We start from the raw sequence: 56,283 nt of genomic DNA on the forward strand, positions 1-56,283 counted from the left end.
CCCCGGAACTCCACGGCAAGGTCGACGTCGTCGCCGCCGCAACCACCCTCGATCGCGCCACCGGCCAGCCCTACTACCTCGCCTCCCTGTCGCTTAACGACCAGAACCTCCTCAAGGACAACAAGCTCATCCCCGGAATGCCCGTCGAGGTCTTCGTCCAGACCGCCGAGCGAACCGCCCTCTCATACCTCCTCAAGCCATTCACCGACCAAATGATGAAGGCATTCAGAGAGGAATAGCGGGGCAAGAAGGGAGACGCAGCGGCATGCAGATGCCATCATGGCGGTTGGATCGTGGAAAGCGCCCCAAGCCGAACGGACCGATGACGCTTCTACGCATTTGGTATCCCTGAGCGCCCCTAAGCAAAAAGGGCGCTGCGAAGGACAACAAAGTCGATCAAATGATTTCAATATGGTGCGAGCGACGGGGATCGAACCCGTATGACCGAAGTCGAGGGATTTTAAGTCCCTTGCGTCTACCAGTTTCGCCACGCTCGCGCAGGCTCCTCCTTCAACGACTGATGCGATTCAGTCAAGAGCACTAGGTTGTGTCACGGTCGCGAAGGGCTTGCTGCCGACTTGATGATGCGGATCTTGTTCAATAGGCAACCGATCGAAACGCCGACGGATGCGCCGAGTATCTTCACGGCAGCATCGTGCAGACGGGCGTGGCGCGTTGGAGACAGATATTGCAGATATTCAATCGCCAAGGCGCCGGCAACCAGGAGAAAGGCAACTGCTATCCACTGCCGAGGATAGGCAATCGCGAACATGAAACCAACGAGCGAGTAGGCCAAAGCGCGGTCGAGATTGACCGAGGTCACCGTATGTGGCCGCAGCGCGATCGGCGACAGCGTGACGAAAATAATCGCCACGAGAAGCAGCCAGGCAATCGGTCGTGCAAATTTACTTGAGATCATTGCGGCGATGTAGCCTCATCTCGGGTGAATTGGTAGCGCACAATTGCGTTATTGCATCGCCTTCAGGGTTGCTCGAAAAGATGAGCGGCTGAGTAAACAATATCGGCCGATATGGGCTTTTTCCCACAGTCCGCTTGTGCGATAGCGGAACGGCAACAGGAATAGACGAATGACCGTGACCAGACAGGATGTCGAGAGCGCCGAGACGGCGATGCGTAGCCTCTTTCCAGCAACGCCACTGCAGCTGAACGAACATCTGTCGGCGCGTTATGGCGCCGATATCTGGCTAAAGCGCGAAGATCTGTCGCCGGTACGCTCCTACAAGATTCGCGGGGCGTTCAATTTCTTCCGCAAGGCGATCGCGGAGGGTGCCGGCAACAGGACCTTCGTATGCGCCTCGGCCGGCAATCATGCTCAGGGCTTTGCCTTCGTCTGCCGGCATTTTGGCGTGCCCGGCGTTGTTTTCATGCCGGTGACGACGCCGCAGCAGAAGATCGACAAGACCCGCATATTCGGGGCGGAGTTCATCACCATCAAGCTGACAGGCGATTTTTTCGATCAATGCTACCAGGCCGCGCGCGACCACGTCGAGGCGATCGACGGCGTCATGGTGCCGCCTTTCGATCACCCAGACATCATCGAGGGCCAGGCAACGGTTGCCGCGGAAATCCTCCAGCAACTCCCTGACGGGACGGTACCTGACATCATTGTCATGCCGGTCGGCGGCGGTGGTCTCGCTGCAGGCATCACCGGCTACCTCGACGGCATTCTGCCTAAGTCCGGCTTCATCTTCACGGAGCCGGCAGGGGCACCGAGCCTGAAGAGAAGCATAGAGGCAGGGCACTTGGTGACGCTCACCAAAGTTGACAATTTCGTCGATGGCGCCGCCGTGGCGCGGATCGGTGACCTGAACTTCGCAGCCTTGGAAGCTTTCCCGGCCGAACAGGTCATGCTGATGCCGGAAAACGCCATCTGCGTGACCATTGGCGAGATGCTCAATGTGGAAGGCGTCGTGCTCGAACCGGCAGGCGCGTTGTCGCTGACCGCGATTGCGGCGATGGACCCGAATGCCTTGAGAGGCAAGACGGTCATCGCCGTCGTATCCGGCGGCAACTTCGATTTCGAACGCCTTCCGGATGTGAAGGAGCGCGCCATGCGCTATGCCGGCTTGAAGAAGTACTTCATCTTGCGGATGCCGCAGCGTCCGGGTGCGTTGCGTGACTTCCTGAACCTGCTTGGCCCGGACGACGATATCGCCAGGTTCGAATATCTGAAGAAGACGGCTCGCAATTTCGGCTCGGTGCTGATCGGCATCGAAACCAAGGCGCCGGAGAATTTCGCGCAGCTGATCGCAAACTTCGAAAAGGCTGCCATCGGCTTCGAGGACATCACCGAAAACGAGATCCTCGCAAACCTCATCATTTAGCTTTTCCGGCACGGGCCGGCATGGTAAGGCGAAACATGGCTTCGATCTTCTCCAGCATTTTCTCAATGTTTTCAGGCGGCGGCAAATCGACTGATGCCCCGGCAGGCGCCTCGTCCGAGCCTCAGCTCTATGGGGACTGCACGATCTACGCGGAACCCCAGAAGGAGGGCGGTCAGTATCGCCTTGCGGGACGCATTGAGAAGGCCGTCGGTGGAGAGGTTCTCGTTCGCAACTTCATCCGTGCTGACATGTTCGGCTCGTCGGATGACGCGATCGAGTGCACGGTGCGCAAGGCGCAGCAGATCATCGATCAGAATGGCCCGTCGCTATTCAGCGATGGCGCAAAAGTTCGGCAGGTCTGATCCGCTTCTTCGGGTCCAATCCGCGTCTACGCAGGGTTTTGGTACCTGGCGAATCGCATTCCGCCCAACTCAATAGTCCCAGTATCCGCGGTGTTCGCCGTCGGTATCGGCGCGAGAAAGTCCGATACCAACGACATGGGAAACTGGCGATCACCCTGCACGAAACATCTTGGCGCCCGAAGGTGCGCTCGTGGCACCGCCGTCAACGACGATCTCGATTCCCGTCACGTTGGACGAGTCGCTTGAAGCGAAATAGAGCACGGCCTTGGCGATTTCCTCCGCTTCGCTCATCCGTCCGAGAAGGCTCATGCCGCCCAGTCGAGCTTCGAGCCCGGACATCGCGTCGGCCGTGGATGCCAGCGGTTGCCAAATCGGCGTCTTGGTGCCGCCAGGCGTCACCTGATTGACGCGGATGCCGCGTGGCGCAAGCTCTGAGGCCATATTGCGGGTCATGGCACGCACCGCACCTTTGGTGGCAGCATAGGCTGACCAGCCGGGCGCGCCCAGTACGGCATGCACCGATCCATTGAGAATGACAGAACCGCCGTCGTTGAGATGTGGCAGCGCCGACTGGACCGTAAAGAACACTGCGGTCAGGTTGGTATTGATGATGGCATTGAACTGCTCGAGCGACGTAGTGCCGAGCGGCGTCGCGCCGGCGATGCCAGCATTTGCAAAGAGGACATCGAACTTGCCGACCTTTTCGGCGGCTTCCGCAAAAGCGCGCTCCGTGGCCGCGACGTCTGTGACATCGAGCTTCAGCGTGAGCACGTTGCCGCCCAGAGCGTTTTCGGCAGCGGCGAGAGTCTCGGCGTTGCGGCCTGTGATCACGACCTTGGCCCCCTCGTCGAGGAAGACCTTGGCGGTCGCAAGACCGATGCCGCTGTTTCCGCCGGTGATGAGGGCGACCTTGTTCTTTAGGCGCATTGGATGACTCCTCTTGGAAAAATACCCGATCTGGATTACGATTGATATCTAGAAGGATTATGATCGTAATCTTTATATGTCAACTGGTTTCAGGATGGATTTTCATGGGTCACTCACAGATGGACAAGCGCAAGACGCATGAGAGGATCGTCGAGATCGCCTCGAAGCGGTTGCGAGAGAAGGGGCTGGAAGGCGTCGGCGTCGCGGACCTGATGAAGGAAGCGGGGCTCACGGTCGGCGGCTTCTACAAGCATTTTGCCTCGCGTGACGAGCTGGTGGCAGAGGCTATGCAATCTGCTTTTGGTGCCTGGACCGAGAAGGTGCGGTCAGAGGGCCGGGCTCCGGCAGACATTCCACTTGAGGAATATGCGGCGAGCTATCTGAGCCGCGAGCATCGGGACGATACGGCTGGAGGATGCCCGTTCGCCGCTCTCACCGCTGACATAGCGCGCGGCGGCGAGAGGTGTCGGTCACTGGCAACCGATCAGATGCAGACGAACTTGCGCAATATGCAGGCACGCATAAAGGCGGCGGACGAAGCGGAGGGGCGCCGCAAGGCGATCATCCTGTCCTGCCTCATGACCGGCGCACTCGGGCTTGCACGGATAGCGAACGACGAAACCCTGGCCGGTGAGATACTCGATACCGCCAGGGCTTTTGTGAACGAGCTCGGCGCCAAATGAAAACGGCCGGCTAGAACCGGCCGTTTCGATGGCAGTCTCGACCCCGATTAGGCGGCGAGGGCTATTTCCTCGGCGCGGGCCTTGGCGGCGCCAATTGCCTTCTCGGCAGCTTCCGCACCAAATGCGAGGCCTTCGACATAGATCGTCTCGATGTCGGCGATGCCGAGGAAGCCGAGGACCGACTTCAGGTACGGAACAGCATGGTTCATGCCGGCCGCCGGACCCTGCGAGTAGACACCGCCGGAGGCAAGGACGACGTAGACCTTCTTGCCGGTGGCAAGGCCAACCGGGCCGCTTTCGGTGTACTTGAAGGTCAGGCCGGCGCGGGCGACGTTGTCGATCCAGGTCTTCAGCGACGAATAGATGTTGAAGTTGATGAGGCCGGTACCGATGACGATCGTATCAGCTGCAAGCAGTTCGGCGACGAGTTCGTCCGACGTCTTCACAGCTGCCGCTTCGGCGGCGGTGCGGTCATCGGCCGGCTTGCGGATGGCTGCGGTGAAGAGATCGTCGATGTGCGGCAGCGGGTTGGAGGCGAGGTCGCGACGGACGACGACACTGCCCGGCTGCTGAGCCTTGATCTTTTCGACAAGGTCAGCTGCGATGGTGGTGGAAAGCGAGTCAACACGCGGGCTGGAAGTCAGGAGCAGAATGGACGACATGATTGAATTTCCTCTCGAATTGGGGTCTGCGGCTCGTCTAGGGAGCGTCGAGCCGGTGGTTCGAGACAGAAAATAGGGGTGGCCGATTATCGAAAAAACTGTGATAATGTCGATCGAAATCATCGATAGATTGGATGGAAGATGCTTCCAAACCCCACACTGGACCAGTTGCAAGTGTTCCTCACCGTTGCGGAAACGGGCAGCTTTTCGGCCGCTTCACGCACGCTCAATCGCGCACAATCGGTCATCAGCTACACCATTGCCAACCTTGAGGCGCAACTTGAGGTGCCGCTTTTCGAGCGTTCGGGCGCGCGGCAACCGAAACTGACGGAGGCCGGCAAGGCGCTTCTCGAAGATGCGCGGCGCCTCGTTGCCGACCTAGAGGTGATGCGCGCCCGTGTGAAGGGGCTGAAGGAAGGGCTGGAGGCCGAGGTTTCGGTGGCCATCAGCGTCATGGTGCCGTCGCAGGCGGTGGTCGAAGTCCTGCGCGAGTTCCGTGACGAGTTTCCATCCGTGGCTCTCAATCTGGCTGTCGGTGAACTGGGCGTCGTGATGGATCTGGTTTCGAACGGCAAGGCGACTGTCGGGATAGGGGGGGCGATCCTCCAACAGCATGACTTGCTTGCGACCGAGCGCATCGGTCATTCCTTCATGATGCCTGTGGTATCGAGCACTCATCCCTTGGCGCGGATCGGCCGGCCGCTGACGCTCGCCGACGTGCGCGAAGAGACCCAACTTGTCGTGACAGACGCGTCGGGACTGACGAAGGGCCGCGATTTCAATGTGCTCTCGTATAAGACGTGGCGCGTCAGCGATATCGCGACCAAGCACTCGCTGATCCGGGGTGGTCTCGGCTGGGGTGGTTTGCCGGCGTCGCTCATCCGCGATGAACTGAGAAGTGGAGCGCTGGTTCACCTTGATCTGCAGGCCTATGAGCAGGGTGAGTACCCGATCTACGCGATGCGGCGAATCTCGACGCCACCCGGGCCGGCGGCGACCTGGATGATCGACGCGTTTCGGTCCAGGCTTTCGCAATGCCCCAGTCAAGCCGACTTCACCGCTCAGATGGCGGAATATGCCGCGCGCGACCTCTCTGTCGCGGCGGAGTAGGCGAGGCATCAGCGCCTCGCCACCGATCACAATCTCTAGAGGATCAGCCGGAACTTGGCGAAGCCGTCGGTGCCTTCCCCGGCATCCTCGATCTTCACACTCTTGACGTCCGCGAGGTATTGCTTGGCCTTTGGACCGCTCTGGAAGACTGCCGTCGTCCCTGGGAGCGGTTTGAAGGTCCAGTTGCCGTCGGCCGATGGATTGATCGTACCCTCCTCGTGCACGAAGCGGACGATGACGTCACGGTTTGTGTCCGGCGCTTGGAAGACGACCTTGTCTGCGGCGATTTCCGGAAACTTGCCGCCACCACCGGCGCGGTAGTTGTTGGTGACGACGACGAATTTCTGGGTGAGATCAATCGGCTTGCCGCCGAATTGGAGATTCTGGATTCGGTTCGCATCGGCATTGATCAGTTTGCCATCATCATCGAACCTGCGCGGCTGCGACAGGTCGATCTGGTAGACGACGCCGTCGATCACATCGAAGTTATAGGACGGGAAGGCGTTGTTCAGCAGCTCGGCGTCCTGCGATCCCGGCTTTACCTCGTTGAACATGGCGGCTGACATTTCCAGCCAGTTCTTCACCTGCTCGCCGGTAATGACGACCGCCTGAACCGTGTTGGGGTAAAGGTAGAGGTCGGCGACGTTCTTGATCGCGATATCGCCGGCGGGTACGTCGGTATAGTAGTCCGCGCCCCCTCGACCGCCGGCCTTGAACGGCGCTGCAGCCGAGAGCACCGGCAGATCCTTGTATTCCGTGTCATCTAGCATCTGCTTGATATACCAGGTCTGGGCCTGGCTAACGATCTGGACAGACGGGTCGTCGGCGACGAGGGCGAAATAGGAATAGAGCGGCGCCGACGTCTTGCCGACCGGGGTGCGCACATAGGCGAGGGTGGCTTCGTGCTCAGCCTTCGCGGCCTCGATCACGTCCGTCTTGTCGGCCACGTCGGCGACGACTTTCTTCTTGTCGTCGCGATGGTAGATCGGCCGTGCTTCCGAGGTGAAGTCGACGATCCGCCAGCCCTTGCCATCCTTTTCCAGCAAGAGATCGATAAGGCCAAGATGCGATCCCCAGAAACCGGCCATGACGGCGGGCTTGCCATGCAACGTGCCCTTTGCGGGATCCGCGTTCTGAATGCCGTCCCAGGTTTTCGGGCCGGGGAAAACCAGATGCTGATGCCCTGTGAAGATCGCGTCGATCCCATCGACCGCGGCAAGGTGCAGCGATGCATTTTCCATTTTCTCCGACGGGGCTGTACCGTCGATGCCGGAATGCGAAAGCGCGATCACGATGTCGGCGCCTTCCTGCCTCATGACCGGTACCCACGCTTTGGCTGCCTCGACGATGTCGCGCGTCTGCGCTCTGCCTTCAAGGTTTTTGATATCCCACAGCATGATCTGCGGCGGCACGAAGCCGATGAAGCCGACCTTGACCGGGCTCTCGTTGCCCGCGCCGTCCCTGATCGCCTTCTCGACGATGAGATAGGGCTTGAAAAACAGTTCATCCTTGGTCGGATCGGAGGCAAGCTTGCCTTTGGTCAGGTTTGCGCAAACGAACGGAAAATTTGCCCCGTTCAGGACCTTGAACATGAAATCGAGGCCGTAGTTGAATTCGTGGTTACCGAGCGTGCCTACGGTGTAGCCGAGCGTGTTCATCGCCTTGATGACGGGATGCACGTCGCCATCTTTCATCCCTCTTTGATAGGCCATGTAGTCGCCCATCGGGTTGCCCTGCAGGACGTCACCATTGTCGATCAGCAGTGAGTTGGCAGCTTCCGCCCGGATAGTGTCGATGATCGTCGCAGTGCGCGCCAAGCCCATCGTGTCGTTCGGCTTGTCAGCATAGTAGTCGTAGGGAAAGACATTGACGTGAATGTCGGTTGTTTCCATCAGGCGAAGATGCGCCTGATTGGCGGCCGCACGGGCGCTGAAGGGGTGAAGCAATATGAGTGCTGACGTGGCAGCAAGACCGCCAAGCAACGAGCGGCGGGTCATTGGCGGCAGATCCAGAATGGATGACATGAAAACTCCTTCGAAAATCACGCGACGCCCGGCCCGCAGGCGAGACTAGGATGATTTGCGAAGGAGTAAACCCTGAAAATGACAGGGCAATTATCGCTTCAGGACCGGTTTCACTTCCTTGTGGAAGAAGCGGAAATAGGACGCGACCTGCGCGCGGGCATTCGAGTTCGGATCGAACTGAATTCCGAGGCGGCCGTTGTGGCTCCAGCGGATGATGCCGTGCAGCGTTCCGAGATCGTCGGCAAGGATCTGTATGCGGCTGCCGGAGGAGGCATGAATGGGCGAGCGGATTTCGACGGCCATACCGCTTGTCGACATATCCAGGATGCGCGCATCCACTTCTTTCGTAAGATAGCGGACCTTGCCGAATATGCGGCAAGACTTCCGCTCGGCCTTGCGAGTGATAATATTCAGATTGTTCTGCATGCTACGCTCCACAAGAAACATACAGGTGAATTCTACGGGGCGACCGTTGAGAATACTTTAACAGCTCGATCTAAAATTGCGAGGACGGTGGTTGCAAACGTGACCGACGGGCAACAACATGTTCCCGCCATACGGTGAAAATGCCTGCTGCAACGACAATGAAAGAGCCGATAATCATGGTGAGGCTCAGCTTCTCGTTGTAGATCACGACGCCGATGATCGACGCATAGACAAGCTGCAAATATGTCAGCGGTTGCACCGCGGCAGCATCGAGCATGTCATAGGCGCGGATCAGGAAGTAGTGGCTCGATATGCTCGTCATACAGACAAGCGCCATCCATCCCCAGTCCCAACCCGACATCCATGTCCAGTAGAAAGGGCCGACGAGCGTCATGGCGATACCGCCGACGACGCCCGTATAGAAGAAACTCGTCATCGCCGAGTCGTCCCGACTGACGAGGCGTGTGGCTATGACATAGAAGGCGAACAGGAAGCAGGAGAAGACGGCAAGCAGGAGCTTGACGTCGAAGAATTCGCCTTCCGGCTTCAGAATAAACAGCACGCCGACCAGGCCTGCCGCGATTGCCGTCCAGCGGCGCCAGCCGACGCGCTCGCCAAGAATGGGCATCGAGAGCAGAGCGATCAGAATTGGAGTGGCCGAGAAGATCGCCTGCGAATGCGCTAGGCCGATCAAGGCAAAGCAGTTGATGACGACGACGACCTGAGCGGCCAGCAGAATGCCTCTGATCACCTGTAGTAGCGGTCTCTTCGTCTTGGCCGTCTCCTTCAGGCCACCCCTCATCTTTGCCGCGAGCGCAATGGTGAAGGCGGCAAATGCCCAATAGCGGATCATGGTGACGAACACAGGCGGGTAGGCGGATGCGAGATGCTTCGAGATGCCGTCCTGCAACGAGAAAATGGTGATCGCCAGCAGGACGAACATATAGCCTTGGGTCTTGGATTTCATGCGTACGTCTTACTGCGGGGGATCAAGCGGGAGATAGCGAAGCCGTAGCTTCGGTGCGGACTGTCTGCCGATTTTGCCTTGCTGTCAAAGCCTCAAAGCCCGACATTTGGCCTATCGATAACTTCCCGCAGGGCGAAGCTCGAATTGATCTTCACGACGTGCGGAAGCGCCGACAGCCAGTCGCGATGAATACGCTCGTAGTCTTCGAGGTCACGAGCGGCGACGCGGAGAATGTAGTCGTATTCGCCCGACATCAGGTAACAGACCAAGACGTTCGGACAGCGTTTCACCGCTGCCTCGAATTCGGAGAGTGTCTTGGCAAACTGGCCGGATAGCGAGATGTGCACGATCGCTATCATCTTGTAGTCGAGCGCCTTGGGCGTTACGTGCGCGTGATAGCCGCTGATGACGCTGCTCTTCTCCAGGATATCAAGCCGGCGGGAACAGGCCGATGCCGATAATCCAACCTTCGCCGCGAGGTCGGCATTGGTCATGCGGGCATTGGATTGAAGAGACTTCAGAATCGCAAGATCAATGGCGTCGAGTTCGGACATTCGAAGAACTTTCGATTATTTGCGCGAATTCGCAATATTCTTCGAAAATCAGCATCAGTGCAAACCTTCTTTGCAAGGACATTTCACGTCTGTGGTGGTTGGATTTGCCCGTCAAAAACACTCCGCCAAGCGGATATAACGTGAGAGGAACGCTTATGCGTGTCGGTTGCCCGAAGGAAATCAAGAACCATGAATATCGTGTCGGCCTGACACCTGCATCTGTTCGTGAATATGTCGCCCACGGCCACGAGGTCTGGGTTGAAACCAAGGCAGGCGCCGGCATTGGGGCCGACGATGCCGCCTACATGGCCGCTGGCGCAAAGATTGCCGCCTCAGCCAAGGACATCTTCGAAAAGTGCGACATGATCGTAAAGGTCAAGGAGCCGCAGCCCTCCGAGTGGGCGCAACTTCGCGATGGCCAGATTCTCTATACCTATCTACACCTCGCGCCGGATCCGGAACAAACCAAGGGCCTCCTTGCCTCGGGCGTTACCGCCGTTGCCTACGAGACCGTAACGGACGATCGCGGCGGTCTGCCACTCCTGGCTCCGATGTCCGAAGTCGCCGGACGTCTGTCGATCCAGGCGGGTGCGACAGCACTGCAGAAGGCCAATGGCGGCCTTGGGATCCTCCTTGGTGGCGTCCCCGGCGTTTTGCCGGCGAAGGTTACGGTCATCGGCGGCGGCGTCGTCGGCTTGCACGCTGCACGAATGGCCGCGGGCCTCGGTGCGGATGTCAGTATCCTCGACAAGTCTTTGCCGCGCTTGCGCCAGCTTGACGATATCTTCGGCGGTCGTGTTCATACCCGTTATTCCAGCATTCAGGCATTGGAAGAAGAAGTGTTCTCGGCAGACCTCGTCATCGGCGCCGTCCTCATTCCGGGCGCTGCTGCACCGAAGCTTGTCACTCGCGAAATGCTGTCGGCCATGAAGAAGGGATCTGTCATCGTCGACGTTGCCATCGATCAGGGCGGCTGCTTCGAGACGTCGCATGCAACGACCCATTCGGAGCCGACCTACGTGGTTGACGATGTCGTGCATTATTGCGTGGCCAATATGCCCGGCGCAGTGCCGGTCACCTCGGCGCACGCCTTGAACAATGCGACGCTCGTTTACGGCCTGGCGCTGGCTGACCGCGGACTGCGCGCGATTGCGGAGGATCGCCACCTGCGCAATGGCCTCAACATCCATAAAGGCCGCGTCACAAACAAGCCGGTGGCCGAGGCACTGGGCTATGAAGCCTACGCACCGGAAAGCGTATTGAACGTAGCGTAAGCTGCATCACGTTAGGTGAGTTTGGGCTGGTCGCATTCTCGTGCGACCAGCCCTTTTTCCGTTATCTGTCGATGCGGCACTGATAGCAGTTGTTGCGAGCCGAGCGCACATGCACGTAGGCGATTTCCGGCCGCTCGAGAAGTTCGGCGGCATAGGAGCGGATATCTGGCGTCAGAGTCACTGCCCCGGTGCCGTAGACGATGCGATTTTCGGCATTGTAGCCGCGCACAATGAAATCGGGGCTGGTAAGTACCGGCGGTAGCACCTCTTCGGCGGCGTAGCGCTCACAGAGCTCCTTATGGAGAAAAACAGGGCCGGTTTCCGCATAGGGTTGAAGCTCGGGAAACGGCCTGTAGGCGAAAACCAGCAGTTCCTCGCCCGCGTCTATATTCTTCAGGCAATGACGGCAGGGGTGGCCGGGACCGTCGGAGACCATCGTCTCGGGCAAGAAGCCGTAGGCATCGGTACCACCGTTCCAAAGGTTCTGCGCGTCGGCGGTGGGCATGGCGGAAAAGTGGATGTCGGTCATGGCAGATCTCCTTGCTGATCGCCATCAGATGCGCCTTTACCGTGATACAAGCCACCCGATTCCTGCGAAACGCCGTCAGTCGAACTCTGTCGGCCTGGTCACCAGCCCTTTTTACCCAGCTCCAGCAATTCCTTGTCGCTGAGCGGTCGGACAATGCCCAAACCGGTCGAGACCGGAGAAAAACCGAACATCTGGTAGAGCTGGAGGGCCCGCGGATGATCGAGATTGTTGGTGGTCGTCGTCACCCGCTTCGGATTGACCGTCCAGATCGCATAGAGCGCCTGCAGCAAGAACCACTTTCCGATTCCGAGGCCGAGGGCGTGCTCGATCAGACCGAAGTGGCTGAGCTCGATGGTGTCCTCGTCCTCGAGGAAATATTCATAGAAACCCGCGGGCGCTCCGTTGACGTAGAGCACGCTGATATTGTTGCGCTTGTCGTGCAGCGTCTTGGCCAGATCCTCGTCGGTCATCCGCAAACGATCCACCCACTGCCATCGGGCGCCGACCTGGCGATACAGATAGCGGTAGAAGGGCAGCGGAATATCTGGGGTCCGCATGATCGCTGTCTGAATATTGATCGGCATCGGCAGGCTTGCCTTCGGCGGTGCCGTCATTTCCAGGCGCGTGATGTGGGTTTTTAGCGAAGAAGGGCCCTTCACCATCGTGTCAGGCTTTGACCGGTTCTGGCGGGCCAGTGACGACAGGCGTGTCGTCGCGCCCACCCCATTCGCTCCATGAGCCGTCGTAGAGTTTATTGTCGCTGTGGCCGAGCGATTCGAGCGCGAGCGTAATAATCGCCGCGGTGATGCCGGAGCCGCAGGAGGTGACGACCGGCTTCGACAGATCGATGCCCGCGTCCTCGATTGTCCGCTTGAGTTCCGGCAGCGACTTGAAGCGGCCCTGGCTGGCGAAAACGCCCGACGGCAGGTTGCGTGCGCCGGGCATATGACCCGAACGCATGCCAGCGCGGGGCTCGGGCTCGATCGCAGCGAACCGGCCGGCGCTTCTGGCATCGGCTATCTGCAGGGCACCGTTGGCAACGATGTCTCGCATTGTGTCCAGAGTGACGACTCTCGAGGCATCATAGGCCGGCTTGAAAATCTTCGGCTCGTATTGCGTCGCATTTGTCTCAAGCGGACGGCCTTCTGATTTCCATCCATCCAGGCCGCCGTCGAGTACATAGACATTTTGCGCGCCCATAACGCGAAACAGCCACCAGACTCGCGGCGATGCGAACATCCCGATCCCATCATAGACGACGATACGGTCATTCTCGCCGATTCCGAGTTTTCCAACGTCGCCTGCGAAAAGCTCCGGCGACGGAATGGTATGCGGCAGTGGCACGGAGTGATCCGCGATCTTGTCCTGATCGAAGCGGACGGCGCCCGGTATATGGCCGGCGGCGTATTCTGCGTCGGCATCGCGCTTCTGTGCCGGCAGATAGAAGGACGCGTCCAGAATTCGCAAGTCCGGCTTGCCCAGTTCCGCCTGCAGCCAATCGGCCGAAACGACGAAACGGCTCTTTTCTTCGCTCATTCTGCTCTCCCTAACTCAGGCCTCGTCGCCGGGAGCGCCGAAGCGAATACGGAAGCGGCGGTTTTCCTTGCCCTTCTTCTCGATCTTGGCAATGTGAATCTGGCCGACTTCCTGCGTTTCGGACACATGTGTGCCGCCGCAGGGCTGACTGTCAATCGCAGAGTTTTCGCCGATGCAGACAAGGCTGACCCGACCGAGGCCGATCGGCGGGCGAACATTCTTGGATTTGACGATGCCGGGATTGGCCACAAGTTCTTCGTCGGTGATCCACTGCAGGTAAACCGGATGGTTCTGCCGCACCAGTTCCATCAGTTTTTCGGTTACGCCGTCCTTGTCGATCGTCTCGGTCATGTCGAAGTCGACACGGCTCTCATCTTCGCCGACAGCCGCGCCGGTGATCGGGTATGAACAGACGACCGAAAGCAGGTGACAGGCGGTGTGCATCCGCATCAGCTTGTAGCGGCGCGGCCAGTCGACATGCAGGACCAGCCTTTCGCCGAGACCCGGCTGCGTCTCACCTTCAAGCGGCACGTGGATGACGATATCCTTGGTGGCCCCGTGCCTCGTCTGTCCTAGGGCGATTTTGCTGCCGTCGGCCCGCTCGAGAAAACCGGTGTCGCCCGGCTGGCCCCCTGAAGTCGCGTAGAAGCAGGTTTGATCCAGCTCAATGCCACCGTCTTCGTGAACGGCGGTTACTACCGCCTCGCATGTCGAAAGATAGAAATCGTCACGATAGAGGGCATTGACGGGCATAGGATCTCACGCTGCTGGTTCGTATGGAATTTGTATCTCTTGCGCCCTGGTGAGCCACGCGGGAATCGGCAGCCCCTTAGACGTCAGGAAGTCGGGATTGAAGAGCTTCGACTGATAGCGATTGCCGTAGTCGGCAAGGATCGTCAAGATGGTGTGGCCGGGACCGAGTTCCCTGGCAAGCCGAACGGCGCCGGCAATGTTGACCGCCGTCGATCCGCCGAGGCACAGTCCCTCGTGTTCGACGAGATCGAAGACGTAGGGCAGGGCCTCCGCATCCGAGATGCTGTAGGCGAAGTCGGGCGTAAAGCCTTCCAGATTCGCCGTGATCCGGCCCTGACCGATCCCTTCGGTGATCGATGAGCCAGCGGATTTTAGTTCGCCGTTCTTGTAGAATTCATAGAGCGCGGCACCGTCGGGATCGGCAAGGCCGATCTTGACGTCCTTGCTAAATGCCTTGAGGCCGGCCGCGACACCCGCAAGCGTCCCCCCCGAGCCAACAGAGCAGATGAAGCCATCGACCTTGCCGTTCGTGTCGTTCCAGATTTCGCGAGCCGTCGTTTCGATATGGGCCTGCCGATTGGCGACGTTGTCAAACTGGTTCGCCCAGATCGCGCCGTTCGGGTCCGTCTTGGCCAGTTGTTCGGCAAGCCTTCCGGACACCTTCACATAGTTGTTCGGGTTCCTGTAGGGAACCGCCGGGACCTCGACGAGTTCAGCGCCGAGCAACTTCAGCGCTTCCTTCTTTTCCTGACTCTGAGTCTCCGGGATAACGATGACGGTTCGGTAACCGAGCGCCTTTGCCACCACCGTCAAACCGATGCCGGTGTTGCCGGCCGTTCCCTCGACGATAACGCCGCCCGGCTTCAGCAGACCCTTCTTCTCGGCGTCGCGAATAATGTAGAGCGCGGCGCGATCCTTCACCGACTGGCCGGGATTCAGAAATTCCGCTTTGCCGAGAATGGTGCAGCCGGTCGCTTCCGACGCACCCTTGAGCTTGATCAAGGGGGTGTTGCCGATTGCCTCTAAAACGGAGGGATGAACGGTCATGGACTCTGCCTCTTTTGAACGCTTAGTTTAGGAACGGTCTTTTCCCTTCACAAGGCTAGGTTGGCAAGAAATGCTATTCCATGCCTTTGAGCGCCGTGACAAAATTAGACTTTCCTTCGGGCTGGAGAAGTCGAGGTACAGCGGGTCGCCACCGTCCTTGTGATCTGAAGGTTGACTTTCAACGTAGGGATTACGACAAAGCATCCCCAAAAACGGAAACCACCGAAGCCTTCATGGTTCACGAGCATATCGACACCGTCGATGCATTGATGGCGCATTATGTCGCCGGATCTCTTCCTGAGCCGGCACGCGTATTGGTGGAATCGCATCTCGAAATGAAGTCCGATCATCGCTGGCTGGTGAGAGATCTTGAATCGCTGAGCGGCGAGGCCCTGGAAGACATTTCGGAGGCTGCGATCAGCGAGCGCGACGCACGGCTCGCCGCTATCTTCGCCTCCGCGCCGCCTGCCGAGGATGTGCCGACCGATCTGCAGGCCTCCCGTGGGGGCTTCCCGAGAGCGATTCGCAATTTGGTCGGCTATGACGTCGATACGGTGCCGTGGAAGACGAAGCTGCCGGGCTTCAAGGAATACTCCATGGATATCGACGGCTGCGAGGCGAGTCTGATGTGGATCAGGCCGGGGCGGGCACTGCCCGCACACACACACAAGGGAACGGAACTCACCTTGATCTTGGACGGCGCGTTCAATGATGCACGCGGACGTTTCGGACCTGGCGATATCTCAATTGCCGACGAGAGCGTCGACCATCGGCCGATTGCCGAAAAGGAGCGTCCCTGTATCGCGTTCATCGTTCTTGACGCTCCGGTCAAGCTGACTGGGTCTTTCCGGCAGCTCATTGGTGACCTCATCGGCTGAAAGCAGCCACAATGGGGTGATAAAAGGGTTGAAACCGGGGGATGGCGAGGAGCTCCCGGACCTTTTTGACGTTCACAAGAACGGCCCGGAGGAGATGTCATGCAAGCTTTCGTTGCTCGTCCTGAACATGGAATAGCTTGGATATCAGGCGCAAGTTCTGGAATTGGGCGAGCGCTGGCACTGAAGCTTGCGGGAGATGGGTACAAGGTCGCGGTGACGGCTCGCGATCATGAAAAGCTTGCCGAGTTGCAGGCCGAGGCGTCAGACCTTTCCGGCAGCATTATCGTACTCGACGGTGACGTCACTAACGCCGAAGACATGGAGCATGTCCTTGCTTCAATCGAATACGAGCATGGCACGCTGGCGCTGGCCGTCTTCAATGCGGACGTCAATCTGCCTGTGCATGCGGAGGAGTTGAAGCTCGTTGATTTCGAGAAGAGTTTCGCGGTCAACCTGCAAGGCGTTGTGAACTGCCTTATCCCCGCCGTACGACACATGAAGGCAAAGGGGCAGGGCCAAATCGCCATCGTTTCGTCCGTTTCGGGCTATGGCGGCCTGCCGACGAACGCCGCTTACGGCGCAACGAAAGCCGCCTTGATCAATATGGCGGAGAGCCTGAAGTTCGATCTCGACAAGATGGGTATCCGCATACAGCTCATCAATCCGGGTTTCGTCGACACCCCAGCAACGAAGGGGAGCGAATATCCCCTCCCGTCATTAATCTCGGTAGATGAAGCCTCCGAGCAGATTTCGGCGGGTCTCAAGTCTCAGAGTTTCGAGGTTACCTTTCCGAAGCGCTTCAGCTACATGATGAAGCTCATCAATCTTCTGCCCTACGCTCTGTATTTCTGGCTCGTCAATCGCTTTACTGGCTGGCGCGAACGGCCGCTAAAGAAGCGCGGACGTCCGGCCGTGGCGCACCCTGCTGAGTGAGCTGGACCTAGAGGCAACGACGAGGCGGATGGCGGCCAGACAGGAGGTCATCTGTCGGATCGGACGCCATCCGCTCTCGTCGACTCCGCGCAAAGACGACCTACCGGACGTCTATATTTTCAGCGCGGAAGCCTGCTTCACTTCAAAACTCGCAGAGCCCTTTGAAGCGCTCACCACCCCATGGGGCGCAGTCTAACCCGAAACGAAAGTCTCTGACCAGTGACAAATTTGAACCATCGCCCAGGCGGTCGGAGTGCGCCGGAAGGAAGCGCTGGCCGCCAGGGTGCAGGCCGAAGACCTGTGAAGTGCCAGTGTTTTTGCTTGTTACGGAACAACGGCAGGCTTGGATCTGAAATCTCTCAGTCCTATAAGCGGAATTTTCCGCGCGCTCGCAAACGAAAGGGCCGGTCAAGCCGGCCCTTTCGGAAAACAGGGTAGGTCAGATCAGTTGTCGTATTCGCGGCAGGCGTCGCTGATGGATGCACCGCTCTCGCCACCTCGCGTGTCCACTCCCGAATTTGCCTGTGGCATGCCCGGGCAGTCCATTGCCTTGGGCTGGGGCGTGATGCTCTGCGTCGTTGTCGGATCGACCGGCGCGACAGCGATCGGGTGAGTGCCGTTGTCGCTGCTTGTGTAATCTCCCGACTGGGTGCTGGAGCTGGGATTTGTCGAGCCGCCGTTCGTCGGACCGATTGGATCAGGATTGGATTGGGCAAATGCAGAGGTTGCCAGACCCGCGGCAAAAATCGCCGCCACTATCATCGGACTACGCATAGGAACTTCCTTTTTGTCGTCGTTTTTCGTCTGGGTGACATGGGCAAAACCCATCGGCAAAAGCGTTGTTCCGAAGTTTTTATCCACTAAGGCGCGGATTTTTGTCAGTTGCCAAACCTTGGCGGGCGTTGCGTAGGAGGGAGTCGGGTGCCAGCATCACGCACCATTATTTCCCTTTGATGCGGCGCATCCGTCGATAAGATCCCGGGTGATCTCGGAAAAAGAAAAGAGCGGCTCGAAGCTCGAACCGCTCTTGTAAGAGTTCAGCAAATCGCTGAGAAAACTGGCTCCCCGGGCCGGATTCGAACCGGCGACCTGTCGATTAACAGTCGAATGCTCTACCGCTGAGCTACCAGGGATCACCGCTTGCCGCGGCGTGAGTGGCCTAATACAAATGCTTGCCCGATTTGCCAAGCGGTTTTTTCAAAAAAATGACATCCGCTTGTATTTGCTCTGTATAACCCCATCTCCAGTCGATGACTGAAACACATGATACCACGGGAAAAAGAACCGCCAAGCGCTTTGGCATTGATCACACCACCGGTCGCCTCGTTCTGGGCTCCATAAGTATCCCGTTGCCGCAGTCGCGCATTGCCCGACTGACGATTGGGGTGCTGCTGATCTTTGGCGGCGTTCTGGGTTTTCTGCCGGTTCTCGGCTTCTGGATGCTGCCGCTCGGGTTCATCCTGCTGTCGCACGACCTTCATCTCGTACGCCGGATGCGGCGGCGTTTCTCGGTCTGGTGGACGAAGAGGCGTAAATCTTGAATCAATGAACGACGGCACTGGCGCCCGGCCTGCGTCAAGGAACCTTGGACCGCGCCCTGCGTTATGGAAGTAGGCGTAAGTGTCGTAAGCATACCGGAAATGAGAAGGTGCTGGAATGAAGAAACTTGCGGTATTGGTGTTGGCGATTGCGACAAGCCTGGCTGGCGTCGGTCCGTCTTTTGCAGAGAACTCCGGCGATGAGCATTCAGCTCAGAGCCGCGGTGGTTTCGGAGATTCCGGAGTGAGAAACAGCCGCGGCTTCGATCGCTGCAGCATCTATCGTTGTGGCGGTTACCGCCATGGCGGCTATGGAAATAGGTACTACGGAAACCGCTATCACGATGGCTATTACCGCCATCATGACAACGATGCTGGCGCACTGATTGGCGGACTTGCAGCCGGTGCAATCATCGGCGGTCTGATCGCGTCGCAGCCGCAGGCTGGACCGGTGGGTAATTCGCACGTCGATTGGTGTTACAGCCGCTACCGGTCTTACCGGGCATATGACAACACCTATCAGCCGTATTACGGTCCGCGGCGGCAGTGCTATTCGCCTTACTAAAAGTGACCACGGAAACCGACGTTGTGCGATCCGAAATCCCGTCGGTTTTTCAACAACCCCCTTGCACTCGATTTCTATTCATTCTAAATGCCCGCCAACGCTTCGGTGACGAAGCGTCGTGAGGCCTCGTGGCGGAGTGGTGACGCAGAGGACTGCAAATCCTTGTACCCCGGTTCAATTCCGGGCGAGGCCTCCAAAATTTCCCTACTGTTTCAAGGTAATAGAGCCGCTACGGGCGCGGACGCGAGTGAAAGCGTCTTGCCTTCAGGCGCGGCAAATTTCCTTCCATTTCATCATTTTTCAGTCCGCGAGGCGAATCTGCGACATGCGGTCGCCAAACCCCGCTATTGGTTCCTGTCCCAGGCAAAGAATGGTCGATAGTGCCGTTGGGCAATCAGCAGAGTTCGATCCGGTTGAATGATATAGATTTCCTCGACCGTGCGTCCCGTCTGATCCGTGAACGTATGCGGGAAAGAAGAGCCGATCGGCGCCTTCGTCAGCTTCGTTCGCGGCTGGCCGCCATAAGTGATACTGCCGGGAATAGGCGCGTAACCCTCCGATGGATAGGAGCCCGAAACGGCCGTGCAGCTCGCGACAAGCGCTGCCATCGCACCGATCGCTGCTATTGTCCGGATCATCCTGCGCCTCCTCATCGATGCGGTCCCACGAAGCGGCACTCGACTGCGTTCCGCCAGATCGTAGTGTAATGCCTCGGCCCTCTTCTCGCCAGCGGGTTTGACGCCTCCCTCAGTTCGCCGCGACCCGATTCTGTCACGTGATCTTTACTGGCTTCAACGGCGCAAGAATGCGGTTTGCAAGCGTGCAATTATCCTCGCTTACTCCAATCGAAGTAGGACCTAGGTCCGTCTAGGATAACCGTTGCGAGGGCGCTATTGTTTCTCTTGCTGGTCTGCCACGGACGGTGGGCTTTGAGGGCATCGGACCCCCTCTATTGGCTCCATTCCGCCGCGGCGGCAGACAGGGCGGGGGTAGTTTTCAGTCCCGGCAAAGCTGGAGGGGGTCGCCGCAGTGGCCGACCCTCTCCGGGCGCCTCGTTTCACTATTCTAATGAGCTTCGGCGATATAGGCGGGAGATCGCTCTCCTTCCGTCCATGGTGGCGAAGCCCGCTGGCGTTTCTTCCATTCCTATAGTGACAATCCATACGGCACTAGCGTTGGTGCATGTTTATCAAGGCAAATCACCGGATTGTCGAATTTTCGATAGGGCGCTATCTTTCATTGCGAGTTCTTAGGAGCACCTCCGATGCCGGCGACCCAAATGCCGCAACTGATCTTTGCCCTGAGCGTGGCGCGAGAAATGGCGGAGCGCGAACGACATGCGGAAATGCTTGTCATGCTGATCGACGAGGCCCTGAAGGAGGCAAAGGAAGAGGCTTTACGGCACGGCATTCTGGTCGACACGGAAGAAGAGACCAAGCTGCAATAGCTTTTCCGGGGGCGAGTGGCCCCGGCCGCGACCGTCTTAAGCCCCGGCCGGGTTGCCGATCTGGGAGGGGCTGGGGAGGCTCCAAGATCGGCACAGACACGCTACAGGTCTCGTCTGATGATCGAAACCGGTGCTTAAAGGTATGTTTCGTCCTTTGTTCTTGCTTAAAAAGAACCTCATCGCGAATGGCCGGGACGGCCACCAAAGAGCTTGCCGGCTATCGCGGCACCGGCAAAGCTGGAGCCGTCGAGTTCAGTTGATCCGCTGCAACGACGGCATCGGGGACACACCGTTTGTCGCGACATTCGGGGCGCCGCCTCTCACAAAGGGAATGAGGAGTATGATCCCGAGCAGCGCACAAATGAAAAAGCTGCCCAGCAGAATTGGTCTAATTGCCATGTCCGGTCCGTCGAATCCCAAGGGACCGACACTATCCGGCGAAAAACTGACAATAGCCTGAAGTCAGTCAGCTCGTTTCACGATCGAAAAGCCCGCAGCAAAAGATGCCGACCAGCGTGATGATGATGAAGAAGTCGAACAACGAAAGATATTCGATGATGTTAGGCATTGCCTGCTCCTCCTCTATTCCTCCGGTTGCAATAATATCACAGGGCGCGCGTTTGTTCCATGAAGGATTGCGAAGAGCGCCAGCGGGCAGCGGCGCCATCCCGAATTCTTGTCATGCGCATTCGCGAAGCCTTGAAAGGCCAGTGTGCTGAGATTAAGAGACGTGCAGACAAAGCCGCTTCTATCGGGCGAGAGGACAACATGAATTTTGAATCAGCACGCGCAAACATGGTCGACAACCAGCTCCGCACGACGGACGTCACCTCGCATTCCGTGCTGACGGCGTTTCTCACCGTCCCGCGCGAGGCCTTTGTTCCCGAGAAGGCAAAGCCGCTTGCCTATATCGATCGGGATGTCGAAATCTGTCCTGCAGCGGCGGGCAAGCCCGCACGCTATCTCATGCAGCCGTCGCCGCTTGCAAAGCTGCTGCAGCTCGCCGCGGTTACCAAGGATGACGTCGTCCTCGAGATCGGCGCCGGTAGTGGCTACGTGTCGGCCCTCTTTTCACAGATTGCCGGCACGGTGGTCGCGGTAGAAGAGGACGAAACGCTGGCGGCGGAAGCCAAGACCAATCTTGCGAGCTACCCAAACGTTTCGATCGTCGCCGGTTCACTCAATGCCGGTAATCCGTCGGGCGCTCCCTATGACCTGATCTTTATCAGCGGTTCGGTCGAGGAAGTTCCGTCCTCCTTGCTGTCGCAGCTCCGCGACGGCGGGCGTTTGGTCACCGTTCAAGGCTACGGCGGGTCGGCACGCGCCAAGGTCTTCGTGAGCGAGCGCGGCACAATTTCCGAAAACGTCTACTTCAACGCTTCGGTCAAGCCGCTTCCCGGTTTCGCCAAGGCGCGCGAATTTGTATTCTGAACCACGCTGCGATGATTGATTTTCGACGGGCGCCTCAGGCGCCCGTTTTGTTTCCCGCGATAGAATCTAACCGCGTCAGAAAAGCTGTGCATGGCATCATTCATTTGATTCGCGATGATTTTTTTCAATCCTCGGCTATCCTAAGCTCTGGGTGATTCGGATGCCCACTCCACGCAATCCGGTCGTTTTTCGGAATAACGGGGATAGATATGGCTCAGCCAAGCGTAGCGCGTGAACCGTCGATGGAAGAGATACTGGCGTCGATCCGCCAGATCATCGAGAGCAATGACCCAGGCGCGGGCAGGGCGCTATCGGCATCGCTGCCGGCGGCTTACGGCGTTGATGAGGATGCTCGCGATTCGGACATCCATTTGACGGTGGACGAGGCCTACGCTGGCGTGGAATTCCCTGAAGCGGCTGCTCAGTCTGACCCACGCTTCGTTGCGGCCAATTCGGCAGGCTCGGCTCCCGTGCCGGAAGCGCAGCCGCGTGCCATGTCGCTGGCCGATGTCGCCGCGCGGGTCCGCGCGGCGTCGGAGCGCAACACTGCCCAGTTGCGCGACGTGCCGCCAGCCTTGCGGCAAGCCGAAGCAAGGAGCGCGGAACTGAGCATGGAAGCGCCGGAAGCTACTCGCGAGGCGCCCGGTTCTGCGCCAGTTGCTGCACACTCCGAGGCGGCCGTGACTGCTCCTATCTCGGCGCCGGCGCCGAAGGTCGTCGCGGTTCGTCCGCCCGTAGAAATCCCCTTCGAACTGGCTCCAGTGGCTATGGAGCCGTTACCGGCGCTGGTCCAGGTGCCCGAGGTATTCGTTCCCGCGGTCGTTGAACCGGCCGTGGAAGAAGCAATCCAGAACCTCGCTGAGCAAGAGCAGCAGCCGGCATTGCTCTCGCACGACGCGGGACTGCAAATCGCCCGTTCCTTTGAAGAGTTGGCTGCCGCCATCGATGGCGCCGAGCGGCGTTCTCTCGATGAGATCGCCGAAGACATGCTGCGCCCGATGCTGCGCGAGTGGCTGGATGACAATCTGCCGACCCTGGTTGAGCGTCTCGTGCGTGAAGAGATCGAACGCGTGGCGCGCGGCCCGCGCCGCTGATCGGAAACGCCTTTTCCCAAAAAGCCGCTCCGGTCTCCGGGGCGGCTTTTTTATTGACTTGCCCGAAGCCATCCTATTTACAACCCGCATCAAAGAACCTCCAGATTTTGGTCCCCAAATGCTCGACAAGACCTACGATTCCGCTGCCGTTGAACCGAAAATCGCTGCGAAATGGGATGAGGCGGACGCCTTCCGCGCGGGCGCCAACGCCAAGTCGGGCGCCAAGTCCTTTACCATCGTGATCCCGCCGCCCAACGTGACGGGATCGCTGCACATGGGCCATGCGCTGAACAATACGCTGCAGGACATCATGGTCCGCTTCGAGCGCATGCGCGGCAAGGACGTGCTCTGGCAGCCGGGCATGGACCATGCCGGCATCGCCACCCAGATGGTTGTCGAGCGCAAGCTGATGGAACAGCAACTGCCGGGCCGCCGCGACATGGGGCGCGAAGCCTTCATCGACAAGGTTTGGGAATGGAGGGCGGAATCCGGCGGCCTTATCTTCAACCAGTTGAAGCGCCTCGGCGCCTCCTGTGATTGGTCCCGCGAGCGCTTCACCATGGATGAGGGGCTTTCGGCCGCCGTTCTTGAAGTCTTTGTAACCCTTTACAAGGAAGGCCTAATCTATCGCGACAAGCGTCTCGTCAACTGGGATCCGAAGCTCCTGACGGCGATCTCCGACATCGAGGTCGAGCAACACGAGGTCAACGGAAACCTCTGGTACTTCCGTTATCCGCTGGAGCCTGGTGTCACGTATCAGCACCCGATCGCCTTCGATGATGACGGTAAGGCGACAGAATGGGAAACCCGCGACTATATCGTCGTTGCGACCACTCGTCCGGAAACGATGCTTGGGGACACCGGCGTTGCGGTCAATCCGAAGGATGAGCGTTACCGGCCGCTTGTCGGCAAGCACGTCATCCTGCCGATCGTCGGTCGGCGTATTCCGATTGTCGCCGATGATTATCCGGATCCGACGGCCGGCACCGGCGCTGTCAAGATGACGCCGGCGCATGATTTCAACGACTTCGATGTCGGCAAGCGCACCGGTCTGCGTGTCGTCAACGTGCTCACCGGCGACGCACGGATCATGCTCAAGGATAATGAGGATTTCCTGGAGGGCATTCCTGACGCCGCGGCACTGCATGGCGCCTGGGACGAACTCGAAGGCAAGGATCGCTTTGATGCCCGCAAGATCATCGTCCGCATCTTTGAAGAGGGCGGTCTGCTCGACAAGGTCGAGCCGCACAAGCACATGGTCCCGCACGGCGACCGTGGCGGTGTTCCGATCGAACCGCGCCTGACGGAGCAATGGTACGTCGACGCCAAGACGCTCGCCGCACCGGCAATCGCCTCGGTCCGCGAAGGTCGCACCAAACTCGTTCCGCGCAGCTGGGACAAGACCTATTACGAGTGGATGGAGAATATTCAGCCCTGGTGCGTTTCCCGTCAGCTCTGGTGGGGCCATCAGATCCCGGCCTGGTACGGCCCGGATGGTCAGGTCTTCGTTGAAAAGACGGAAGAAGAAGCTCTGCAGGCGGCAATCCAGCACTATCTGTCGCACGAAGGCCCGATGAAGGCCTACGTCGAGGACCTGCTGGAGAATTTCAAGCCTGGCGAAATCTTGACGCGCGACGAAGACGTTCTCGACACCTGGTTCTCGTCTGCGCTGTGGCCGTTCTCGACGCTCGGCTGGCCGGAACAGACGCCGGAGCTTGAGCGCTACTATCCGACCAACGTTCTGGTCACCGGCTTCGACATCATCTTCTTCTGGGTTGCCCGCATGATGATGATGGGCCTTCATTTCATGAAGGACGATGACGGCGTTCCGGTCGAGCCGTTCAACACCGTTTATGTCCATGCGCTGGTCCGCGATAAGAACGGCCAGAAGATGTCGAAGTCCAAGGGCAACGTCATCGATCCGCTGGAACTGATCGACGAATACGGTGCCGACGCGCTGCGCTTCACGCTTGCGATCATGGCAGCGCAGGGCCGCGACGTGAAGCTCGATCCCGCCCGCATCGCCGGCTACCGCAACTTCGGCACAAAGCTCTGGAACGCGACGCGCTTTGCCGAAATGAACGGTGCCAAGAGCGATCCGCACTTCGTGCCCGAAGCGGCCGAACTGACGATCAATCGCTGGATTCTGACGGAGCTTGCCCGCACGGAACGTGACGTTACGGAAGCCTTGGAATCCTACCGTTTCAACGATGCGGCTGGCGCGCTCTATCGCTTCGTCTGGAACCAGGTCTGCGACTGGTATCTCGAACTGCTGAAGCCGGTCTTCAACGGTGCGGACGAAGGCGCCAAGAAGGAAGCGCAGGCTTGCGCCGCCTATATCCTGGAGGAGATCTACAAGCTCCTGCATCCCTTCATGCCGTTCATGACGGAAGAGCTTTGGGCGCACACCGCGGGCGAAGGCATCGAGCGCGACACGCTGGTCTGCCATGCCGAATGGCCAGCGCCGTCCTATGCCGATGACGCCGCTGCCGATGAGATCAATTGGTTGATCGATCTGGTTTCCGGCATCCGCTCCGTTCGTGCGGAAATGAACGTGCCGCCTTCAGCTGTTGCGCCGCTGGTTGTCGTCGGCGCCAATAGCCTGACCCGCGAACGCCTTATCCGCCACGATGCTGCGATCAAGCGCCTTGCCCGCGTTGACGGCATCTCGCTGGCCGGTGAAGCGCCGAAGGGCGCTGCGCAGATCATTGTCGCCGAGGCGACGATCTGCTTGCCACTTGGCACGCTGATCGACCTGGCGGCTGAAAAAGCGCGCCTAGAGAAGGCAATTGCCAAGGCTGATGGAGAGATTGCGCGCATCAACGGCAAGCTCTCCAACCAGAAGTTCGTTGCCAACGCCAATCCTGATGTCGTCGCTGCTGAGCGCGATCGCCTGGACGAACTGCAAGGTCAGATTGCGAGCCTGCGGGTTGCACTGTCACGTGTATCCGAGGCGTCGTAAAATCAACGCTTGGTAGCAAGAATTTTCAGGGGCGCCCGACTTCGAATCGGGCGCCTTTTTCTTAGGTCGATCGGAGTCGCCGAACTTTGCTGCCCGATTTGCCCAAATTGCTAGCCGTAGGCGTTGATTCCACACGTTTTATCGGGGCGCACGGCGAAAAATATGACTGTTGTTTCCCTGTTACAGGATGGCGCTATCGTGGAATGGTCGACCCTAAGTGAGTAGGTATTTTTACTATCTGTAGAATTTCGTTCTAATTTGCGAAAATATTGACGTGCTCGTCAATCTGTTACGTAAAACTTCCGTTAGCCGAGTTTCCAATCGCGCCCGAACACAAAGTTGCCATTTATCGGCATCGCCTGCACAGTCCGGCCTCATTGCAATTGCCTGAGTGGGGGAGACACATTGGCATCTCGTATGACATCGGCCGGCGTTCTGTCGCTTGCCCTCTTTTCAACGCTGGCGCAGCCGTCCTTCGCGGGCGGTCTTGATCGCGGCGGCTACAATATCGACCTGCTCTTCGATCAGTCGCGTTTTTCGTCACAGGCGGCCGTGCTCTACGTCATGCCGCAGCGTGAGCTGAAGAATGTAAGGGATACCAATACGTCAGTACTGACTGGTGGCGGAAACCTCAATGGAAGGTCTCACTCGGCGGACGAGACAGAGAACTATGCGGTGCCTTATATCGGCTTCAAGGCCGGATACGAAGATGTAGACTGCCTGTTCGACTATTCCGAACCGTTCGGCGCGCATACGAATCCGGGCGTCAATTGGGCCGGCGCCAACAACAATATCGAAACGAAAATCGAGACGCACAATTACGCCACCACATGCTCTTACAAGTTCGATGTTGGTCCCGGTCAGCTTCGCCTGATTGGCGGCGCCTTCTACCAGGAAGTAGAAGGCTTCAAGGAGCGTCTGGTTAGCACCTTGCCCATAGCATTGGGCACTGGAACAGGTGTTGGACGGCTCGATCTTGAGGGCAATGGCTGGGGATGGCGTGCCGGTATCGGCTACGAAATTCCGGAATATGCGATGCGTGCGAGCTTGGTCTACAACAGCCGAGTGAAATACGACAGCTTGAGTGGCACTGTGGATCTTACACAGGTGCCGGTGGTCCCCGGGTTTGGCGGGCGCGTCACCAGCGTCTTCGGTGAGGCTGAAGCGCCGGATTCTCTGGAGTTGAAAGTTCAGAGTGGCATCGCACCAGATTGGCTGGCATTCGGCTCCGTAAAGTGGACCAACTGGAGTGTTCTCCAGTCGATTCCGCTTTGCCCCGTCGCCACGAAAGGCAGGGCTTGTACGGCGACCAGTGGAACTCAGCTCACGTCTCTTGACCTGCTCTATCAGGACGGCTGGACCGTTTCGGGCGGCATTGGTCACAAGTTCAATGAACAATGGACCGGCGCTGTTAGTCTGACTTGGGATCGTGGCACCAGCCACGGTTACGGATCGCAGACCGATACTTGGACGGTTGGGGCAGGCGCTGCCTATAACCCGACTGAGAACATCGAATGGCGCGTTGCTGGCGCACTCGGTGTCCTGACCAGCGGCTCCTCAGGAGTGCTGGTGCAGGATGGCGTCACATACGGAAACGACGTCTCATACGACTTCGACAATGATCTCGTCGCTGCCATCTCGACCAGCATCAAGGTGAAATTCTAAGTTTCAAAGACGAACCTCAGAAGAACCCGGCAAAACTGCCGGGTTTTTCTTTATGTACGCCTCGTTAAGCATGCCCTTTTGGCGTCTCATTTTGTGACGATTCAGCAACAGTTTTTTACCAGCATTTGCGTAAGATGATCTCAGGGCGAAATTGTCCATTTCCCGCCACAAACTAGGCGCAGCGCTATAGTCGGGCGAGGAAATGACAGGCGTAAAGTGCACGTAAAAGAGTACGATGAGCGAGTTTGTAGCGGGTGCAATCAGGATGGGTGAAGCGTACGGCAGAGATGCCGCGGCCGGCGCCATTTTCCTTTTCCCGCAAGGCGATTCCGCCCCGGAGTTTCGCTCTGACGTTGCGCTTTCGACCCTTTCTTTTCTTTCGTGGCCGAACCGATCGGCATCGTCGGAATCGGCTTCCGGTAACGACGATACAGGTTTGGTCACAATTGGTGATTACCTTTTTCTCGACGGCAGAATGGCACATGGCCGAGCCGCGGGAGTGAGGCAAATCGCATCGCGGGCGAGCCGTGCTGGACTACGGACGGAGAGTGTCGATGCGCTTGGAATTGAGGTCCTCGAGGGAGGGCTGAGGCTGGATGCGACGCGGGCAAAGGGGCCTTTGAGCTCACCGCGGGATCGCTCGCCGGGAGGAATGCATCCACGGATCGAAAGTCCGTCCGGATGGGAAGCGAAAGAAACCGAGTGAAATGCTGACGTCCGAGTTCAGACCTTTCAGACTAATGCTCATGGGCCTTTCCATTGCCTGTTGCGCGGCAATTGCATCGCCTGCAGGTGCATTCGACATCAAGTCGGGCGTTTCGAAGGAATCCGGCCCCTTCGATCTCTTCAAGTTCGGTTTCAAGGCCTACAAGAACGGTCAGAAGGAAGAGGCAGTCGAAGCCTACAAATACGCGGCTGAAAAAGGTCATACAGGTTCGCGCTGGGCACTCGCCAACATGTATGCCGACGGCGATGGCGTCGCGCAGGACGACTTCGAGGCCTTCAAGATCTACAGCGAAATCGCGCAGCAGGGCGTCGAGCCGGGCTCGGAAGATACCGGCTTCTTCGTCAATGCGCTGCTCTCGCTCGCCAACTACTACAAGCATGGGATCCCCGGCAGTCCGGTGAAAATCGATCTCAACCAGGCGCGTCAACTCTACTTCCAGGTTGCGTCCACCTTTGGCGTGCCCGAGGCACAGTTCCAGCTGGCACAGATGATGTTGGCAGGTGAGGGTGGCAGCACCAGTGCGCAGCAGGCGAAAAAATGGCTCAACCAGGCCCGCAAGAGCGGCCATCCGGGCGCCATGTCCGTCTTTGGCAACATCCTCTTCCAGGAAGGGCAGGCGGCCAACGGGCTGGCGCTAATGACCGCCGCTCTCGACCGCTGCAAGCCGAAGGACTGTGGTTGGATGGAGGCTCTGCAGGAGCAGGCCTTTTCGGTCGCGACCGAAAGCGACCGCCGCTCGGCCGTCGCCCTTTCTCACAAGATTGCCGTCAACGGCTCCGACTAAGCCCGCGAACGGTTCTCGCCTACACCTTACGAGTGGAGGGATCGCGACGCGTTTTCGGCTAAAGCCGCGAAATCGAAATAGACCACAACAGGCACGTGGTCTGACGGCTTCTCCCAGGCCCGCACATGCTTTTCAATCGCTGACGACGTCATGCGATCGGCAGCTTCCGGCGAAAGCAGCAGGTGGTCGATGCGAATGCCGTTGTTTTTCTGCCATGCACCGGCCTGATAGTCCCAGAACGAGTAGAGCTGAACGCCATCGGTCGTCGCGCGCACGGCATCCGTCAGGCCAAGGCCTTCGAGCCGACGGAAAGCCTGCCGTGTCTGCGGCAGGAACAGTGCATCATTTTCCCAAACCTTCGGATCGAAGCAGTCGTGCGGTTCCGGGATGACGTTGTAGTCGCCGGCGAGGATCAGGATTTCCTCGTAAGCCAGACGCTCAGCGGCGAAAGTCCGCAGCCGCTCCATCCAGGCGAGCTTGTAGGAATATTTCTCGGTTTCAACAGGATTGCCATTCGGCAGGTAGAGGCAGCAGACGCGCGCCACTCGATTGCCCGGCAGCGAGAAGACGGCTTCCAGGAAGCGAGCTTGCTCGTCGAGCGGATCGCCCGGCAGACCGCGACTTACTTCATCGGGCTTGGTCTTGGAGAGGATCGCGACGCCGTTGAAGCCCTTTTGGCCATGCGTCTCGACATGATAGCCCATGGCCTCGATCTCGAGCCTCGGAAAACCCTCGTCGACCGTCTTGATCTCCTGCAGGCAGACGATATCGGGGTCGGAGTCCTTCAGCCACTGTGTCAGGTTGTCGATGCGCGCCTTGACGCCGTTGATGTTCCAGGTCGCGATCTTCATGGAATGTCCTGTTCCGCTTCGTCGGCTCCCTTGTATCGCGCTCTTTCGATTGCGGACAAGACGAGAAACCGGTCGAAAGGGATTCTTTCGGCCGGTTCGATGTGGATACGCGGAGATACGGTACTAGATCGAGAAGCTTGTACCGCAGCCGCAGCTGGCAACCGCGTTCGGGTTCTTGATCTGGAAGGACTGGCCGAGCAGGTTATCGACGAAGTCGATCTCAGATCCCGCCATGTAGACCAGTGACAAGCTGTCGATCAGCACCTTCGCGTCATTCTTTTCGACCACCACGTCGTCGTCATGGGCGCCGTCCGCGAGGTCGAACTTGTAGGAAAAGCCTGAACAGCCGCCACCTTCCACGGAGACGCGCAAGGCGCTCTTGCCGGGCTCCGTGCCGACGATGGCCGCGATTCGTTTTGCCGCGGCTTCGGAAAGGGTTACATTTACGTCCGTCATGTTTGCTCCTGCCGGGGTCAAGATCCGGAGAGAATAGTTCTTAGCCGCCGGTTTCAAGCGACTGTTTTCAAAGCTACTTACGATTCATACCACAGAAGCGCAAGTTTGGCTAAGGCGGCCGAGAAAGCATCGCTTTGCCGTTTATGTGCTCTATAGGTATGAAGAGCGCAAGGCAGCGTCAATGGGCGAGCTGCTGCATATCGGTAACGGTGACGAATGACGATCGACAGGCAAGCATTGGGTTACGGCAACGGTGACAGGGCGGCGTATGCGGCTGATCCCTGGGCGACGCGCGGCAGGCTCTACCCCGAAGACCTAAGCCCAACCCGCTCGGATTTTCAGCGCGACCGCGACCGCATCGTTCATACGACGGCATTTCGTCGGCTGAAGCACAAGACCCAGGTCTTCATCGCTCAGGACGGTGACCACTACCGTACACGGCTGACGCACACGATTGAGGTCGCGCAGGTGGCCCGCGCTCTTGCCAGGGCCCTGAAGCTGGACGAGGATCTCGCCGAGGGAGTGGCGCTCGTCCATGATTTCGGCCACACGCCGTTCGGCCATACGGGCGAGGACGCGCTGCATGAGGCGCTGTTGCCCTACGGTGGCTTCGATCACAACGCCCAGTCGCTGCGTATTGTCACCAAGCTGGAGCGCCGCTATGCCGATTTCGATGGCATCAACCTGACCTGGGAAAGCCTGGAAGGTCTCGTCAAGCACAATGGCCCGCTTCTGACAAAGGACGGCGCCGGCACGCGTGGGCCGGTTCCGCAGCCCATCCTGGATTACTGCGAGATTCACGACCTGGAACTGGACACCTATGCAAGCCTCGAGGCGCAGGTGGCCGCAATCGCCGACGACATCGCCTACAACACGCATGACATCGATGACGGGCTTCGCTCCGGCTATTTGACCTTCGAGATGCTGGAGGAGATCCCGTTTCTGGCCGGTCTGATGACCGAGGTACGGGAACGCTATCCGAACCTGGAGCCTAGCCGCTTTACCCACGAGATCATGCGCCGCCAGATCACGCGCATGGTCGAAGACGTCATTTCCGTTGCCCAACAGGGCCTTGCGGAAATCAAGCCGAAGAGCGCAACGGATATTCGCCAGGCAGGTCGCGTCATTGCAACCTTCTCCGAAGAAATGTCCGAGACCGACCGGCAGATCAAGGCGATGCTTTTTAAGCGCATCTACCGGCATCCCGAGATCATGCGTATTCGCGCCGGCGCGGCGCAGATTGTCACCGATCTCTTCGGAGCCTATATGGCCAACCCGAAGGAGATGCAGAGCCACTATTGGGTGGATCATATTGCGGGCCTTGCAGAAGCGGCGAGGGCGCGCCATGTCGGCGACTATCTGGCGGGGATGACCGACACTTACGCGATCAGTGCCCACAGGCGATTGTTTGACCACACTCCGGATTTGCGATAGGCAGCGGTCGCCCGGCTGGGACCGGACAAATGCCTTGTGGCAAAGCCTATGCATGGAAGAGTGCGATGAACCTTTTTACCGATTTCGACGCCCGGATTAAAACCGCCCTTGAACAGATCGATCTGGTCAAGGAGAAGCGATCTGAGGTGGATTTCGGCCGCATCGCGATCGAACCGCCACGCGACCCAAGCCACGGTGATGTTGCGACCAATGCCGCCATGGTGCTGGCAAAGCCGCTTGGAACCAATCCGCGTGCTCTGGCCGAGATCATCACGGAGAAGTTGAAGGAAGACGCCGACGTCGCTGATGTCTCGGTCGCAGGCCCAGGCTTCATCAATATCAGGCTTTCCGTTGGCTACTGGCAGCGCCTGCTCGCCTCGATGATCGAGGCCGGTACCGACTACGGCCGCTCCATGATCGGCGCCGACAAACGCGTCAACGTCGAGTATGTCTCCGCAAATCCGACCGGGCCCATGCACGTCGGCCACTGCCGCGGCGCTGTCGTCGGCGACGCGCTGGCCAACTTGCTTTCCTTCGCCGGCTTCGACGTCGTCAAGGAATACTACATCAACGATGCGGGCTCGCAGATCGACGTGCTGGCGCGCTCCGTGTTCCTGCGTTACCGCGAAGCACTCGGCGAGAAGATCGGAGAGATTCCGCCCGGACTTTATCCGGGCGACTATCTCGTTCCGGTCGGCCAGTCACTGGCCCGTGACTATGGCGTGAAGCTGCACAACATGCCGGAAGACCAGTGGATGCCGCTGGTGAAAGATCGCACCATCGATGCGATGATGGCGATGATCCGCGAGGATCTCGATGCATTGAACGTGCATCACGACGTGTTCTTCTCGGAGCGCACACTGCATGCGAACGGCGCGGCTGCGATCCGCACGGCTATCAACGACCTGACCTTCAAGGGACATGTCTACAAGGGTACGCTGCCGCCGCCGAAGGGCCAGTTGCCCGAGGATTGGGAAGACCGCGAGCAGACGCTGTTCCGCTCCACTGAGGTCGGTGACGATATGGATCGGCCGCTGATCAAGTCGGACGGCTCCTACACCTATTTTGCTGCCGACGTTGCTTACTTCAAGAACAAGTTCGATCGTAATTTCAACGAGATGATCTATGTTCTTGGTGCTGACCACGGCGGCTACGTCAAACGTCTGGAGGCGGTCGCTCGGGGCGTTTCCGAAGGTAAGGCGAAGCTGACGGTTCTTCTTTGCCAGCTTGTAAAGCTGTTCCGCAATGGTGAGCCGGTGAAGATGTCGAAGCGCTCGGGCGACTTCGTGACGCTGCGCGAAGTTGTCGAGGAAGTCGGCCGCGATTCGGTGCGCTTCATGATGCTTTATCGCAAGAGTTCGGAGCCGTTGGACTTCGATTTCGCGAAGGTAACAGAGCAGTCGAAGGACAATCCGGTGTTCTACGTGCAGTATGCGCATGCGCGCTGCATGTCTGTTTTTCGGCAGGCAAAGGAGGCGTTTCCTGACCTCGACGTCAGCCCCGCCGACCTTGCGAAGGCGGTTGCAGGAATCTCGGATCCCGCTGAATTGCAGCTGGTTGCGAAGGCGGCCGAGTTTCCACGCTTGGTCGAGTCTGCGGCGCAGTCTCAGGAGCCTCACCGCGTCGTATTTTACCTCTACGATCTGGCAAGTTCTTTCCATGCGCACTGGAATAAAGGTAAGGATCAAGTAGACTTACGATTTATTAACGATAAGAACCGAGAATCGAGTATAGCCAGATTAGGGCTGGTGTACGCCGTTGCGTCGGTTTTGAAGTCGGGACTTGCCATTGCGGGTACCGCTGCGCCGGATGAGATGCGGTAGCGTCACCATTTACCCACAATGCTCTGGCATAAACCTTAGCAAGTGCGAGTGGGATGAGTATGGCAGACAAACAGCGGGCGTATGACACGCGTAAGAATACGGACCTCTTTGCTGACGATGATCCTTTGGCGGAACTTGCCCGCATCGTTGGTTTCGAACCACGGGTAGCGGCGAATACTGTTGAGGATGCGCCCCGACAGGAGCCAGCTTTCAATCTCGAAGATGAGTTGTTGCGCGAGTTCGATCGCTACGAGGAGCCTCAGTCTGCTGCTTCGTTTGATCGTTTGCCTGAGCCCGTATTCGAGCAACCGGCTGCGCATGAAGCCCCAATTGGCGAAGCTGAAGTCGCGCCGGCTGCCGAGGCTGAGCCCGACTTTGTCGTCGAGCCTGAAGTTGCCATTGAGCCGGTGGTTTCTCAACAGCAGGAAGTGGCGTCCAACCTTACGCCTGCCGCTTGGGCGTCGAACGCCGTCCGTGACGGTGAGCCGGTATCTGGTGGGGCCCGTGATCTGATCGAAGAACTCGAGATGTCGATCGGTACTGCGCCGGTCCCACCGACGGCGCCTGCCAAGGCTCCCCAGTGGTCTGCCGCCAGCATCCGGCTTCCGATCGCCAATTTCCATCCGGCACGCCGCGACGAGCTCTCAGTTCCGGCAGTTGTTCCTGTTGCTGCGCCTGTCGTCCAGCGGGACATTTCCGTGCCTGAGTCGACTACCGCTGCTTCCGAACACGTCGCTGTCTTTGAGGCGCCCGTTGCCGCAGGCTTCCCCGCCGAAATCGATCGGCATGAAGAGCCTGAGGTTCTTCACGAAGAACTTGAGGTGTTTCAAGACTCGCCCGTGGTCGACCCTCTCATCGATCACAGCGCCTTCGATCTGGCCGCTGCCGCGAAGGATGGTGACGTTCAGGCCGATGCGGCGCTGACGGAAGCCCTGCCAACGGAGATCGACGATATCAATTTCGATATCGACGATCTCCTTGCCGATGTTTCGCACTACCCTGTTCCCGAGCGTCAGGCCGCGCCTGCAGCCGATGCTGCGGAGCTATCGCGCGCTGCAGAACCGGTTCGTGTCGCAGCGCCCATCGTTGCCCCGATGCCGAAGCCGGTCGAGCAACCGTTGGCCGTTCCCTCCGCCAAGGCCGAACCGGAGGGCGATGATCCTTTCGCTGGCCACGACTTCGAACTCGATCTTGAAGGCATCGAGCTCGAGCTGGCGGACTTTGACTTTGCCGAGCCTGCAAAGCCGCAACCGCAGCCACAGGCGATTGAACCGGCGAGAGTGCAGACGCCTGAGCTAGCCACAGTGAAGACGCCGCATGTCGAGGCAGCTAGACCGGTCGCGCCAATGCCCGTCTTCCAGGCGGCGCAGCCCGCTGCGGCCGTCGCTGGTCCGATCCGCCAAGCACCGGTGGAGATGGCGCCCGCCACCAACACGACCGCTACGCCTGCGTTCTCAGCAGATGCTGGAGACGACCTTCCATTCGATCCGTCGATGATTTCGGATGCCGAATATCATCCGGAAGCGGTCGAAGAAATGCATGTGCCGGTGCTGCCGCCGGTTGAGCAGCCGGAACTTGTCGTAACGACCTCCGACTTCGATTTCGACGTCGACGCCGAAATCGCTAATCTGCTTGCTCCTGCAAAGCCAGCGGAAACGCCCGCGAAGCCAGTTGTCGAGGAATGGCGGACCCGAGCTCCGATCTCCGTTGCGCCAACCGCAGCACCAGCCGCGCCTATCGCCAAACAAGCTCCGTTGCAAAACTTGGACGAGTTCGAACGTGCTCTGGAAGAAGATTTCCGTCGCAGCGTCAACGAGCCGGTACAGCGCCGCGAAAATGTTTCTCAGGTTCAGATCCAGTCGGCAAGCGAAGCCGAGGACATGAGCCGGGCACGCTCCATGAAGCGGATGCTGGCTGCAGCTGCAGCGATTGTCGTCTTCGGCAGCGTTGCCTATGCAGGCTACACCTTCCTGGCCGGCAACGGCCGGCTCGGCATCGCCTCCGGCGAACCGCGCGTAATTACCGCTGAGAAGGACCCTGTGAAGGTTGTTCCCGAAAATCCGGGTGGCAAGACCGTGCCGAACCAGGACAAGGCTGTTTACGACAGCGTTGGCGGCGCGGCTGCAGAAGAGCCGAAGCAGAAGGCCTTGGTATCAAGCAACGAGCAGCCGGTGGACGTTGTCCAGCGCACCCTGACGCCAGAAACGCTGCCGGAGGACAATGACAGCGACGTCGCGACACCGCCCATGGCGACGCCGGTTGGCGACACTCAGGATCCGCGCCTGCTGCCGAGCCAGGATACGGCCGTTGCCGACGAGGCTGACAGCGCGAACCAGGCGCCGTCTGTTTCCGCCCGTAAGGTCCGCACGATGATCGTCCGTCCGGACGGTACTCTGGTGGCCCGCGACGAGCCGGCACCCCAAGCCACACCGACGCTGCCCAAGGCAACGCCGGTTCAGACGCAGAAGATCACGGCTGGCGCCAAGCCTGCCGGTGGCACAGCTGCGAATTTCCCGGCATCCGCGCAGGTCGCTTCCGCTGATATACGCTCCACCCCGGTTGAAGAAACCAAGCCGACGCCGGCTCAGGCTCCTCCGGAAAGTGCTTTGGCCAAGGCCGCCGCGGCCACTCCCGCGAACGTCGAGCCGCCCGTCCGGGCGGTGAAGAGTTCTCCAGTCGACGCCGCTCCGGCTCCGGCAGCGCGTCCAGTCGAGACCGAACAGACGAAGGCTGCCGCCGCGGAGGCGCCTGCTGCGCCGGCAGCACCAAAGCCGAAGGAAGTTGCCGCTGTTTCGCCTGCTGCGACGCAAGTTCAGCCGACTGCGGCGGCTGGCGGTTACGGGGTTCAGATCGCATCGCTTCCTTCCGAAGAAGAGGCGAAGAAATCCTACGCGAGCCTTTCGAAGAAGTTTGCGGGCGTGCTCAGTGGCCGCAGCTACGAGATCCGCAAGGCGGAGATCGCAGGCAAGGGAACTTTCTACCGCGTTCGTATTCCGGCCGGCTCGAAGGATGAAGCCGCGGCGATTTGCGAAAAGTACCGTGCTGCAGGCGGCAGCTGCCTCATCTCGAAGTAAGCTTTCGCAGGCATTCAATCGAAGCGGCGGGCCATTGGTCCGCCGTTTTTTTGTGAATGCCGATTGACGCCGCTCGTATTTCCGCATGGCACCTCTATGATTCGGATATGACCGAATCAAAAGCGATGATCCTTGGCTGTAGCGGCCACTCACTCACTCCCGAAGAAAAGGCGCTCTTCAGCGCCGAGCGTCCTTGGGGCTTCATTCTCTTTGGGCGCAACATATCGGAGCCGCAGCAGATCAGCGACCTCGTCGCGGAGATGCGGGAAGCAGTCGGATGGCATGCTCCGGTTCTGATTGACCAGGAAGGCGGGCGCGTTCAGCGTATCCGTCCGCCGATCTTCCAGCATTACCCCTCGGGGCAGCAGCTTGGCGATCTCTACCGCCAGGACAGGGAGAAGGGCGTCCGCGCCGCGTGGCTGATGTCGCGGTTGCACGCCTTCGATCTTTCGGGCCTCGGGATCAATGTTGATTGCCTGCCGGTGCTTGATGTTCCTGTGGAAGGCAGCAGCAACGTGATCGGCAATCGCGCCTACGGGGGCAATCCGGAAACAGTCACGGCCATGGGGCGTGCCGCAGCCGAGGGTCTGAAGGCGGGCGGCCTTCTGCCTGTGATGAAACACATGCCGGGCCACGGTCGCGGCTTTGCTGACTCCCATCACGAGCTGCCGGTTGTTACAGTTTCGCGGGCGGAACTCGAGGCGCATGATTTTCCGCCGTTCATTGCCATGAAGGACGAATTGATGGCAATGACGTGCCATGTTGTCTTTGCGGCAATCGATTCTGAGCGTCCGGCGACTACCTCCCGTAAGGTTATCGACGGCATCATCCGCGACCATATCGGCTTCAAAGGGCTGTTGCTTTCCGATGATACGTCGATGAACGCGCTTGCAGGTACGATCGGAGAGCGTGCCGCCAACATCATCGCCGGCGGATGTGATATCGTGCTGCATTGCAATGGCCACATGGACGAGATGCAACAGGTTGTCGAAAACGTGCCCGTCTTGCAGCACCAGTCGCTCTTGCGCGCACAAGCGGTGCTGAACGGTTTCCCGACGGCGGATAACGCCGAGGAGGCGTCGGTCCGCGCCGAATTCGACGAGATGTTTGCGACTGTCTGATCGCGGAAGGAGCTGGGCTGGGTGAACACGATAAAGGGCACGGAACGGCTACAGGCCGCGGCAACGCCGATGGACAAGCTGTGGCAGGAGAACGACGCGGAGCGCGCGACCTCCGATCCCGCGCTACTGATCGACGTTGCCGGTTTCGAAGGGCCGCTCGACCTTCTGCTCTACCTTGCCCGCAATCAGAAGGTCGATCTCTCCCGCATCTCCGTGTTGGCGCTGGCGGAGCAATATCTGCAATTCATCGAAAGCGCGCGGCGTATCCGGATCGAGCTTGCGGCCGACTATCTCGTCATGGCGGCGTGGCTCGCCTATCTGAAATCGCGCCTGCTGATCCCGCAACAGGCCAAGGATGATGGCCCCTCAGGGGAGGAAATGGCGGCAACGCTTGCCTTCCGCCTGAAGCGCCTCGAAGCAATGCGCGAGGCTGCAAGCGGTCTCGTCAACCGCAACCGTCTGGGCCGCGATATCTTTGCTCGCGGTGCGCCCGAGCATATTCCGGACAGGCAGCAGTCAGCATACACCGCTAGTCTCTACGATCTCCTGACGGCTTATGCGTCTCTCAGGCAGCGTCAGGCGGTGACTCAGGTGACGATTGCACGACGGAATGTTTGGTCGCTGACGGATGCCCGCGAGCTTCTGACCCGCATCATCGGCGAGATCGGCGATTGGACGGCCCTGGAAACCTATCTCCTGCGTTATACGGCGTCGCCGGAAGACAGAGTGACAGCAATTGCCAGTGCGTTTGCGGCTTCCCTCGAGCTCGTTCGCGAAGGTAAGCTTGAAATCCGGCAGGACGGGGCCTTCCAGCCGCTCTATATGCGGCGTGGCCCTAAGCACGGGACGCTGCAGGTGGTCGAACAGGAGCGACCGGCGTGACCGATCTGGAAGACGAACATATCGACAATACGATGGCGGAAGATTCAGAGGACGATCTCCATGCTGAGGCAGAGGCGGAGCGCATTGCCGAAGCACTGGTCTTCGCGTCCGCGCAGCCCGTCTCCGAAGGCTTCATCGCGGACCGCTTGCCGCGTGCGCTGAATGTCCGCGCGATCATGCTGCGCCTGAAGGAGCAGTACGCCCATCGCGGTGTAAACCTGGTCCAAGTGGATGACGCTTGGGCCTTTCGCACGGCGGCAGATCTCTCCTTCGTCATCAGGCGCGACGAGAACGAGGCAAAGAAGCTGTCACGAGCGGCCTTGGAAGTGCTGGCGATCATCGCGTATCACCAGCCGGTGACTCGCGCTGAGATCGAAGACATCAGAGGGGTGCAGACCTCCCGTGGCACGCTTGATGTGCTGATGGAGGCTGGCTGGGTTCGCTTTCGCGGTCGCAGGCGCACGCCCGGTCGCCCCGTCACGTTAGGCACGACGCGCGATTTCCTTGACCATTTCGGCCTGGAGGAGATCCGTGATTTGCCTGGCCTTGAAGAATTGAAGGGCGCGGGATTGCTCTCCGGTCGCATACCGGCCAATTTCAATGTACCATCGCCTGCGATGAACGACGAGTTGACCGAGGACGAAGATCCGATAACGCAACTCGATCTTGAAGAACTCGGTCTGCTTGCGCCTGGTGGCGCCTCCGAAGACTAGGCGGATTGACCTTTGTTCCGTCACGCATTTCGAAAACAACGCCGATCACGGTTTTTCGAATGTGTATTCTCTTGTCACAGACGGCGATACCGTGACATTAAGCGACAATCTACAGGGAACTTTGATGTTGGAATTGGTGTAGGAAACTCTTACATCAAGGAACATCGCAAAAGGGAGTTAGCGTAATGGGTTCTTTTAGCATGTGGCACTGGCTGATCGTTTTAGCCATCGTGCTGTTGTTGTTCGGTCGCGGCAAGATTCCGGAACTGATGGGCGATGTTGCCAAGGGCATCAAGAGCTTCAAGAAGGGCATGAACGACGAAGACAGCACGCCCGAGACCACGGCTGGCAAGACCGTCGATCACAAGGCCGACGAAACCAAGTAATCACCTCCGGGCAAACGTAGCCCCCACGTTTCCCGTCCAGGAGCCTTGAATGTTCGATATTGGTTGGACCGAGCTGCTTGTCATCGCGGTCGTACTGATCGTGGTGGTTGGTCCGAAGGACTTGCCGCCGATGCTGCGTGCGTTCGGCAAGATGACCCAGCGTGCGCGCAAGGTCGCAGGCGAGTTTCGCGCGCAGTTCGACGAGGCGCTCCGTGAAGCCGATCTGGACGATGTGCGCCAGACGCTCGCTGATGCGCAGAAGTTGAACCCCGTCAACAGTTTGCGCGATGCCATGAATCCGCTTCGGCAGATGGGCAACGAGATCAAGGCCGACCTGCAAAAGGCGACGACGGTGGAGAAAAAGACCGAGGTTCCGGCTGCTGCCGTGTCGGTGCCTGAGCCGTCGATGAGCCTGCCGGAGACGCCGCCGGTGGTAGCGCCGCCGCCGGCCGCAGTCTCGGAGCCGGTCGTGGCGGCAACAAGCCCGGTAACGGCGACTGTCCAAGAGAAGCCGAAAGCAGTTCGCAAGCCGCGTGCTAAGGCAGAACCTGCGACGGTTGCCGCTCCAATCGAGAAGCCCAAGCGGGCTTCGACGAAGCCTGCGACCGTCAAGAAGACAGCGGCGGTTGCCGCCACAGCCGCTCCGAAGAAGACGGCAGCAAAGAAGAAGAAGGACGACGCATGAGCGGTGAAATCGAAGATAAGCCGCAGCCATTGATCGAACACTTGATGGAGCTGCGTACGCGGCTGATGTGGTCGATCGGTGCGTTTTTCGTTGCGTTCATCGCCTGCTTCATATTCGCCAAGCACCTCTTCAATGTCCTGGTCTACCCATACAAATGGGCCGTGACCTGGGCGAAGCTGGATGTGTCCAAGGCGCAGCTCATTTACACCGCGCCGCAAGAGTTCTTCTTCACGCAGGTGAAGGTCGCCATGTTCGGCGGCCTAGTCATCGCGTTTCCGATTATCGCGGCTCAGATCTACAAGTTCGTGGCGCCCGGCCTCTACAAGAACGAGCGCGCCGCCTTCCTGCCGTTTTTGGTCGCGTCGCCGATCCTGTTTCTGATGGGCGCTTCGCTCGTCTACTTCTTCTTCACGCCGATGGTCATGTGGTTCTTCCTGACCATGCAGCAGGCGCCGGGTGAGGGCGATGTTGCGATCTCCCTGCTTCCCAAGGTCTCCGAATATCTCAGCCTGATCATGACGCTGGTGTTTTCGTTTGGCCTCGTTTTCCAGCTTCCAGTGATCACCACGCTACTCGCCCGCGTTGGCCTGTTGACGTCCCAATGGCTTGCCGAGAAGCGCAAGTTTGCGATCGTGCTTGCCTTTATCGTTGCAGCGGTGCTGACGCCGCCTGATCCGATGTCCCAGATCGGCCTTGCGCTGCCGACCATCCTTCTCTACGAGATTTCCATCTACGCGGCGCGACTCGTGGAGCGCCAGCGTGCCCGCGAGGCGGTCGAAGAGGCTGAGGGAACCACGGACGTTGCCAAGACGGACAACGTCTGACGATCTCCCTCAATGAGCGCTTCCAAGCATCCGGTCGAGGCCCAGCCGGGCGTTGGCCGGGTTATCTTTTTTACAACGACCTGGAACGACGATGCTCGATATCAAATGGATCCGTGAGAATCCCGAAGCGCTCGATGCGGCACTTGCCAAGCGTGGTGCCGAGCCTTTGTCTGAAAGCCTGATCGCGGTCGATGAAAAACGCCGCTCGTCCATTCAGAAGGTCCAGGACATGCTGTCCCGCCGCAATGCCGCCTCCAAGGAGATCGGCGCTGCGATGGCACAGAAGAACAGTGAGCTTGCCGAAAAACTCAAGGCTGAAGTGGCCGACCTGAAGGTGCTGCTGCCGAACGCCGAAGAGGACGAGCGACAGGCGACCGACGAACTGAATGACGCGCTGTCGCGCATTCCGAACGTCCCGCATGACGACGTACCGGTCGGCAACGACGAGCACGACAATGTCGTTGCCCGGATCGTCGGAGAGAAGCCGCGCTGGAATCACACGCCGAAGGAACACTTCGAGATCGGCGAAGCGCTCGGCTACATGGATTTCGAGCGGGCTGCCAAGCTGTCGGGATCGCGCTTCACCGTGCTCACTGGTCCGCTCGCTCGGCTAGAACGTGCGCTCGGTCAGTTCATGATCGACCTGCATACCGGCGAGCACGGCTATACTGAAGTCAGCTCTCCGCTGATGGTCCGCGACGATGCCATGTTCGGTACCGGGCAGTTGCCGAAGTTTGCGGAAGACCTGTTCAAGACGACGGATGGCCGCTGGCTGATCCCGACCGCCGAGGTGACGCTCACCAATCTTGTCTCTGGCGAAATCCTCGATCAGGAAAAGCTGCCGCTCCGTTTCACCGCGCTGACACCGTCTTTCCGTTCGGAAGCGGGCTCGGCCGGCCGCGATACGCGTGGCATGCTGCGCCAGCATCAGTTCTGGAAGTGCGAACTCGTCTCGATTACCGATGCTGAAAGCTCGCTTGCCGAACACGAGCGCATGACGGCTTGTGCCGAAGAGGTCTTGAAGCGTCTCGGCCTGCATTTCCGTACGATGACGCTCTGCACCGGCGATATGGGCTTTGGTGCGCGCAAGACCTACGACCTCGAGGTCTGGCTGCCCGGGCAGAATACCTATCGCGAAATCTCGTCCTGCTCGGTCTGCGGCGATTTCCAGGCGCGTCGTATGAATGCGCGCTATCGCGGCAAGGAAGACAAGGCGACGAAGTTCGTTCACACGCTGAATGGCTCCGGTACGGCCGTCGGTCGCTGCTTGATTGCGGTTCTGGAGAACTATCTGAATGAGGATGGTTCCGTGACGATTCCAGATGCGCTGCTGCCATACATGGGCGGCTTGAAGAAGATCGAACGGGCGGCTTGAACCAATGCGCATTCTGCTCACCAACGACGACGGCATTCACGCAGAAGGCCTCGCGGCGCTGGAGCGGATTGCACGGACACTCTCCGACGACGTCTGGATTGTCGCGCCGGAGACGGATCAGAGCGGCCTCGCTCATTCGCTGAGCCTTTCCGAGCCGTTGCGGCTTCGCAAGATTTCCGACAGGCATTTCGCGCTGCGCGGAACGCCTACCGATTGCGTCATCATGGGCATCAAGCAAGTCATGGACATTAAGCCGGATCTGGTGCTTTCAGGCGTCAATTCTGGCTCGAACGTCGCCGACGATATCACCTATTCGGGCACCGTCGCCGGCGCCATTGAAGGCACGCTGCAGGGTGTCCGCTCTGTTGCATTGAGCCAGGCCTACCTGCACCAAGACGGCGCAAGGACAGTCCCCTGGGAGGTCTGTGAGGCACACGCCCCGGTGCTCCTCGATAAACTGATGACGCTCGAATTGCCCGTTGGGACGTTCCTGAACCTGAACTTTCCGAATTGCAGGCTCGAGGAAGTCGAGGGTGTCGAAGTGACGGCACAAGGTAAGCTCGCCTTCAATTTGCAGGTCGATGAACGGGCGGATGGACGCGGCTTTCCATACTACTGGCTCAGGTTCGGCGAGCGTGCCGGCGCCTTCACCGCAGGCACGGATATTCACGCTTTGAAGCATCGCAAGATTTCGGTAACTCCTTTGAAACTGGATTTGACTGATTATTCCGTACAGGACCGCGTGGCGCGGGCGCTTTCGGGTACGGAGTAGATCGCTTTGACTGCACGGTTGGTGGAGAAGGAAGGCTTTGCGGCGCTTGTGTTGAGGCTGCGAGCCGAGGGTGTATCCGATCTGGACCTGCTGACGGCGGTGGAGCAGACGCCGCGGTCATTGTTCGTGCCGCCCCAGTTTGCCGAGCAGGCCTATTCCAGCCGCACGATACCGATCGAATGCGGCTCCTTTATTGAAGGCGTGGATTTCGCGGTCAGGGTTCTGCATCACTTGAAAATCAAGCCGGGGCAACGTGTCCTAGAGGTCGGCACGGGCAGCGGCTTCATGTCCGCCGTCATGGCGCGCATGGCCGAACGCGTGCTGACGATCGACCGCTACAAGACGTTGACGACAAACGCGCAGCGCCGTCTCGATTCGCTTGGGCTCCGGAATGTCATTATTCGCCAGGCCGATGGCAGCGCTGGCCTGCAAGGTGAGGGGACGTTCGACCGGATTCTGGTCACCGCTGCGTTCAACGCGATGCCGCGGTTCTACACCGACCAGCTTGTTTCCGGCGGTTCGATGATCGCCCCTTTGATGATTTCCGAGAATGAGTGTCGCCTGGTGCGGCTTACAAAAACGGGCAGCCGCTTCGAGCGCGAAGAACTGTTCGACACGCCTTATCTCCCGATCGTGCCGCGGCTGGCTTCGCAACTTTGAGGCGATCCGCCTGTTGGTGTTGCTATGGTTAGCAATCTCTCAAAAAAATCTCGCGAATTTCGGCACCTTAACCGCGTGGTAATACTAACGCGCTTTAATAAACCCACAAATGGTTGCGTTCATCAGTGGGTCGAGTCATGCGTTTCAGTCTTTCGCCAAGAGTAGGCAAGTCTGCCGGTAATGTCCTGATAGCGGCTTTGCTGGCGAGTACAGTAGCGGGTTGCAGTTCCGATGTGACACGTTTCGGTGGTCTTTTCTCGTCGTCCGGTCAGGATCAGATGACGACCAATTCCATTCCGCGCAGAAACATGAGTGGCCTACAAGCCGATCCTGTTCCACAGGCAGATCTTGCCCAGGGTGGCTATGCTGCGAACAACCAAGCGATGAACCAGCCTTATCCGGCCCAGCCAGCTTACGGCGCCTCCAGCGCCCGGATGGCCTCTGCACCCGTCTCAGTTCAGCGTTCGGAGCTTGCTGCGCCGTCCGCAGTAGCGCCGGCCGCGCCGTCCAGGGAAAAGCAGGTCGCACTCGCTCAACCGTTTCCCGCTGCCGCGGCTCCGAAGAAGTCGGCGCCAATTCTCGTTCCGCCAAAGGCGGCAACCGACTCGATCGTTACCGGCACGACACCCAAGGTTTCCGGCTGGTCAGCAAACAACGCGCCGTCCGTTACCCTTCGCCCGGGTGAAAGCATTACGACGCTCGCCAATCGCTATGGTGTGCCGGAAAAGGAAATCCTCAGGGTCAACGGCTTCAAGACTGCCGCTGCCGCCAAGCCCGGTCAGATCATCCTGATCCCGACCCTCAACGGTGGCAATGCCGCCAAGGCATCTGCCCAGACGGCAGATCTCTCCAAGGGTGGCCACCTGCCGCAGCCTGGTAAACAGCAGGAACAGAACGTTGCGGTCGTGCCGGGCGCGAACTCCGCCCGCGACAAGTCGATCGCAAATGCGGATTCGTCCGGCAAGCTTTCGGCCGGTGCAGGCAAAGGGCCGAAGGGCGCCGGCGGCACTTACGTCGTCAAGCCGGGCGACTCGCTTGCCAAGATCGCCAAGGCGACGGGCACCAGCATCGACGATCTGAAGGCTGCCAATAATCTGTCGGCCGGTTCGATCCGCATCGGCCAGGAGCTCAATCTGCCGGGCGCTTCGCGGGATGGCATGAAGACGGCTTCCATTCCGGCGAAGGCAGAGCCGAAGCCGGTCGCGGAGCCCGCCTCCGCAACGTCGACTGCGGCTGCACAGCCGGCAACCTACAAGGCTCCTGTTGCCACCGAGACGGTGGACGAGGCGGCCAAGAAGGAAGTGGCGTCCGCAGCACCTGAGGCAACCGGCATCGGCAAATATCGCTGGCCGGTCCGTGGAGCCGTCATTGCGGCCTACGGCGCCAACGTCAACGGCAGCCGCAACGATGGTATCGACATTTCCGTGCCGCAGGGTACGCCGATCAAGGCCGCCGAAAACGGCGTGGTGATCTATGCAGGCAACGGCCTGAAGGAACTCGGCAACACGGTTCTCGTCCGCCACGACGACGGGACGGTCACTGTCTACGGCAATGCCGATACCCTGAGCGTCACCCGCGGCCAGAAGATCCAGCGCGGCCAGACGGTTGCCGTCTCCGGGATGAGCGGCAGCGTCAAGCAGCCGCAGGTCCACTTCGAAGTCCGCAAGGATGCGACTCCGGTCAACCCGATTACTTTCCTCGAATAGGTATTGCGTCCGAGGGTGCTCAAAAGCCCGGCCTCAAAGCCGGGCTTTTGTCATTGGGCGCGGTCGAGCGCGATACGCATCCGGCCGGCGAGATCCTGAATGTACTGCCAGGCGACGCGGCCGGAACGCGCACCACGGGTCGTCGCCCATTCCAGCGCCTCCGCATGCATTTTCTCGCGATCGACCGGCAGCTTGAAATGGTCAGCATAGCCGTCGATCATCGTCAGATAGTCGTCCTGGCTGCATTTGTGGAAGCCAAGCCAAAGGCCAAACCGGTCCGATAGCGAAACCTTTTCCTCAACCGCTTCGGAGGGATTGATCGCCGTTGACTGCTCGTTCTCCATCATGTGACGCGGGAGCAGGTGGCGGCGGTTCGAGGTCGCATAGAAGAGGACGTTGTCCGGTCGACCTTCCACGCCGCCGTCAAGGGCTGCCTTGAGCGATTTGTATGCCGTATCATCGTGATCGAACGAGAGATCGTCGCAGAAGACGATGACACGGTGCGGCGTGTCCTTGAGAAGATCGAGCAGTGTGGGGAGGCTCGCAATGTCTTCGCGATGCACTTCCACCAGCTTCAGCGATACTCCACTCTCGCGTCGCACGTCTTCGTGAACAGCCTTGACGAGCGAGGACTTGCCCATACCGCGCGCACCCCAAAGGAGAACATTGTTTGCCGCATAGCCTTCGGCAAAGCGCACCGTATTCTCGTGCAGGATGTCCCGCACGCGGTCGACGCCGCGGATCAGCTTCAGGGCCACGCGATTCGGGCGAGCAATCGGTTGGAGGTGCTGGCGGGCAGGGGACCAGACGAAGCAGTCTGCCGCGCTCCAGTCGTTGATCGCCGGCGCCGGACCAGCCAACCGGTCGATGGCGTCCGCCAGCCGGCGCAGCTCTGCCAGAATGGCGTTGTTGACGTCTTCGGCCATGGGCCTTCCTCCTGAATTCTGGTTGCGACCAGCGTGCTGTGTCTTTTGCCTGCGGCGTAGCATGGCCTTTTGAGAGCGGAAAGGTTATGAGGCAGCGGAATCGGTACGGTTTCCGGCTCTTTCTGTTGCATTCGCAAAGACCATAATTATAGTCCGGCCACCCGAGAAAAGGCGGAGTTCCGCCACCGGAAAGTTTTGAGGAGTTTAGCATGTTCATCACCCCGGCATTTGCCCAGGCTGCCACCGACACCGCGGCGTCGCCGTTCGGCTCTGGCCTTGAAATGATCATCCTTTTCGTGCCGCTGATGGTCGTCTGGTACTTCCTGCTGATCCGTCCGCAGCGCGCGCAGGCCAAGAAGCGTGAAGAAACGCTGAAGGCGATCCGTCGCGGCGATCAGGTTGTCACCGGTGGCGGTCTCGTTGGCAAGGTTACCAAGGTTGTTGACGACAAGGAGCTCGAAGTGGAAATTGCGGACGGCGTTCGCGTTCGCGTCGTCCGCACCGGCATTACGGAAGTTCGCGTAAAGGGCGAGCCGGTCAAGGCGGACGCTGCATAATATTGCAAATCCAGCTGTGAACCGGATTGGGCCGGGTCGGAAATAGTCGAGAGAAAATGCATCGTTTTTCCCGCCTGAAGGCCGTTCTGATCCTGGTTCTGGTAGCGGTGGCCGCGGTAATCGCGGCCCCAAATCTGTTATCGAACGCGCAGCGCTCTACGCTGCCTGCATGGCTGGCCGGTAGCCGCGTTGTCCTCGGCCCTGATGTCCAGGGCGGCTCCCATCTGCTTCTCCAGATTGAACGCGCCGATATCGTGAAGGATCGGCTGGAGCGCACGGTAGCGGATGTTCGCGGCAAGTTGCGCGAAGCCAACATTCGCTACACCGGCCTGACTGGCACAGACCAGGATATCACCGTCAAGATTACCGATGTGAGCCAAGTGGATGCTGCCGTCCACGCGTTAGACCCGCTGACAGTGGCGACAAAAAGTGGCTGGTTCGGAGGCTCTGTCCAGAATGTATCCCTGCAGAAGGGCAACGACGGACAACTTTCGTTGCGAATTTCCGACAACAACATCGACGAGGGCACCGTAGCCGCTCAGGCGCAGTCCCTGGCGGTCGTAGAGCGGCGCATCGCCGGCCTTGGGATAACGGATTTTTCCGTTCGCGCCGATGGTAACGACCGTATCGACGTCAAGGCCCTCGGCTCCATCGACGTGGAGCGGCTGAAGAACATTTTGAATGAGCCTGCCCAGCTTTCAGTTCGGCTGATCGATGAAACTATGTCCGGGCAGCAAGCTCTTGCCGGTCGCTGGCCGGCGACATCGGAGGTGCTCTACTCGCTTGACGATCCGCCCGTTCCGTACCTCGTCGATCGAACGGATTTCGTCACGGGCAAGAATCTGGCGGATGTCCAAGCGGTTGCCGATGCGCAAGCGGATGCGGTCGCGATCACCTACAAGCTGGATGCTGAAGGGACCGAGCAGCTCGCACAGAAGACGCGCCAGAACATTGGCCGGCACCTTGCCATACTCTTCGATGATCAGGTCATGGCGGCGCCGCTGATCAATGCACCAATCCTGGATGGGACCGGACGGGTTCCTGTCAGTTTCAGCGAGGATGGAGCTCGCGATCTTGCGCTGATGTTGCGAAGTGGCGCCCTGCCGGCGACATTGACGACCGTGGAAGAGCGCACCGTCAGCCCGGCCCTCGGCGCGGAATCGAAGCGCGCCGGTCTGGTGGCTGGCTTTGTCGCCGCAATCCTTGTTACCGGTTTGATGTTTGCCTTCTATCGCAAGCTGGGCATCATCGCCGGTATTTCGCTGGTCCTGAATCTCCTCCTGATTCTCGCCGTGTTAAGCGTGATCGGCGCAACACTGACGCTGCCCGGCCTCGCAGGCATTGTCTTGATCATAGGCATGGCGGTCGATGCCAATGTGCTCGTCTACGAGCGCATCAGGGAAGAGGCGAAAGCAGGCCATTCCTTCGCGGACGCGATCGATAACGGGTTTTCGCGTGCATTCCTGACGATCCTTGACGCCAATGTCACGATCGTCATTGCGGCAGTCATTCTCTACTACCTCGGCAGCGATACCGTTCGCGGTTTTGCGGTAACGCTCGCGGCGGGGATTCTGACGACTGTCTTTACCACCTTCACGCTGACGCGCTGGATCGTCGTTACCTGGCTTCACCGCAAGCATCCGAGGCACCTGCCCAGGGATGTGCAGACGGGCATCTTCGATCATGCCAAGATCCGGTTCATGGGCATACGGCGCTACACGTTCACGGTGTCGGCGGCACTTTCGATCCTGGCCATGATCGGCTTTGCAACGCTTGGCGCAAATCTTGGGGTGGATTTTGCCGGCGGGTCGTTGGTGGAGGTCAAGGCGAAGCAAGGAAATGCCGATCCGGATGATATTCGCGCCCGTCTCGGTGACCTGAACATTGGGGACATCGAGGCACGCCGCCTATCCGACGCATCGACAGCGCTGGTTCGTATTCAGTCGCAGGGCGGTGGCGAGAATGCCGAACAGTCGGCGATGACGTTGCTACGCGATGAGTTGGCGGACGACTACGAAATCCGTCGGGTCGAGGTCGTCGGCCCTGCCGTGTCCGGAGAGCTGACCAGGGCCGCGACATTCGGCCTCCTTGGTTCGCTTGCCGTCATTTTGTTTTACATCTGGCTCCGCTTCGAATGGCAGTTCGCGGTCGGTGCGATCATCGCGACGCTCCACGATATCATCCTGACGCTTGGCCTCTTCGTGTTGACCGGTATGGAATTCAATCTGACAAGCGTTGCGGCTATCCTGACGATCGTTGGCTATTCGCTCAACGATACGGTCGTGGTCTACGACCGAATGCGCGAGAACCTGAAACGCTATCGCAAGATGCCCATGCCGATCCTGATTGACGCTTCCATCAATCAGACCCTGTCGCGCACGGTTCTGACGGCGGCGACAACATTGCTCGCGCTGCTAGCGCTCTGCCTTTTCGGCGGTGAGGTGATCCGCCCCTTCGCCTTTGTAATGCTATTCGGCGTTGCCATCGGCACCTTTTCCTCCATTTACATAGCCGCGCCCGTGCTGATCGCGTTCAAGCTCCGCCCGGACGCGATCGATAGCGACCAACATGAGAAAGTGGCCGAGCCGGAGACAAACCCCGGCAATCCGGCAGTGTGAGAATATGGCAAGAGGCATAGAAATCCGCGAGGCGCATTTTCCAGGACGTGCGCCCATCGACACTTACGGCAATGGCGGCTTCCGTTTCGCCGATATGTCCCACCGCGGGTCCATCCTGTGCCTGCCATCCGGCATTTATGGCTGGGACATGGATGCGTCGAAGCCACTGTCGATCGAGAATTTTCAAAAGGTGATCGACGAGGCTGCCGAGATCGAGGTACTGTTGATCGGCACCGGAGATGATATGCGCCCGATTCCGGCCGATCTGAAGGCGGCGTTGAAGGCCGCGGGTATTTCATCGGATCCCATGAATACCGGTGCCGCAGTTCGGACCTTCAACATCATGCTGATGGAATCCCGCGCGGTTGCCGCGGCATTGATAGCGGTCTGACAATGGCCGATCAGTCTTTGACGAACCAGGATCTTTGCCTGGCGACGCTCCGCGACAATGACCGCGACCGCTACCTTGCCTGCCTGCTGTCGCCGCAGGAGAAGCGCGGCGCTCTCGCAGCGCTCTACGCCTTCAATGCCGAGCTTGCGCGTATTCGCGATCTGGTGCACGAGCCGCTTCCCGGTGAAGTGCGCATGCAGTACTGGCGGGACCTGTTGGAAGGCAACGCCCACGGGTCCACCCAGGCAAATCCGATTGCCTCAGCCCTATTGACTGCCGTGGATGACCACCGCCTGCCGAAACAGACGCTCGTGAACATGGTCGATGCTCGTATCTTCGATCTCTACGACGATCCGATGGAGACGCGCGTCTCGCTCGAGGGATATGCCGGCGAAACGGCATCGGCTCTCATTCAACTGGCTAGCTTGGTACTTGCACCGACCGAGGCTGCCGCTTCCGCAGAAGCCGCCGGACACGCAGGCGTTGCCCAAGCGATCGCCGGTCTTCTGCTTCTGATGCCGTTGCATCGCCACCGCGGGCAACTCTACGTTCCGCTTGAAATCCTGTCAGCGACAGGACTTGACCGCGAAACATTTCTCGCCGGTGAAGATAGGGCACGGATCTCCGCAGCGATCGAAGCCTTTGCGGGGCTCGGCCGCGACCATCTCGCGAAGGCGAGAAGCGTCGCAATAGCTCCGAACGTGTTTCCGGCCTTCCTGCCAGCTGCTCTGGCAGAGCCGGTCCTCATCACAGCTCAGAAGGCCGGCGCAGGACTGTTCGAACGTCAGCTTCAACAGTCGCAGTTGCGGCGCCAGACACGCATGCTGCTTGCGATGATGCGCAAGAAAATCTGATCCTGTTTAAACTCGCGCAAGGCTCGTGTGTTATAACGACGCCATTGCCGTTTTTGATCGGAGAGGGACGTGAGCATAATCGTCTGGGCCGTTATTTTCGCGATCGTCATCTTCATCGCCTTCATCTCGACGCGGATGGCCGCGCAGAACAAGGAAGATGGCCTTCACGATACCGGGCTCGCCATCATCGAATTCAACCGCGCTTTCCCGAATGAAGCAATCCGCCAGCTGCAGGCGACCGCCAACGGGCAGGCAGTGTTCGTGCGCCTGCATGACAACAAGGCTGGCTACATGCGCAGCATGCAGAGGCACTATTCATGCCACGTCATTGAACCGGGCAGGGTGCGCGTTCTAAGCTCGGAAACCGGCAGAGGTCTCAGCATTGAGTTCCTTGACGCGCCGCATCAGAGCGGTACGTTCGAATTCGCGTCCGCCAGGGAAGCGTCGGAGGTCTCTCTCTGGCTCCTTGGCAACTATGTGGCGGAGCCGGACAAGGCCCTGCCGCCCCATAACTCCACAATCGCAGACCGCCACTAAGGAAGCTGGCGCTGCTATTTCCGTGGATGCTGCGGCGCCTCGCGCGAGGCGTTGCTGCGGCCGTTTTGCCGTTGCCTACGGCCTGAAATAGGCGCAAGATTTAGGCTCATCCGGTAAAGTTTGAGTTTGTATTCAAAAGCGCTATGGGAGGTGCGTGATGCTTGCAATCAATGATACCGCTCCGGATTTCGAAGCCCAGACAACCGAAGGCAAGATCAGTTTTCACGAATGGATGGGCAATTCCTGGGCGGTGCTGTTTTCGCATCCGAAGGACTTTACGCCCGTATGCACGACCGAACTCGGCTATATGGCCCGGATCAAGCCTGAATTCGACAGGCGCGGCGTGAAGATCATCGGCCTATCCGTCGATCCGCTTGAGCGCCATGCCAGTTGGATGAAGGATATCGAGGAAACGCAGGGTTATCGTCCCAACTATCCGATGATCGCCGACGTCGATTACACGGTGTCGAAGCGCTACAACATGCTGCCTGCGCTGGTATCCGGTGATCCAACAGAGCGCACGCCGGCCGATAACCAGACCGTACGCAATATTTTCGTGATCGGCCCTGACAAGAAGATCAAGCTCGTTATGGTCTATCCCATGACAACCGGTCGCAATTTTGATGAGGTGCTGCGGGTCATCGATTCCTTGCAACTCACTGCAAAGCACAAGGTCGCCACGCCGGTGAACTGGAAGAACGGGGAGGACGTGATCATTGCCGGTTCTGTTTCCGACGAGGACGCGAAGAAGCAGTATCCGCAGGGTTGGCGGGCCCCAAAACCCTATATCAGGATCGTGCCGCAGCCGCACGGATAGTCGCTCGCAAACCATGTCGCCACGAAGGAGGTGGGGATGATCTTCCGGCAGCTGTTCGATCCGGTATCGAGCACCTATTCCTATTTGCTGGCAAGTCGGAAGGGGGGCGAGGCACTGATCATCGATCCAGTGCTGGAAAGGGTCGAGCGCTACCTCCAGCTCATCCACGAGCTTGATCTAAAGCTGGTCAAGGCCGTGGATACCCATCTCCATGCCGACCACATCACCGGTCTTGGCGCGCTGCGCGACAAGACCCATTGCATCACCGTGATGGGAGAGCAGACAAAGGCCGATGTCGTCTCGATGCGTCTCTCCGACAATGACACGCTGACGATCGAAGGGCTCTCCCTCGATGTGATCTATACGCCGGGCCATACGGACGATTCCTACAGTTTCGTCCTGCCTGACCGCGTATTCACCGGCGACACGCTGCTGATCCGCGGTACCGGCAGGACTGATTTCCAGAATGGCGATCCCAGGGCTCAGTACGAGTCGATCTTCGGGCGGCTTCTGAAGCTTCCCGAATCGACCTTGGTTTTCCCGGCGCATGACTACAAGGGAGATACAGTCTCCACCATCGGCGAGGAAAGGGCATTCAACCCCCGCCTGCAGGTGAAGTCAGCCGAAGAATATGCCGAGCTGATGAACAATCTGAAGCTTGCAAACCCGAAGATGATGGATGTCGCTGTCCCGGCCAACATAAAGGTCGGAATGAACCAGGACAACGTCATGCGCCACGGCTGGGCGCTGACGGCGCAGCAAGCGCGGGGCGTCGTCGGTCTCGGAGATGTCGCGCTGATCGATCTGCGCGAGAATGCCGAGCGACAGCGAAACGGCACGATTCCCGGGTCGTTGCACGTTCCCTATCCTTCGCTCGAGGAAAGCATAGGTGCCGGTGGGACGCTCCATGAACTGGCAACGTCAACCCGCAAGAGGCTGCTCTTCTATTGTGCCTTTGGTGAACGATCGGCAATGGCAGTGCAGGCAGCCCATGATGCCGGCCTTCCGCTGGCCTTTCATATTCAAGGCGGCATTGACGCCTGGAAGAAGGCCGACGGACCAATCGCGCATTGAGGGCAGCGTGAAGAGGGATACGATGGAACCGCGGTCAATTCTGACATGTCCCATCTGCGGCCACCGGGCGCTGGAGACTATGCCGGTTGACGCGTGCGTCTGTCGCTATGATTGTCGAAGCTGCGGAACAACGCTCACGCCGAAGCAAGGCGATTGCTGCGTCTTTTGCTCATACGGATCCGTTCCCTGTCCACCGGTTCAGGCCTGCAGGACAACCGTTCCGTCATCACGCTAGGTGGAGGATCGCCGCGTAGTGGTCTGGTGAGAGATCCTCCACGTGCGAAAGCCGGCCGCCTCAACGACCGCGCGGACAGAATCGGCTGACATGCGCATTTCGGTTCGCGGTCCGCGTGGGCTGCCAGGGACAACCGTTTCCTCCCGCTGCACCGGATGCTAGCTGGCGATGCAGAACAACTCGCCTCGTCTCAGAACTGCCCTAACGGAATGTGAAAGTCTCGTTTGGTCAGGAACGCCGTGGAACGTATTGGCCATCAAGACAAATCGCCCGGCTCGTCGAAAGACGATAACCTTGAGAATGCTGCTGCCCAGCGCCGATCAGGCACTCTCCGCGAGTTTGACGTCGAGGCCCAACCAGCTCGCACAATCGCCAAGCGCGCGCCTAGCGATCAACTGGCGCTTCATGATGGTCTTGTCCTTGCCGCGGAAACGCTTGACGCCTTCGGGTTTTACGATCGAACCGGGCTCGAGTTCGGGAAAGAGGCCGAAATTGATGTTCATCGGCTGGAACGATCGCTTGCCAGGCTCCTCGTCGTTGACGATGTGGCCACCGGTGATGTGGCCGAGCAGCGAGCCGAGCGCTGTCGTTGCGGGCGGCAGTGAAACGTCCTCTCCCTTGCGCTCGGCTGCGGCGAACCGGCCGGCCATCAACCCGACGCTTGCGCTTTCGACATAGCCTTCGCATCCGGTGATCTGACCGGCGAAGCGCAGTCCTCGGCGCGACTTGAGAGTGAGCGACGGGTCGAGCAGTGTCGGCGAATTAATGTAGGTATTCCGATGGAGGCCGCCGAGGCGGGCAAATTCCGCATTCTGCAGTCCCGGGATCATCCGAAAGATATCAGCCTGGGCGCCGTATTTCAGCTTCGTCTGGAATCCGACCATGTTGTAGAGCGTGCCGAGCGCGTTGTCCTGCCGCAGTTGTACGACCGCATAGGCCTTGACGGTCGGGTTGTGAGCATTGGTCAGGCCCATCGGCTTCATGGGGCCGTGGCGAAGCGTCTCGCGGCCACGCTCGGCCATCACCTCGATCGGAAGGCAGCCATCGAAATAGGGCGTGCCTTCCCATTCCTTGAAGCCGACAGTGTCACCGGCAATCAGGGCGTCGACGAAAGCATTGTATTGCTCTTCGGTCATCGGGCAGTTGATATAGTCCTTGCCGGTGCCTCCGGGGCCGACCTTGTCGTAGCGCGACTGGTACCAGCAGATATCCATGTCGATGCTGTCGCGATGAACGATCGGCGCGATCGCATCGAAGAAGGCGAGCGCGTTGGCACCCGTCTCGGCCTGGATGGCGTTTGCGAGGGCAGGGGCCGTCAGAGGACCGGTCGCAACGATCGCAAGATCCCATTCCTTCGGCGGCAAGCCGGTCACTTCTTCACGAACGACCGTTATCAATGGGTGGTCCTGGATCGCTTTGGTAACGGCGTCCGAGAAACCATCGCGGTCGACGGCCAGTGCGCCACCGGCGGGAACCTGGTGCTTGTCGGCGCATGCCATGATCAGCGACCCCGCCATGCGCATCTCGGCATGGATGACGCCGACCGCATTGCTGGTCGCGTCGTCCGAGCGGAAGGAATTGGAGCAGACGAGCTCGGCCAGGCCGTCGGTCTTGTGAGCGTCGGTGCCGCGCACACCGCGCATCTCGTGCAGGATGACAGGCACGCCGGCATTTGCGATCTGCCAGGCCGCCTCTGAGCCGGCGAGCCCGCCGCCGACCACATGGATGGGAGAATGGGAAGAGGTCTTGTTCATGCGCGGCTGATTACCACGCTGGGCCGGCGCAGGAAACCGAAGAATTGCGAGGGCTCGATGCCCTCATATATCCAACTCCAGCCGGGCGCCTGTGTCGCTCGCCGCGGGCACGGCGCAACAGATCAGCGCTTCGTCATCGGCGACGTCCGCGGTCGGCTCCTTGATATAGGCGACGGAACCTGACAGGATTTTCGTCCTGCAGCTTCCGCAATTGCCGAGGCGACAGCTGAACTCGGGCGCCAAGCCGCGCGCTTCGGCAAGCTCCAGTAACGTGCCCGATCCCGGCTCCCAGCGCGCTTCCTTTCCGGAGTGCATGAAATAGACCGGCTGCGGTTCCTCGGCGGTGCGTGCGGACCACCTCGTGGTCTCGTCCCCCGACCGCTGGAGCGATGCGGGGCCAAACGCTTCCGCATGGATTCGTCCATCGGCAACATTCAATCCGCGCAGGCCATCATAGACTGACTGCATGAAACCTGTTGGACCGCAAAGATAGAAGTCATAATCGTTGAACGGCAACACGCTGGTCAGCAGCGTC

The 56,283-nt window shown here is 59.3% G+C and carries 56 protein-coding genes, 3 tRNA genes and 1 pseudogene (1 of these 60 only partly in view); 38 read left to right on the forward strand and 22 right to left on the reverse strand.

The window, feature by feature from the left end:
- A pseudogene (locus tag FHT76_RS34530) lies at positions 1-239 on the forward strand (HlyD family type I secretion periplasmic adaptor subunit); the annotation flags it as partial.
- A 173-nt stretch (positions 240-412) separates the two neighbouring features.
- Here the strand turns inward: FHT76_RS34530 and FHT76_RS34535 are convergent.
- Together FHT76_RS34535 and FHT76_RS34540 are read right to left on the reverse strand one after the other, a co-directional pair.
- Positions 413-497, reverse strand: a tRNA-Leu gene (locus tag FHT76_RS34535).
- A gap of 53 nt (positions 498-550) precedes the next feature.
- Positions 551-919 (reverse strand): VanZ family protein, encoded by a 369-nt coding sequence (locus FHT76_RS34540; protein ID WP_183864110.1) that lies wholly within the window; start codon positions 917-919, stop codon positions 551-553.
- 175 nt (positions 920-1,094) lie between these two features.
- Between FHT76_RS34540 and ilvA the strand changes: the two genes are divergently transcribed.
- Positions 1,095-2,345: a threonine ammonia-lyase gene (ilvA, locus tag FHT76_RS34545; protein WP_183864218.1), complete on the forward strand. Its 1,251-nt coding sequence runs from the start codon at positions 1,095-1,097 to the stop codon at positions 2,343-2,345.
- A 35-nt stretch (positions 2,346-2,380) separates the two neighbouring features.
- Complete coding sequence (locus FHT76_RS34550; RefSeq protein WP_183864111.1) at positions 2,381-2,707, forward strand: HlyU family transcriptional regulator; 327 nt, start codon at positions 2,381-2,383, stop codon at positions 2,705-2,707.
- A 150-nt stretch (positions 2,708-2,857) separates the two neighbouring features.
- Here the strand turns inward: FHT76_RS34550 and FHT76_RS34555 are convergent, their stop codons facing one another.
- Positions 2,858-3,634, reverse strand: coding sequence for an SDR family NAD(P)-dependent oxidoreductase (locus FHT76_RS34555; protein ID WP_183864112.1), 777 nt, complete (start codon positions 3,632-3,634; stop codon positions 2,858-2,860).
- Between the two features lie 104 nt (positions 3,635-3,738).
- On the opposite strand from FHT76_RS34555, the gene FHT76_RS34560 reads away from it, so the two are divergent.
- Positions 3,739-4,317, forward strand: coding sequence for a TetR/AcrR family transcriptional regulator (locus tag FHT76_RS34560; protein WP_183864113.1), 579 nt, complete (start codon positions 3,739-3,741; stop codon positions 4,315-4,317).
- A 47-nt stretch (positions 4,318-4,364) separates the two neighbouring features.
- On the opposite strand, the gene FHT76_RS34565 is transcribed toward FHT76_RS34560, so the two are convergent.
- Entirely contained in the window at positions 4,365-4,979 is a 615-nt protein-coding gene (locus FHT76_RS34565) for an FMN-dependent NADH-azoreductase (RefSeq protein ID WP_183864114.1), read from the reverse strand.
- 141 nt (positions 4,980-5,120) lie between these two features.
- Between FHT76_RS34565 and FHT76_RS34570 the strand changes: the two genes are divergently transcribed.
- Complete coding sequence (locus FHT76_RS34570) at positions 5,121-6,089, forward strand: LysR family transcriptional regulator (RefSeq protein WP_183864115.1); 969 nt, start codon at positions 5,121-5,123, stop codon at positions 6,087-6,089.
- Positions 6,090-6,124: 35 nt separating this feature from the next.
- On the opposite strand, the gene FHT76_RS34575 is transcribed toward FHT76_RS34570, so the two are convergent.
- The 4 genes from FHT76_RS34575 to FHT76_RS34590 form a co-directional block, all read right to left on the reverse strand.
- Positions 6,125-8,113, reverse strand: a complete 1,989-nt coding sequence (locus FHT76_RS34575; RefSeq protein ID WP_183864116.1) for a bifunctional 2',3'-cyclic-nucleotide 2'-phosphodiesterase/3'-nucleotidase — start codon at positions 8,111-8,113, stop codon at positions 6,125-6,127.
- A gap of 90 nt (positions 8,114-8,203) precedes the next feature.
- Positions 8,204-8,539, reverse strand: a complete 336-nt coding sequence (locus tag FHT76_RS34580) for a PilZ domain-containing protein (RefSeq protein ID WP_183757016.1) — start codon at positions 8,537-8,539, stop codon at positions 8,204-8,206.
- 70 nt (positions 8,540-8,609) lie between these two features.
- Complete coding sequence (locus FHT76_RS34585) at positions 8,610-9,506, reverse strand: DMT family transporter (RefSeq protein WP_183864117.1); 897 nt, start codon at positions 9,504-9,506, stop codon at positions 8,610-8,612.
- A gap of 92 nt (positions 9,507-9,598) precedes the next feature.
- Positions 9,599-10,060 (reverse strand): Lrp/AsnC family transcriptional regulator, encoded by a 462-nt coding sequence (locus tag FHT76_RS34590; RefSeq protein WP_183864118.1) that lies wholly within the window; start codon positions 10,058-10,060, stop codon positions 9,599-9,601.
- Positions 10,061-10,215: 155 nt separating this feature from the next.
- Between FHT76_RS34590 and ald the strand changes: the two genes are divergently transcribed.
- Entirely contained in the window at positions 10,216-11,334 is a 1,119-nt protein-coding gene (gene ald / locus FHT76_RS34595; RefSeq protein WP_183864219.1) for an alanine dehydrogenase, read from the forward strand.
- Positions 11,335-11,395: 61 nt separating this feature from the next.
- Here the strand turns inward: ald and FHT76_RS34600 are convergent, their stop codons facing one another.
- From FHT76_RS34600 to FHT76_RS34620, 5 genes are all read right to left on the reverse strand, one after another.
- Complete coding sequence (locus FHT76_RS34600) at positions 11,396-11,863, reverse strand: DUF1203 domain-containing protein (protein WP_183864119.1); 468 nt, start codon at positions 11,861-11,863, stop codon at positions 11,396-11,398.
- Between the two features lie 98 nt (positions 11,864-11,961).
- Positions 11,962-12,525 carry a GNAT family N-acetyltransferase gene (locus FHT76_RS34605; RefSeq protein WP_183864220.1) on the reverse strand — a complete coding sequence of 188 codons (564 nt, stop codon included), beginning with the start codon at positions 12,523-12,525 and terminating at the stop codon, positions 11,962-11,964.
- Positions 12,526-12,529: 4 nt separating this feature from the next.
- On the reverse strand, positions 12,530-13,399 hold the full coding sequence (gene sseA / locus FHT76_RS34610; RefSeq protein ID WP_259129637.1) for a 3-mercaptopyruvate sulfurtransferase: 870 nt from the start codon (positions 13,397-13,399) through the stop codon (positions 12,530-12,532).
- A gap of 15 nt (positions 13,400-13,414) precedes the next feature.
- The gene (locus FHT76_RS34615; protein WP_183864121.1) at positions 13,415-14,152 is read right to left on the reverse strand and encodes an alanyl-tRNA editing protein; all 738 of its coding nucleotides are present in this window, start codon (positions 14,150-14,152) and stop codon (positions 13,415-13,417) included.
- Between the two features lie 6 nt (positions 14,153-14,158).
- Positions 14,159-15,199: a cysteine synthase A gene (locus FHT76_RS34620; RefSeq protein ID WP_183864122.1), complete on the reverse strand. Its 1,041-nt coding sequence runs from the start codon at positions 15,197-15,199 to the stop codon at positions 14,159-14,161.
- Between the two features lie 233 nt (positions 15,200-15,432).
- On the opposite strand from FHT76_RS34620, the gene FHT76_RS34625 reads away from it, so the two are divergent.
- Together FHT76_RS34625 and FHT76_RS34630 are read left to right on the forward strand one after the other, a co-directional pair.
- A complete protein-coding gene (locus FHT76_RS34625; protein WP_183864123.1) occupies positions 15,433-16,077 on the forward strand; it encodes a ChrR family anti-sigma-E factor in 645 nt (214 codons plus the stop codon).
- 99 nt (positions 16,078-16,176) lie between these two features.
- Complete coding sequence (locus FHT76_RS34630; protein WP_183864124.1) at positions 16,177-17,010, forward strand: SDR family NAD(P)-dependent oxidoreductase; 834 nt, start codon at positions 16,177-16,179, stop codon at positions 17,008-17,010.
- Between the two features lie 444 nt (positions 17,011-17,454).
- On the opposite strand, the gene FHT76_RS34635 is transcribed toward FHT76_RS34630, so the two are convergent.
- Both FHT76_RS34635 and FHT76_RS34640 read right to left on the reverse strand, forming a co-directional pair.
- The gene (locus FHT76_RS34635; RefSeq protein ID WP_183864125.1) at positions 17,455-17,784 is read right to left on the reverse strand and encodes a hypothetical protein; all 330 of its coding nucleotides are present in this window, start codon (positions 17,782-17,784) and stop codon (positions 17,455-17,457) included.
- Positions 17,785-18,068: 284 nt separating this feature from the next.
- Positions 18,069-18,143, reverse strand: a tRNA-Asn gene (locus FHT76_RS34640).
- A gap of 117 nt (positions 18,144-18,260) precedes the next feature.
- Here FHT76_RS34640 and FHT76_RS34645 point away from each other — a divergent pair.
- From FHT76_RS34645 to FHT76_RS34655, 3 genes are all read left to right on the forward strand, one after another.
- Positions 18,261-18,551, forward strand: a complete 291-nt coding sequence (locus tag FHT76_RS34645; protein ID WP_246712710.1) for a hypothetical protein — start codon at positions 18,261-18,263, stop codon at positions 18,549-18,551.
- 115 nt (positions 18,552-18,666) lie between these two features.
- Positions 18,667-19,113, forward strand: coding sequence for a BA14K family protein (locus FHT76_RS34650; protein WP_016553714.1), 447 nt, complete (start codon positions 18,667-18,669; stop codon positions 19,111-19,113).
- A gap of 122 nt (positions 19,114-19,235) precedes the next feature.
- A tRNA-Cys gene (locus tag FHT76_RS34655) sits at positions 19,236-19,309 on the forward strand.
- Positions 19,310-19,457: 148 nt separating this feature from the next.
- On the opposite strand, the gene FHT76_RS34660 is transcribed toward FHT76_RS34655, so the two are convergent.
- Positions 19,458-19,751 carry a hypothetical protein gene (locus FHT76_RS34660; protein ID WP_183757005.1) on the reverse strand — a complete coding sequence of 98 codons (294 nt, stop codon included), beginning with the start codon at positions 19,749-19,751 and terminating at the stop codon, positions 19,458-19,460.
- A gap of 626 nt (positions 19,752-20,377) precedes the next feature.
- Between FHT76_RS34660 and FHT76_RS34665 the strand changes: the two genes are divergently transcribed.
- Positions 20,378-20,560, forward strand: a complete 183-nt coding sequence (locus FHT76_RS34665) for a hypothetical protein (protein ID WP_114712548.1) — start codon at positions 20,378-20,380, stop codon at positions 20,558-20,560.
- 466 nt (positions 20,561-21,026) lie between these two features.
- Here FHT76_RS34665 and FHT76_RS34670 read toward each other — a convergent pair whose 3' ends face one another.
- Complete coding sequence (locus tag FHT76_RS34670; RefSeq protein WP_183757035.1) at positions 21,027-21,227, reverse strand: hypothetical protein; 201 nt, start codon at positions 21,225-21,227, stop codon at positions 21,027-21,029.
- Positions 21,228-21,328: 101 nt separating this feature from the next.
- On the opposite strand from FHT76_RS34670, the gene FHT76_RS34675 reads away from it, so the two are divergent.
- The 5 genes from FHT76_RS34675 (at position 21,329) to exoR (ending at position 29,223) form a co-directional block, all read left to right on the forward strand.
- A complete protein-coding gene (locus FHT76_RS34675) occupies positions 21,329-21,991 on the forward strand; it encodes a protein-L-isoaspartate O-methyltransferase (protein WP_183864127.1) in 663 nt (220 codons plus the stop codon).
- Positions 21,992-22,200: 209 nt separating this feature from the next.
- Positions 22,201-23,085: a DUF2497 domain-containing protein gene (locus FHT76_RS34680; protein ID WP_183864128.1), complete on the forward strand. Its 885-nt coding sequence runs from the start codon at positions 22,201-22,203 to the stop codon at positions 23,083-23,085.
- 118 nt (positions 23,086-23,203) lie between these two features.
- On the forward strand, positions 23,204-26,047 hold the full coding sequence (locus FHT76_RS34685) for a valine--tRNA ligase (protein ID WP_259186327.1): 2,844 nt from the start codon (positions 23,204-23,206) through the stop codon (positions 26,045-26,047).
- A 405-nt stretch (positions 26,048-26,452) separates the two neighbouring features.
- On the forward strand, positions 26,453-27,712 hold the full coding sequence (locus FHT76_RS34690) for an OmpP1/FadL family transporter (RefSeq protein WP_259186328.1): 1,260 nt from the start codon (positions 26,453-26,455) through the stop codon (positions 27,710-27,712).
- Positions 27,713-28,419: 707 nt separating this feature from the next.
- Complete coding sequence (exoR, locus tag FHT76_RS34695; RefSeq protein ID WP_183757000.1) at positions 28,420-29,223, forward strand: exopolysaccharide production regulator ExoR; 804 nt, start codon at positions 28,420-28,422, stop codon at positions 29,221-29,223.
- Between the two features lie 26 nt (positions 29,224-29,249).
- Here the strand turns inward: exoR and xth are convergent, their stop codons facing one another.
- Positions 29,250-30,074, reverse strand: coding sequence for an exodeoxyribonuclease III (gene xth / locus FHT76_RS34700; RefSeq protein WP_259129647.1), 825 nt, complete (start codon positions 30,072-30,074; stop codon positions 29,250-29,252).
- Positions 30,075-30,197: 123 nt separating this feature from the next.
- A complete protein-coding gene (gene erpA / locus FHT76_RS34705) occupies positions 30,198-30,530 on the reverse strand; it encodes an iron-sulfur cluster insertion protein ErpA (protein WP_183756998.1) in 333 nt (110 codons plus the stop codon).
- 216 nt (positions 30,531-30,746) lie between these two features.
- On the opposite strand from erpA, the gene FHT76_RS34710 reads away from it, so the two are divergent.
- From FHT76_RS34710 to FHT76_RS34770, 13 genes are all read left to right on the forward strand, one after another.
- Positions 30,747-31,964: a deoxyguanosinetriphosphate triphosphohydrolase gene (locus FHT76_RS34710; protein WP_259129649.1), complete on the forward strand. Its 1,218-nt coding sequence runs from the start codon at positions 30,747-30,749 to the stop codon at positions 31,962-31,964.
- A 65-nt stretch (positions 31,965-32,029) separates the two neighbouring features.
- Positions 32,030-33,787 (forward strand): arginine--tRNA ligase, encoded by a 1,758-nt coding sequence (argS, locus tag FHT76_RS34715; protein WP_183864135.1) that lies wholly within the window; start codon positions 32,030-32,032, stop codon positions 33,785-33,787.
- Between the two features lie 59 nt (positions 33,788-33,846).
- Entirely contained in the window at positions 33,847-36,861 is a 3,015-nt protein-coding gene (locus FHT76_RS34720) for an SPOR domain-containing protein (protein ID WP_183864136.1), read from the forward strand.
- Between the two features lie 107 nt (positions 36,862-36,968).
- Positions 36,969-37,982, forward strand: a complete 1,014-nt coding sequence (nagZ, locus tag FHT76_RS34725; protein WP_183864137.1) for a beta-N-acetylhexosaminidase — start codon at positions 36,969-36,971, stop codon at positions 37,980-37,982.
- A gap of 21 nt (positions 37,983-38,003) precedes the next feature.
- The gene (locus FHT76_RS34730; protein ID WP_183756993.1) at positions 38,004-38,864 is read left to right on the forward strand and encodes a ScpA family protein; all 861 of its coding nucleotides are present in this window, start codon (positions 38,004-38,006) and stop codon (positions 38,862-38,864) included.
- Between the two features lie 32 nt (positions 38,865-38,896).
- Positions 38,897-39,577, forward strand: a complete 681-nt coding sequence (gene scpB, locus FHT76_RS34735) for an SMC-Scp complex subunit ScpB (protein WP_183864221.1) — start codon at positions 38,897-38,899, stop codon at positions 39,575-39,577.
- A gap of 185 nt (positions 39,578-39,762) precedes the next feature.
- Complete coding sequence (locus FHT76_RS34740; protein WP_016553757.1) at positions 39,763-39,963, forward strand: twin-arginine translocase TatA/TatE family subunit; 201 nt, start codon at positions 39,763-39,765, stop codon at positions 39,961-39,963.
- A 49-nt stretch (positions 39,964-40,012) separates the two neighbouring features.
- Positions 40,013-40,648, forward strand: a complete 636-nt coding sequence (tatB, locus tag FHT76_RS34745) for a Sec-independent protein translocase protein TatB (RefSeq protein WP_183864138.1) — start codon at positions 40,013-40,015, stop codon at positions 40,646-40,648.
- Complete coding sequence (gene tatC / locus FHT76_RS34750; RefSeq protein WP_183864139.1) at positions 40,645-41,472, forward strand: twin-arginine translocase subunit TatC; 828 nt, start codon at positions 40,645-40,647, stop codon at positions 41,470-41,472. Before tatB ends, tatC begins: the two co-directional genes overlap by 4 nt.
- 91 nt (positions 41,473-41,563) lie before the next feature.
- Positions 41,564-42,847 (forward strand): serine--tRNA ligase, encoded by a 1,284-nt coding sequence (gene serS, locus FHT76_RS34755; RefSeq protein WP_183864140.1) that lies wholly within the window; start codon positions 41,564-41,566, stop codon positions 42,845-42,847.
- Positions 42,848-42,851: 4 nt separating this feature from the next.
- A complete protein-coding gene (gene surE / locus FHT76_RS34760; protein WP_183864141.1) occupies positions 42,852-43,619 on the forward strand; it encodes a 5'/3'-nucleotidase SurE in 768 nt (255 codons plus the stop codon).
- 6 nt (positions 43,620-43,625) lie between these two features.
- Positions 43,626-44,279 carry a protein-L-isoaspartate(D-aspartate) O-methyltransferase gene (locus FHT76_RS34765; protein WP_183864142.1) on the forward strand — a complete coding sequence of 218 codons (654 nt, stop codon included), beginning with the start codon at positions 43,626-43,628 and terminating at the stop codon, positions 44,277-44,279.
- 137 nt (positions 44,280-44,416) lie between these two features.
- Complete coding sequence (locus FHT76_RS34770; protein WP_259129662.1) at positions 44,417-45,985, forward strand: peptidoglycan DD-metalloendopeptidase family protein; 1,569 nt, start codon at positions 44,417-44,419, stop codon at positions 45,983-45,985.
- A 50-nt stretch (positions 45,986-46,035) separates the two neighbouring features.
- Here the strand turns inward: FHT76_RS34770 and FHT76_RS34775 are convergent, their stop codons facing one another.
- On the reverse strand, positions 46,036-46,911 hold the full coding sequence (locus FHT76_RS34775; protein ID WP_183864144.1) for an ATP-binding protein: 876 nt from the start codon (positions 46,909-46,911) through the stop codon (positions 46,036-46,038).
- A 209-nt stretch (positions 46,912-47,120) separates the two neighbouring features.
- Between FHT76_RS34775 and yajC the strand changes: the two genes are divergently transcribed.
- The 8 genes from yajC (at position 47,121) to FHT76_RS34815 (ending at position 53,994) form a co-directional block, all read left to right on the forward strand.
- Complete coding sequence (gene yajC / locus FHT76_RS34780; protein WP_114712569.1) at positions 47,121-47,468, forward strand: preprotein translocase subunit YajC; 348 nt, start codon at positions 47,121-47,123, stop codon at positions 47,466-47,468.
- Between the two features lie 56 nt (positions 47,469-47,524).
- Positions 47,525-50,086: a protein translocase subunit SecDF gene (secDF, locus tag FHT76_RS34785; protein WP_183864145.1), complete on the forward strand. Its 2,562-nt coding sequence runs from the start codon at positions 47,525-47,527 to the stop codon at positions 50,084-50,086.
- 4 nt (positions 50,087-50,090) lie between these two features.
- Positions 50,091-50,477 carry an Mth938-like domain-containing protein gene (locus FHT76_RS34790; protein WP_183756983.1) on the forward strand — a complete coding sequence of 129 codons (387 nt, stop codon included), beginning with the start codon at positions 50,091-50,093 and terminating at the stop codon, positions 50,475-50,477.
- A gap of 2 nt (positions 50,478-50,479) precedes the next feature.
- Entirely contained in the window at positions 50,480-51,331 is an 852-nt protein-coding gene (locus FHT76_RS34795; RefSeq protein WP_183864146.1) for a phytoene/squalene synthase family protein, read from the forward strand.
- 69 nt (positions 51,332-51,400) lie between these two features.
- Positions 51,401-51,868 carry a hypothetical protein gene (locus FHT76_RS34800; RefSeq protein ID WP_183864147.1) on the forward strand — a complete coding sequence of 156 codons (468 nt, stop codon included), beginning with the start codon at positions 51,401-51,403 and terminating at the stop codon, positions 51,866-51,868.
- Positions 51,869-52,025: 157 nt separating this feature from the next.
- Positions 52,026-52,685, forward strand: coding sequence for a peroxiredoxin (locus FHT76_RS34805; protein ID WP_114712573.1), 660 nt, complete (start codon positions 52,026-52,028; stop codon positions 52,683-52,685).
- A gap of 36 nt (positions 52,686-52,721) precedes the next feature.
- Complete coding sequence (locus tag FHT76_RS34810) at positions 52,722-53,759, forward strand: MBL fold metallo-hydrolase (protein ID WP_183864148.1); 1,038 nt, start codon at positions 52,722-52,724, stop codon at positions 53,757-53,759.
- A 22-nt stretch (positions 53,760-53,781) separates the two neighbouring features.
- Positions 53,782-53,994, forward strand: coding sequence for a GDCCVxC domain-containing (seleno)protein (locus FHT76_RS34815; protein WP_246712711.1), 213 nt, complete (start codon positions 53,782-53,784; stop codon positions 53,992-53,994).
- A 320-nt stretch (positions 53,995-54,314) separates the two neighbouring features.
- On the opposite strand, the gene trmFO is transcribed toward FHT76_RS34815, so the two are convergent.
- Together trmFO and FHT76_RS34825 are read right to left on the reverse strand one after the other, a co-directional pair.
- The gene (trmFO, locus tag FHT76_RS34820) at positions 54,315-55,748 is read right to left on the reverse strand and encodes a methylenetetrahydrofolate--tRNA-(uracil(54)-C(5))-methyltransferase (FADH(2)-oxidizing) TrmFO (RefSeq protein ID WP_183864149.1); all 1,434 of its coding nucleotides are present in this window, start codon (positions 55,746-55,748) and stop codon (positions 54,315-54,317) included.
- 63 nt (positions 55,749-55,811) lie between these two features.
- Positions 55,812-56,283, reverse strand: partial view of a pyridoxamine 5'-phosphate oxidase family protein gene (locus tag FHT76_RS34825; RefSeq protein ID WP_183864150.1) — the 3' end only. The gene runs 1,592 nt beyond the window's last position; only the last 472 of its 2,064 coding nucleotides appear in the window; its start codon lies beyond the right edge, outside the window; its stop codon occupies positions 55,812-55,814.

The organism is Rhizobium sp. BK176 (assembly GCF_024808055.1).

Bases quoted from the DNA above. Each gene is read 5' to 3' on its own strand.
- FHT76_RS34540 (WP_183864110.1), bottom strand. From the start codon at position 919: ATGATCTCAAGTAAATTTGCACGACCGATTGCCTGGCTGCTTCTCGTG.
- FHT76_RS34550 (WP_183864111.1), top strand. From the start codon at position 2,381: ATGGCTTCGATCTTCTCCAGCATTTTCTCAATGTTTTCAGGCGGCGGC.
- FHT76_RS34555 (WP_183864112.1), bottom strand. From the start codon at position 3,634: ATGCGCCTAAAGAACAAGGTCGCCCTCATCACCGGCGGAAACAGCGGC.
- FHT76_RS34560 (WP_183864113.1), top strand. From the start codon at position 3,739: ATGGGTCACTCACAGATGGACAAGCGCAAGACGCATGAGAGGATCGTC.
- FHT76_RS34565 (WP_183864114.1), bottom strand. From the start codon at position 4,979: ATGTCGTCCATTCTGCTCCTGACTTCCAGCCCGCGTGTTGACTCGCTT.
- FHT76_RS34570 (WP_183864115.1), top strand. From the start codon at position 5,121: ATGCTTCCAAACCCCACACTGGACCAGTTGCAAGTGTTCCTCACCGTT.
- FHT76_RS34575 (WP_183864116.1), bottom strand. From the start codon at position 8,113: ATGTCATCCATTCTGGATCTGCCGCCAATGACCCGCCGCTCGTTGCTT.
- FHT76_RS34580 (WP_183757016.1), bottom strand. From the start codon at position 8,539: ATGCAGAACAATCTGAATATTATCACTCGCAAGGCCGAGCGGAAGTCT.
- FHT76_RS34585 (WP_183864117.1), bottom strand. From the start codon at position 9,506: ATGAAATCCAAGACCCAAGGCTATATGTTCGTCCTGCTGGCGATCACC.
- FHT76_RS34590 (WP_183864118.1), bottom strand. From the start codon at position 10,060: ATGTCCGAACTCGACGCCATTGATCTTGCGATTCTGAAGTCTCTTCAA.
- ald (WP_183864219.1), top strand. From the start codon at position 10,216: ATGCGTGTCGGTTGCCCGAAGGAAATCAAGAACCATGAATATCGTGTC.
- FHT76_RS34600 (WP_183864119.1), bottom strand. From the start codon at position 11,863: ATGACCGACATCCACTTTTCCGCCATGCCCACCGCCGACGCGCAGAAC.
- FHT76_RS34605 (WP_183864220.1), bottom strand. From the start codon at position 12,525: ATGGTGAAGGGCCCTTCTTCGCTAAAAACCCACATCACGCGCCTGGAA.
- sseA (WP_259129637.1), bottom strand. From the start codon at position 13,399: ATGAGCGAAGAAAAGAGCCGTTTCGTCGTTTCGGCCGATTGGCTGCAG.
- FHT76_RS34615 (WP_183864121.1), bottom strand. From the start codon at position 14,152: ATGCCCGTCAATGCCCTCTATCGTGACGATTTCTATCTTTCGACATGC.
- FHT76_RS34620 (WP_183864122.1), bottom strand. From the start codon at position 15,199: ATGACCGTTCATCCCTCCGTTTTAGAGGCAATCGGCAACACCCCCTTG.
- FHT76_RS34625 (WP_183864123.1), top strand. From the start codon at position 15,433: ATGGTTCACGAGCATATCGACACCGTCGATGCATTGATGGCGCATTAT.
- FHT76_RS34630 (WP_183864124.1), top strand. From the start codon at position 16,177: ATGCAAGCTTTCGTTGCTCGTCCTGAACATGGAATAGCTTGGATATCA.
- FHT76_RS34635 (WP_183864125.1), bottom strand. From the start codon at position 17,784: ATGCGTAGTCCGATGATAGTGGCGGCGATTTTTGCCGCGGGTCTGGCA.
- FHT76_RS34645 (WP_246712710.1), top strand. From the start codon at position 18,261: ATGACTGAAACACATGATACCACGGGAAAAAGAACCGCCAAGCGCTTT.
- FHT76_RS34650 (WP_016553714.1), top strand. From the start codon at position 18,667: ATGAAGAAACTTGCGGTATTGGTGTTGGCGATTGCGACAAGCCTGGCT.
- FHT76_RS34660 (WP_183757005.1), bottom strand. From the start codon at position 19,751: ATGATCCGGACAATAGCAGCGATCGGTGCGATGGCAGCGCTTGTCGCG.
- FHT76_RS34665 (WP_114712548.1), top strand. From the start codon at position 20,378: ATGCCGGCGACCCAAATGCCGCAACTGATCTTTGCCCTGAGCGTGGCG.
- FHT76_RS34670 (WP_183757035.1), bottom strand. From the start codon at position 21,227: ATGGCGCCGCTGCCCGCTGGCGCTCTTCGCAATCCTTCATGGAACAAA.
- FHT76_RS34675 (WP_183864127.1), top strand. From the start codon at position 21,329: ATGAATTTTGAATCAGCACGCGCAAACATGGTCGACAACCAGCTCCGC.
- FHT76_RS34680 (WP_183864128.1), top strand. From the start codon at position 22,201: ATGGCTCAGCCAAGCGTAGCGCGTGAACCGTCGATGGAAGAGATACTG.
- FHT76_RS34685 (WP_259186327.1), top strand. From the start codon at position 23,204: ATGCTCGACAAGACCTACGATTCCGCTGCCGTTGAACCGAAAATCGCT.
- exoR (WP_183757000.1), top strand. From the start codon at position 28,420: ATGCTGACGTCCGAGTTCAGACCTTTCAGACTAATGCTCATGGGCCTT.
- xth (WP_259129647.1), bottom strand. From the start codon at position 30,074: ATGAAGATCGCGACCTGGAACATCAACGGCGTCAAGGCGCGCATCGAC.
- erpA (WP_183756998.1), bottom strand. From the start codon at position 30,530: ATGACGGACGTAAATGTAACCCTTTCCGAAGCCGCGGCAAAACGAATC.
- FHT76_RS34710 (WP_259129649.1), top strand. From the start codon at position 30,747: ATGACGATCGACAGGCAAGCATTGGGTTACGGCAACGGTGACAGGGCG.
- argS (WP_183864135.1), top strand. From the start codon at position 32,030: ATGAACCTTTTTACCGATTTCGACGCCCGGATTAAAACCGCCCTTGAA.
- FHT76_RS34720 (WP_183864136.1), top strand. From the start codon at position 33,847: ATGGCAGACAAACAGCGGGCGTATGACACGCGTAAGAATACGGACCTC.
- nagZ (WP_183864137.1), top strand. From the start codon at position 36,969: ATGACCGAATCAAAAGCGATGATCCTTGGCTGTAGCGGCCACTCACTC.
- scpB (WP_183864221.1), top strand. From the start codon at position 38,897: ATGGCGGAAGATTCAGAGGACGATCTCCATGCTGAGGCAGAGGCGGAG.
- FHT76_RS34740 (WP_016553757.1), top strand. From the start codon at position 39,763: ATGGGTTCTTTTAGCATGTGGCACTGGCTGATCGTTTTAGCCATCGTG.
- tatB (WP_183864138.1), top strand. From the start codon at position 40,013: ATGTTCGATATTGGTTGGACCGAGCTGCTTGTCATCGCGGTCGTACTG.
- tatC (WP_183864139.1), top strand. From the start codon at position 40,645: ATGAGCGGTGAAATCGAAGATAAGCCGCAGCCATTGATCGAACACTTG.
- serS (WP_183864140.1), top strand. From the start codon at position 41,564: ATGCTCGATATCAAATGGATCCGTGAGAATCCCGAAGCGCTCGATGCG.
- surE (WP_183864141.1), top strand. From the start codon at position 42,852: ATGCGCATTCTGCTCACCAACGACGACGGCATTCACGCAGAAGGCCTC.
- FHT76_RS34770 (WP_259129662.1), top strand. From the start codon at position 44,417: ATGCGTTTCAGTCTTTCGCCAAGAGTAGGCAAGTCTGCCGGTAATGTC.
- FHT76_RS34775 (WP_183864144.1), bottom strand. From the start codon at position 46,911: ATGGCCGAAGACGTCAACAACGCCATTCTGGCAGAGCTGCGCCGGCTG.
- yajC (WP_114712569.1), top strand. From the start codon at position 47,121: ATGTTCATCACCCCGGCATTTGCCCAGGCTGCCACCGACACCGCGGCG.
- secDF (WP_183864145.1), top strand. From the start codon at position 47,525: ATGCATCGTTTTTCCCGCCTGAAGGCCGTTCTGATCCTGGTTCTGGTA.
- FHT76_RS34790 (WP_183756983.1), top strand. From the start codon at position 50,091: ATGGCAAGAGGCATAGAAATCCGCGAGGCGCATTTTCCAGGACGTGCG.
- FHT76_RS34795 (WP_183864146.1), top strand. From the start codon at position 50,480: ATGGCCGATCAGTCTTTGACGAACCAGGATCTTTGCCTGGCGACGCTC.
- FHT76_RS34805 (WP_114712573.1), top strand. From the start codon at position 52,026: ATGCTTGCAATCAATGATACCGCTCCGGATTTCGAAGCCCAGACAACC.
- FHT76_RS34810 (WP_183864148.1), top strand. From the start codon at position 52,722: ATGATCTTCCGGCAGCTGTTCGATCCGGTATCGAGCACCTATTCCTAT.
- FHT76_RS34815 (WP_246712711.1), top strand. From the start codon at position 53,782: ATGGAACCGCGGTCAATTCTGACATGTCCCATCTGCGGCCACCGGGCG.
- trmFO (WP_183864149.1), bottom strand. From the start codon at position 55,748: ATGAACAAGACCTCTTCCCATTCTCCCATCCATGTGGTCGGCGGCGGG.